Source organism: Rhodococcus sp. LMD (genome assembly GCF_056108245.1).
Genome location: NZ_JBWBAJ010000002.1, coordinates 1 through 57,671, shown reverse-complemented (window position 1 = coordinate 57,671; position 57,671 = coordinate 1). Strand labels below are relative to the sequence as shown.

The window sequence follows — 57,671 nt, the reverse complement described above, 5'->3', positions numbered from 1 at the left end:
TTCATCACGCCGGCCATGCCCTTGCGGCTGGATGCATCGCTCTTGACCGGGATCAGAAGCCATCGTGCTGCGGCCGCAGCTGCCGTCTGCAACGCTTCGTCGCCGGGTGGGCAGTCCAGCAGGATCATGTCGTACTGGTGCGCGATCGGTGCCAAGGCCATTGCAAGGGCGAGTTTCGCTCCTGCTGGGTCTTTGGATGCTCTCGAGGTGAGTGCTGCTGTTGCTGCTTCGAGGTGGTGTCCGCCGGGAGCGACGTCCAGATTTGGCCGGACATCGCGAACCGGCTCGAGTGGGCCGCCGAATGCGAGTGCTTGCGCAAGGTTGCGTCCCTCGTCGTCGAGCTCGGTGTTGGTGTAGCCGAGATCCTCGGCGACGTTACCCTGAGGGTCGAGATCGACGAGTAGAACCTTGTAGTCGGAAGCGGCGAGTAGGCCACCGATATTGGATGCCAGTGTTGTCTTGAACACTCCCCCTTTGCTGTTGATGAGCGCGACGACTCGTCGTAGCGCCGCGGCGTCGCGCTTGAGGGACACCTTCTCGCGTGTGACCACTGCACTTCCCTTCCTGTCGTAGCAATCAATGCAGGTTTTGCTTCTTTTGCCAGCAAAACCGGCATTCCTGGTGAAGTCGGTGCCACCCCGAGGGTTGCAGGCGACTCGTCATTGCTGGCAATGAGGACATTACCAGGTATCACCATAATGCAAGTATTACTTGCATCGGGCAGACTTCGCGGCAATACCAGCATTGCTGGTATTGCGGACCCGCTGCTCAAGGAGGTGGAAAGGTGAGTCGGGGCGATCGCCCCGACTCGGAGGATCCTGCGTGGTCGAGCAATTGCAAGTATTGATGGCGATGATGTCACTGTCGGCATTGGCGCCTTCCGTGCACGGGCCGGCTACAGCGAAATTGCCTGTAATGCCATTTCGATGGGACCTCCGCATCAATGCCAGTATTGCTGGTCCGGCTGGCCTTGCCGGGGCCTATTCGTGAACCTCGCGGTGGGGGGCGAAGGTGGATACCGGGGGAACCTGCGCATGCGGTGTCGTGCATCACGGGTACGGGGTGGTGTCAGTCGGTACGATACCGGCCGGTCGGGATCTCGGGATCCATCGATGTTCGGTCGGGGGCATCGGCAGTCGAAGCGATTGCTGTGACCGCTCGATTTGATGTATGTGCCGAGTTCTCTGTTGAGCGAATCGAGGTGCCGAGGTGGAGGAGGCGTCTATGGACCCGGTGGCGGGGGCAGTGAGCGAACTGCTTGCACATGCGCGGGGTGATGAAGCGGCCTCCGTTCTCGGTTTGGTGCCGACGATCGAGCGGATGCGCCGTCGTCCACTCGTGGTGACCAGGGACGTGGACCTTGGCCCTGGCGTCTTCGCGCTCTGGCGTAAATATCCCGACTGGGACGAGATTCACTACGCTCCGTGGGTTGCGGACTTGGACCGCGCGATCGGGCACGAGTTCGGCCACATCCTCATGGGGCATGAGGGACGCTCTGTCCACGACACGGCGCGCCGGACTCTTCCATCCGAATGGCACGGTATGGCTCGGATGATGCTTCGCGAGTGTGGACAGGGGAGTTGCTCCGATGAGCGTGTGCGCCGACTGGAGATGGAGGCGGAGGCATTCGGTTCGGAGTTGTGCCGGCGGATCTGGGGTGCCGGCATCGCCAGGTCGGCCCGTATTCGGTCGTTGCTCAATGAGGCGCTGTAGCGGTGTACTCGACGATTGTTCTGTCGGTGTTGTTGTGGTGGGTCGCTTTCACCAGGGTGCGCCGATGGCGTCAATCGCACTCGGTTCTGGCGCTCGGGATCGCGGTGGTCTTCGTCTGCATGGCAGCGCACACGACCGTCAACGTGGGGCCGGTCGATCGGTTCGTCAGCAACGCGATAGGCGTTGCCAATGCCGCATCGGCGGTGAAGCAAGGCCTCTTCCTGGGGATGTGTCTGGGGGCAGCGTTGCTCCTGGTGGCGCTGTGCGTCCATGACGCAGGTGCTCAACGCCGTTGGGTAGGACCCTTATCGCTGGGTACGGTCGGTGCGATTGTTGTGGCTGTGGTCCTGTTTCTCGGCGCAGCTGATGCTCCGCAGGCGAGAGATGGCTACCAGTTCGATCAGCTCTACGGTCATCTGCCGGGCTATGCGGAGTCCGCGGCCTTCGTGATGGTCGTAGCTGCTGTGCTGTGCACGATCATCACGGTGGTGGTGGTGCACGGCTGGGATCTCGGCACTCCCGCCGGACGTGGTCTGGCGATCGTGGCTGTGGGGGTCGCCGTTCTGTCGGTGTATGCGTGGATGCGCGCCGGGTACATCGTTGCTGCCCGTGCGGGGTGGGTTGAACCCTCCACCCACGTGTTCGATGTGTCGACCGAGCTGGCGCTGGTGGGGTCTGTGCTGACGATGCTGGGCTTTACGTGGGCGTCCATCGAGAGGTTCTTCATGGGCCGGTCGCAGCGGAGGGACTTCGCGGAGCTGTACCAGGTGTTGGTGAAGCAGCGCTGGCCCGGAGTCATGCGGGAATCGTGGTCTGCGCTCGTTCCGGCTCGGCAGGTATCGGATCGGGCGAGTGAAGTGCTCGACGCGCTGTCGATGCAGGCCGACGAGGACGGGCTTCCGGAACGGGGCAGGCCGGCGACACCGGAGTCGATCGCGCGATGGGTGTGCACCGGTGAATCCGGGGGCGTCGGGGTCGACGGGCTGCGACCCCCTAGCGGGACCGACACGGTGAAGTGGGTGCGGGCAGTCGGTAAGGCGTTCGAGGTGCTTCGCGCTTCCGGTGAGGTGGAGTTGCAGCGTTGAAGGATGTGGTAGCCAGAGGCTTGACCGAAATCGCTGCGCCCTGGACGGTCAATGTCGCATCGTGCCTGACGCTCGGCATCCTGATCGGACACCCCGGGTGGGGGGCTTTCGTCGCGCTGTTCGCCGGGGTGCTGCCGATGATGCTGATCGTGTGGGGGATGGTGCGCGAGCGCATCGGGAACCATCACGTAACGGAGCATTCGGAACGGCATGGTCTGATCCTCGCGATACTTGCCCTGGTCGTCACAGCTCTCGTGGTGCAGCTCGTCGCGCAGGGCCCGGTCGAGATGATCGCGTTGACGTGTGCGGCCATAGCGACTCTGGTCAGTGTCGCTGTCTGGACGAGCATGGTCGGCATCAAGGCGTCGGTGCACATGGGCGTGTGGTGCGGCGTCGTAGCGATTTTCGCGGTCGGGCTCAGCCCCTGGTGGTGGACAGGGCTTGCTCTCGCGCCGGCCATCGCCTGGTCCCGGATGCAACTGGGGCATCACACGAGCAGGGAGATAGCGGTCGGTGCGGCCACCGGACTGGCTATCGCCCCGTTGACCTACCTCGCGGTCGCGAACCTCGTCTCCTAGGGGCGCTTCGGTTCGTCGGTGCCGACGCCGGTGTCATAGGGGTTGTACGCGCGGGCGGCGGATGCCACGTCGTTCGTTCGTAGCGACTGCACCCAGGAGATGTAGCGCACGGCCTGCTCGAACGAGTCGTCGTCGGCGAAGTACTGGAGCGGGACGTGGAAGAAGTCGGCGAGGTCCTGGGCGACCTTGAGTCCGGGGTTGGGGCGCTGGCCGTTGAGCAGCATGGAGATGTAGCCCTGGGTGATCGAGCCGCCGTTGCGCCGGATGCCATCCACGATCTCGTTCATGGTGAACGGGCCTCGGTCTTTGGGGTGCACATTGTCGATCAGATAGCGGAGCTTTTCGGCGAATGTCGCCACGCCCACCTCCTCATCGGGAATCAACAACGGCCCAGGTGAACCGGGCTCGTCAAATCTACAACCACCCCGGCGGCGATCAGAATCGCCGCCAGGGGACTCCTCCGCGCCCATTGCCTATCACCACGGTAATATTACTATTGTGATAGAGACGTATGGGGGTTTCCGCTTGGTCGGTCAAACGTATGAACGCAGGTAAGGGTGCCGGTGGTGTCAGCGTGATCCGCCCGGTCTGCGGTGAGCGCGCATCCACAGCGACGTCACCTGCTCCTCGCTCGTGTCGAGAATGGTCGCCAACTTCCGCCTCTCGTCACTCGTCGGGGAGCGTTCGCCTCGTTCGAGCCGGGAGTAGGTGGACTTCGACATACCCAGCTCCTGGGCGATGTCGGACTGTGCCAGACCTCTGCGAGTCCGCCAGCTGGCGAGGGTCTGCGCTTGCTCTGGCACGACGGCGAGTTCGTGCACTGTGACTCCGAGGACTTCGGCCACTCGCTCCAGTGTGCTCGGGCTCGGTGCACTCTCACCGGTTTCCCAGTTGCGAACGGTGTTGTAGGTGACCGAGGACAGGCGTCCGAGATCGGAGCGGGACAGGCCCCGTTCGCGGCGCACCTCGGTGAGCCGGGTGGGATCGAACCCGTACAGGGCGCGGCGCGGCACTCTCACCTCCGTCTCGGGTCCACTCCGGTAACTCTCGCACCAACTTTGCCGCATATGCGCAGCTGGGTGGAAATCGCCGCCGACATTCTGTAGGAAATAACTGTGGGAAATAACTTCGATCTGGAGTAAGGTCGTAGCCGTGAAGGAGGGGAATATGAGCGCGTGGCCCAAACGCTTTGCGGCCATATCATTTTCGGCGGCTGTGCTGGCTACTGCCGGCCTGGGTACCGCCCCGGCCTATGCCCAGTCGAGCACAGGCGATGAACCGCACTGGCTCGGTGAGCTGGTCTCGGACTGCCCGGATCTGTACGTGCTCGGGATGCAGGGCACCACCGAGACGTCGCCGGACGCGCCGGTGAAGGTCGATACCGGAATGCTCTCGAACATCATGGGTCCGCTGCTCGATCAGGCCCGTGAGCTGGGCGCGAGCGTCGATCGGGCGTATGTGCCGTATCCCGGTTCGTTCGGTGGCCTGACGCCAGGCGGCACCGAGTCGTATGTCGAGTCGGTGACGGCAGGGGAGGAGAATCTGTCCCTGGCGGCGCAGAAGGTGCTCTCGCAGTGCCCTTCGGCCAAGCTCGCCGTCGTCGGCTTCTCCCAGGGCGCCCATGCCGCGTCGAACTTCCTGCGGTCGGTCGGCAAGGGCACCGGGGTCGTTCCGGCCCGCTCGGTCGCAGCCGGTGCCCTGTTCGGCGCGCCGACCCGCAGCCCCGGATCGGGACTGTTCCCCGGGACCTCGCAGATGGCCCCGTCGCCGGTTCCCGGCACCAGGGGAGAGGCGGTCAAGGCGCTGTCGTCGGTGTCGTTCACCGCCCCCGAAGGAGGTGGCATCGGGCCGGTGGCCGATCTGACCAGCAGCTACGGCAGCCTGTCGGGGCGGGTGTCGTCCTGGTGCCAGGGCGGGGATCTGGCCTGTGATGCGCCGGCGAACGCCCCGGTCGTGCGGGCGGTGGTCAACGTCGCCGGTCAGGTCGAGGTCGGCGGGGATCCGTTCGTCGCGATCTCCACGGTCGGACGGGCGCTGGCGTCGACGGCGTTCAAGACCGCCGTCGATGTGGTCAACCAGGACATTCAGGCGCCGAAGAGCGCGCTGTCGGCGATCTCGGTCCAGCCGAAGAAGACTATCTCGCAGCGGCTGGCCGAGGCATCCGATCCTCGGGCGACGCCGCCGACGGGGCAGGAAGTCACGGCAGCGTTGATGAAGGTCGGGCTGATCGGCATCAATGCGGCGGTCACGGTCGTCAAGAAGGTGCTGACCCCGGAGACGATCGCGGCGGTCGCGGCGGCTGGGCTGGCCAATCCGGCTGCGGCCTTCGGTGTGCTCGCGGCCAAGACGGTCAGTGTGCTGCCCGAGCTGGTCCCGCCGGCGACCTCGCAGCGGTTGGTGCGGCAGGCGTTCCAGGTCGTGCAGAACGAGGTCAAGGCCAACCGGGACGCGTTCGACCTGGTGGCGATGACGACGGTGCGCAATGTCGCCGCCGAACACGGCTCCTACGGGTCGGTCCCGGCTACTGCCAGCGGACAGGCCCCGACCCGGTTCGCTGCCTCCTGGCTCGCTGCGGTGGCATCCGACCTCAGCGCTGCGGCCGACTCCACCACCTCCACGACGGTGACCTCCACCGCGACGACGCCGACCACTACGACGGTCCGGCCGTCGGCGACCACCTCGACCACCCCGTCGTCGCAGACGGCGACGTCCACCACCTCGGAACCGGCCGTGACCACCACGACTGTGGTCGACGCGGGACCGACGGTGCTCGATCAAGGCGGCATCTCGGCCGCCGAACTCAACTGATTCACGCCTCGACAGAAGAGAGAACCACTGATGAGCAAGCATCACAGGCCGTCACGGATCGCCAAGGCGAGCGTCGTGCCTGCCACGGCCGCCGCGATCGTGGCAGCGGGCACCGGTGTGGCCTGGGCAGCTCCGGTCGAGCTGCCCTCGCAGGGCGGGGTGACCACCCCGGCACCGTCCACTCAGGGCGGCACCACCAGCGCGCCGAAGCCGCCGGCCAAGCAGATCTACTGGACCCCGCCGCCGGCGCAGCAGCGCGAGTACGCGCCGCTGCCGGACTACAACTACGACACCAACCGCTATGAGCGGCAGTCCACTCCGGCGCCGATCAACCCGCTGGAGCTGCGTGCCCCGCAGCCGGTCGAGCCGGAACCGATCTACATCGCTCCGCCCGAGAAGATCATGATCGGCGATGTCCACTTCAACCAGCCGAATTGGGTCACCGACGACGACCGGGAGCGCACCAACAACACCGCCGGTCTGATCCGGTCGGACGTGGCGACGTTCTACAAGTCGATCGGTATCGAAGCCAGCCGTGCCGATCGTGTCGCTGCTGCTCAGATCGGCGCGACGGTGGCCGGTGCGGCAGCCGGCGGGGCGGCCGGTGCCGTTCCCGGTGCCCTGATCGGCGGCACCATCGGCGGTATCGCCGGTGCCACCGCCGGTGGTGTGGTGCCGCTGCCGATCCCGGTGCTGCCCGAGGTCACTACCGGTGTCGCCGGTACCGCAGCCGGAGCAGCGATCGGCGCTGCGGTCGGCGCGGTTCCCGGCGCAGTGCTCGGTGGCGCGGCCGGTCTGGCTGCCGGAACCGCCTTCGGTGCCGGTGACGACGAAGGTCAGCCCATCGAGGTGGAGCTGCCGGACGTGGGTGAAGACGTGCTCACCGAGCAGGCCGGTTCCACGGTCGAGCAGTGGCAGTCCTCCGGCCCGGTCGGACAGGCCGCCGCCGACGCAGTTCAGAACGTCGTGCAGACCGCTCCGCAGGTCGATTCGCAGGTCCGTGAGTGGGTCGAGGTCCAGCCCGGTGGTGAAGGCGTGATCGCCGGTGTGGACAGCGCTCTGGACACCTTCTTCGGCGGTTCGGCCGGCACTGCCGCCGAGATGATCTCGACCGCGATCGGCGACGGCATCGTGCCGGCCTGACCTGCTCGACCAGCTTTCGGTGGGGGCGGGCACGCCCCGCCCCCACCACCCGACGACGGAGGACACTTTGTCGACCGACAATCGAGGAACACTCTTCCCGGACGTGACCGAGCACTACGGGCCGCAGCCGACTCCGACCGAGACCGTTGCGACCGGATCGCTGCACTTCCCGATCCCGGACGAGACCATCGCCGACGCGGTAGTGGCATCGGACCTCGAACCGGTCGATGCCGACGTGGTGATCCAGACCGAACTCGAACCGATTCTCACCGCCGACACCACCGGCGAGCCCGATCCCGACGTACCTTCTCTCCCCGATCCCGGGGCCCACGACCCTGCCGACAACGGCGATGCCGCAACCGAGGTCGATCCCTATGCCGATGCCCCGGACTGGGTGCACGTCCACATTCCGCGAGGTCCGCTGGTGATCTCGCAGCGCAGCCGTGGGGGTCTCAAGTCCGCGATCGGCCGTGCCCGCCCTCCCCGGCCGACTCCGGCCCCCGAGTCGGCCGAGGCCCCCACCAGCGCCCCCGCCGTGCCGGTCACCGACACCGCTGCCGCTGCTCCCGCGAAGCCGGGCGGCGATCGGTCCCGCACCTGGATGCTCGTCGGCGGCGGTGTCGCCGTGCTGGCGGTGGTCTCCGCTGCGGTGGTGACCGCGATGACCGGCAGCACCGACGAACCACAGGCGCCGCCGCTGCCGTCCTCCTCGGTAGTGGCCTCGCCCTCGACCACCCCCTCGACGACCGCGACCGCGGCGCCGCCGCTGTGGTGCGCCCCGGTCGACGAACCCGACCGGATCGTCGGCAACGGCCCCGGTGGACGCGATTCCGGCCCGGCGGTGATCCAGGCATTCGAGCACGCCTACTACGTCCAGCGGGACGGCCAGGCCGTCGCAGAGCTGATGGTCCTGCCCGGCAGCGATATTCAGAGCTTCATCGACGCCGTTCCGGCCGGGACCGAGCATTGCGTGACCGTGCTGCCGACCGAGGACCCCAACCGCTGGTCGGTCGATGTGCTCCTGAAATTCCCGCCCGTGGGAGACGAAGGCATCCACAAGCAGTGGATCACCACCATGCCCGCCGACGGCGGCATGAAGATCGCGAACGTGGAGAACCGATGAACAACGTTGTTGCATTTCGCCGTAGCCCGAAAATCGAGCAACCCGAACACCTCTCGGCCATCGTGGTGGCCGGCTCCGGGGGAGCGGCCGCGACCACGACCTGCCTCGGCCTGGCCACCGCCCTGCGCCTGGGAACCGATGCACAGGTCGCGGCGATCGACGGCACCGTCGGTGGCGGAAACCTGCTCGACCGCGCCGGGGTCGAACCGATCGACCCGGCGCGGGCGATCCGCCAGCTCGGCTCCCACATGGCCGTCAGCAGTGCCGGGGCCGTCGTCGTCGGCGGTCACGGCGAATCCTCGGATTCGGTGCTGGTGGACAGCCTGCTCGCTGATCGGCATCTGGCCCGCATCCACGATGTCGGCACCGCCGTGCGGTCACCTCGTCTGACCCCGTTGATCGAGGCGGGCGCTGCGATCGTCGTCGCGGTGCCGCCCCGTGCCGAACCGCTGGCCCGGATGCGCGGCGCCCTCGACTGGCTGGTGCGCACCTACGGACGCGACGTGCTCTCCCACACGGTGGTGGCGATCTCACACCAGCTCCCGCAGAGAGTGGTCGATCTGACCCCGATCCGCGACGCACTGTCCCCACTGGTCGCCGCGTTCGTCGAAGTGCCGTTCGATGCGAACTTGGCTCGCCCCGGCACCGTCGACCATCGCCGCCTGTCGGTCGAGTCGATCGATGCCTGGACCGATGTACTCGACGCTTTCGGCCGCATCGAGGCCGGCGACCGCGACACCGACGGCCAGCACGCCGGGGCGGGGGAGCTGGCATGAGCATCCGCGAACACACCAGCGCCGACGCTCGTATCGAGCCGTACCCGGTGGCCACTCCCGGACCTGCGGTGTGGTTGCTCGGCGCGCACGGCGGATCCGGCGTGTCCACCCTGGCCCGGTACTGGAGCTTCGCCGACGACGCGCAGCGTCAGTGGCCGTGCGGGAATGCCCGAGAGATCGAATCGCCCTATGTGGTGGTCGTCTGCCGCGAAACCATCCAGGGCCTGTCCAGCGCCCACGATCTGATCCTCGAACACCGCAACCGCGGCCTGGCCTGCGAGCTGCTCGGGCTGGTCACCGTGGCCAACGCCGCCGGTCCGCCGCCGAAGCAGGTGCGCCAACTGCGTTCGATCGTCACCGGCGCAGTGGCTGCGCACTGGTCGATCGGCTGGCATCGCTTCCTGGCCTCGGCCGCCCGGTCGAGCCTTCCCACCTGGCGTGCCCTCGACGGCGTGCCCATCCAGACCAAGGGAGCGGTCATCGACGTTCCCGAGGACGTGATCGCTGCCGGCGTCGGCATCGTCACAGCACTCCAATCCGCCCTGCCGACCTTGTGGTCGGTGCAGTCATCACCCGGAGGGACACACTCATGATCCAGACCGTCGTGGACGTTGCGTATCTGGCGCAAGGTTCGGTCAACTTCGACATCAACCCGGAAGTGCCTCCGGGCGCGAACGGCCTGCTCAAGCTGCTGAACTGGCTGCTGTGGGGCGTCACGCTCGCCTGCGTGGCAGCCCTGATCTTCTCCGGCGGCAAATTCGCGTGGGAGAAGTGGCAGCACGGCTCGGGGGACTCACCGAAGATGCTCGTCGGCTCGCTCGTCGGCGCGATCGTGGCGATCTCGGCGAACCAGATCCTCGGCGCCGTCACCTCTGCGGCATAAGGGCGGGGGTCAAGCGATGCAGGTATCCGCCCAAGGGGTCGTGCCCCTTCCCGGCGAGGTCGTCGACGGCTTCCAAACGCTGCTCGGTTACGCGGCCGGGATCGTCTTCATCCTGTGCGTGGCCAAAGTGATCTTCGTCGGCGGACGCCTGGCCTGGGACCACAAGCACGGAGCCGGCATCGAATCCCCCACCGCCGCAGAGTTCGTCGCAGCGAACATCGGGGCGATCCTCGCCGGCGGCGTGGCCGCGACCATCGCCACGATCCTGCTGGCCACCGCCCAAGGACCCCAAGCCCAGCAGATCGGAAGCGGCCATTCCCCGACGGTCATCGACCAGCTCGAACAAATGCAGCAGCAACAGCAACAGCAATCCGGCAACGAGGAGAACGAACGATGATGCGTCGGTGGGCGCGAGCAGCAATGGTCGCGGTGGCGTTGGTTGCCACCAGCTGCGCAGGAACGCACACCCCCGATACCGAGCTGTCGATCACCGATCCACCGCAGATCAACCGGTGGATCACCGTCGGCGGCATCGAGGTGCCGATCGGCACCACCGACGGCCCCAGCAATGGTGAATGGGAACCCTTCGCCGGATTCAGCCACACCCCACAGGGAGCGGCGCTGGCGGCGATCACCCAGTCGGTGCAACTGTCCACCGCCTCCGATCGCACCTGGCCCCAGATCCTGGCCGGTGTCGCCGCACCCGGCGAAGGCCGCGACCTGTACGCCGCCCACCGCGCCCTGGTGGAGATTTCGGGAACCGACCCCGAGATGGTGCCGACCATCGTCGGCTACACCATCGACGACTACAGCGACACCGCCGCCACCGTCAGTGTCGTGCAGCGCTTCTCCGATGACTCGCTCGCATCCTCGACCACCCAAGTGGTGTGGGTCGACGACGACTGGCGATTGAACCTGCCCAGCGAGACCGCCGCCACCATCACCGCTCTCGACGAAGTGCCGTCGGAGCTGGTCAACCTCGAGGAGACCCGCAAGTGACCGAGCAGAACACCACCGACTCGACCCACGAGAAGCACACTCCCTCGCTCGACGCCGAGAACGAACGCGCATCGTCGGCCACCAAACTCACCATCGGCTTGGCGGCGGTGGCCATCATCGTCGTCGTCGGTGTCGTGGTCAGCCTGGTGATGGTCTTCCGAGGCGAGGACGCAGAGCCGTTGGTCTCTCTCGATCCGACCACCGGCAGTAGCGCCACCGCCCAGGACAAGGACGGACTGTTCGAGCCGGACCCGGTCTTCGACAAAGGCAACCGTGTTATCTACGTGCCGCTCGAGCCCCACGGCGTGATCCTGTCCGACACCCTGGCCAGCTCGAACCGTCCGGCGGACCAGGCCCCTAGCGGGGTGATGCTCCAGCGCATCCACGGGAACATGGACCTTCCGTTCTCGACCTCCGATGGCCCCACCGCGTTCACCGACAACGGTGTCGCCACCGGGTTCTCTCGCACCGCGCAAGGAGCGGCACTCGCAGCAGCCCACTACTTCGGCTATGCCTACGCGGGCGGGAACCGGCTGAAAATGGCGACTGAGGCGGGACTGGTGTCGGACCCGAAGGGCGAGTTCTCCGCTCTGGGGATTGCTGACGACACGCCGGCGTCGGTGATGCCGATGGTCAACGTGCTGTTCAACCCTGATCTGACTCTGGTGAAGTTCGGCTACACCGTCGAACGCCCCAATGGCTCGACCCAGATCGCGGTCTCAAAGATCCCGATGGTCTGGCGTGAGGGCACCGGCTGGGTGCTCCAGGCCGATTCCACCGCTCTCGGTGTCGAGTACGAATCCCTCTCGGCGGACGGGTGGCAACAATGGTGGTGACCCGCAGCTTGTGGACAGCACTGATCAAGGTTGTCGCCGTGACGTGTGTTGTCGGTGTCCTCGCCCTCGTGGGAGCACACACCGCAGCAGCGCAGGAGACGGATTCCTCCCTCACTCCGGCTACTGACGACTCGTCCCAGGTCGACGACGAGGAAGCCACAGGACTCGAGCAGCTGGAGACCACCCTCGGCACGTTGACCTGCACCCCGGGTGGAATGCTGGCCGGCACCGTGGGTGGCTGGATCGCCAATCAGATCGGCGACGTGGACCTGCCCAGCTGCGGGGACGCGGTCGGCACCGCGGTCGATGCAGGTATCGGCACGATCGAAGATGTCGCCGGGGGCGTCGCTGAGGGTGCGGTCGAGAAGACGGCGCTGTGGATCGGCAACGCGGGTGTCGCGGTGCTGAAGTTCGCGCTCGGATGGTGGATCACCAGCACCGAAATGGACGGGGACACCTTCCAGACGACGGTAGCGACAGTCAACGACTACACCTTCTACATCCAGGTCGCGGCCCTGTCGTTGTCTCTGATCCTGCTCGGCGGCCGGCTGGCACTGGCCCGCTCCGGCGCGATCCGCGACACCTCGGAAGAGGGCCTCAAGCAGATGGGCCGTGCGGCGTTGCTCGCCGGGGGAGCATCGACGCTGATCGTGCTCGGCACCGAACTGTCGGACCAGATTTCGGCGTGGTTCATGGACAGTGCGGTCGGCTCCGACCCGTCCCGACTGGCCGAAGCGATGGTCTCGATCTACCTGTATTCGGGTCCGGCCGGGGTGGGCCTGCTGTTTCTGATCGGCATCATCGGCATGCTCGGCGGGTTGATGATGGCGTTCTTGATGCTGCTGCGCACCGGCATTCTCGTGCTCATGGCAGCGGCGCTGCCGATCGCCGGCGCGGCCGGAGGCACCAAGGTCGGCAGCCAGGCATACGAGAAGATGCTGGCCTGGACGATCGCGTTCTTGCTGGTCAAACCGGTCGGGGCGTTCGTGATCGGGGTCTCGGCGATCCTGTTCCTCGAAGCCACCCCGACCATCACCGACCCCGAGAACGGCGACGGGTTCATGGCCCTGTCCGGGGTCATCACCTTGTGCGCTGCGGCGCTGGTGCTGCCCGCCCTGATGCGGTTGATCGTCCCGAACGTCGGCGCACTGGGGGGCGGCGGCAGCGGCCTGGCCGCAGCCGCCGGCGCGGCCGCAGTCGGCGCGAAGGTCGGCGGGATGATCGCCACCGGCGGTGCCAGCGGCGCAGCATCCGGCGTAGCGACCACCAGCACCACCTCATCGAGCATCTCGAATTCTCCGAGTGGGGCTACCCCGTCGGGTTTCGGTGCCGCAGGGGGTGCCGGGGGTGGACAGGCAGGCGGCAATCAGAACGGAACTCCGTCCGCCGGCGGCAGCGCCGCCGTCGGCAGTGGTGGCCCGCAGGGCAACGACTCGGGCAGCCCCGGCGCCGCTGCGTCCGGCAGTTCTGGAGCGGGCGGTTCCGGTCACTCCGGCTTCGATGCGCCTGTGGCGACAGGAGCCGATCACCAGTTCAACCGAGGGGGCTTCGAACAGTGAGCAACGAGCCGACATTCAACACCTACGGCAACTGGCGCCGGCCCCGCAGCACCGGCCTGCTCGGAGCCACCTTCGGCACCTCGGTCGCGGCGATCCTCGCTGCAGCGGCCGTCATCATCGCGGGTCTGTTCCTCGGCATGACGGTCGCATTGCTGCTGGCCATCCCGGTGATCGTGTGCTTCATCCCCCTGGTCATCTCCCGTGACGGCCGCTCCGGCTACGAAAGGGCACTGATGCGATTCCAGTTCTGGCGCGGCCGCCGCCGCGGTGAGCACGCCTACGCTTCGGGCACGTTCTCCCGCGTTCCCGGGCGGGCCTACCGTCTTCCCGGCGTGCTCGGCGAGACCGAGCTCTACGAAGGCATCGACTCCGACGGGCGCACCTTCGGCATGATCCACATGCCCAGCCGGGGTGCCTACACCGTCGTCTTCGACGCCTATCCCCAAGGCGCCGAAGCCGTCGACCAGGACGTGATCGACCACTATGTCGGCAACTGGGCACAGTTTTTGTCCGGGGCCGGTGAGACCTCGGACATCCTCGCGGTGGTCACCACCGTCGAGACGCTGCCCGAGACCGGCATCGAGCTGTACGAGACGGTGCACCAGAACACCCGCGCCGATGCCCCGCAGCTGGCCCGCGATGCGGCCTACCAGCTCGCCACCGGCTTGACCTCCGGCGGTATCCGCCTCGCAGCGAGGATCGCGATCACCTTCGAGGCCAAGACCACCGAACGCAAACAGGACCCTTCCGAGCAGGCTGTCGAACTCGGCCGGCGTCTGCCCGGTCTGACGGCGTCGGCAGCACGCTCCGGTGTGCCCTGCTCGCCGATGGATGCCGACGAGATCATGGCGTTCGTGCGCCGCTCCTATGACCCGGCCTCGCTCGTCGATGTGGAAGCCGGCGTGTACTCCGGCGAGGGCACGGGGTTGACCTGGGAGGACTGCGGTCCCCGTACTGCCCTGGAGAGCGCCGACGGCGGCAAATACGTCCACGACGGTGCGGTGTCGGTGACCTGGGAGATGCGTGAAGCGCCCAAGGGGGCGGTGACCGAGCGGGTGCTGCAGCGCCTGTTGGCCCCGAACGAGGCGGTGCCGCTCAAGCGGGTCTCGGTGATCTATCGGCCGCATTCGGCCGGGGAAGCTACCGACATCGCTGACAGCGACTACCGCAACGCGATGGCCGAAGCACATGGTGGGTCGCTCAAGAACGGATCGATCGGTTCGGCGAAGTCGCAGATCGAGCTGGCGGCCACGGCCCAGGCCCGTATGGAACAGGCCCGTGGCGCCGGGATGGTGCGCTTCGGGGTGCTGGTGACCGTGACCGAACCGGCCGGCAGCTCCGATGTGCCGAAGATCGACGCCCTGGTCGAGGACCTCTCGCGTCAGAGCCGACTGACGATCCGCCGCTCGTGGTGCTGGCAGGCCGCAGCGTTCGCGGCCTCCCTCGGCGTGGGAGTCATCGCCCCCGACCACACCACCATTCCCAGCTTCCTCAGCAACTGAACACGCAAAGGGCACATCCATGAGTGCACGCAACGCCACGAGATCGTCGCGGCTGCTCACAGCGGAGAAGATCGCCAAGACTCTGCTGTCGGACGACGAGTTGTCCCGGCTCGAAGAGCAGGCCGCCACCGCAACCGGGCTCACGAAGGCATGGAAGAAAAGCCTGGTCAACCGCCAGTACAGCCGTCGGGCGACGGTCGAGCGGTTGACCCGGATCAATTCCGACGGCTTCGACCGCCCGCTCGCCGATCTCGACGACCGCGGATTCGACGGGGCCGGTGGGGGCCGGATGTCCACGGTGATGCCGCCGGTCGAATACCGCGGTACCTCGGTTCAGGTCGCCGGGATCTACCCGTGGATCGTCGGCGCGAAAGCGCCGCTGCTGGGTACCCCGCTGGGTCGGCATCTGACCACCGGCGCGGCCGTCGGATTCGATCCGCTCTACGCCTGGAAGATGAAGGCGATCACCGCGCCATCCTGTTTCATCTGCGCGCTCAACGGCTTCGGCAAGTCGACGCTGCTGCGCCGGATCGCCCTCGGCGACATCGCCCGCGGCACATTGGTGCTCGTGCCCGGTGACGTCAAGCCGGACCTGCGGGTGCTTACCGAGCAGGTCGGCGGGCAGGTCAGCGAGGTCGGCTACGGCACCGGCGCGATCAACCCCCTCGATCGCGGCCCGATCGGCGATGCGATCGAGCAACTGCCCGCCGGTTCCCTCGAACGGGACAAGGCCGAGTTCGCGCTGCACGCTCGCCAGCTCAACATGATCTGTGCGCTGCTCGAGATCGTCCGCCGCGGCCCCCTGAAGGACTTCGAGGAAACCCTGCTCGCCTCGGCGATCCGGCTGCTCTACGCCCCGGACTCGCAGTTCGACAACGACCACGCAGCCCGCCTCGAGGACCTGCTGACGCTGATCTCGACCGGACCCGAGGAACTGAAGGACGACGCGGTGGCCGACACCGACGACGAATACCGCGGTCAGATCAAACCGCTGCTGCGCTCGCTGCGCGCGCTGGTCAAAGGCCGGTTCGGAGAAACCTTCAACCGGCACAGCACCGTGCGGATCGACATCACCAAGCCGATGGTGGACCTGGACATGTCCTCGGTGCCGCCCGGCGATGAGTTGATGCGAGCCGCTGTGCTTCTCGCCGGCTGGAACGAAGCGTTCGCGGCGGTAGAAGCGGCGCACATCCTGGCCGACAACAAGGTGCCCGGTGCCAAGGCTCTGGCGGCGCACATCATCTTGGACGAAGTCTGGCAGGTGATCCAGACCGGCAGCTCGGCGGTGGCGCGTCTGGATGCGGTGCAGCGGTTGCAGCGGTCGATGGGCGTGGCGATGACGATGGTCACGCACTCGCTCGCGGACTTCGAGAAGGTCGGGGCGCTGGGCATGATCGAACGCTCCCGCGCCCGCATCGTCGGCCCGGTCCCCGAGGCCGAACTCGACCGACTCGGCCGCTTCATGAAGTTCTCCCGCGCTGAGCGGGCGATGGTGACCGGCTGGGCCAACGACAGCACCTCCTCGGTGGAGGAGAAAAAAGCATTGCGCCAGGCGCGCCGCAACAGTGCCGGCGACAACGGCACCGGCGCGGTCGAGAGCAAGCGCACCGCCGCCGGTGTCGGGCATTTCCTGCTCAAGCTCGGCGAAGGCGCAACACCGGGCACCCCGTTCAAGGTGTGGGTGCCCCAGGCAGAAAAGGATTCCGGGATTCACGACACCGATGCCCGTCTGCGGGCTGCCGATGAGGACCGAGCCAAGGGGTTCGCCGCATGAGCCGGCGGGAGCGTCGCGGCCGTCGCCGGTACACCCTGGTCGATGACCTCACTCGTGAGGCTGCGATCGAGACGGTCCTGGGGCGCATGAAGGCAGGGGTCAGCTTCACCGCTGCTACGCGAGCGGCCGCTGCGCAGCTGGATGTGGCCGAGACGACGGTGCGGGGCTGGGTCAACCGCTCCGGCCGTCGCCCTCGCCGCACACCGCAGGAAGTCGCCGCGTTGGAAGCGGAACTGGCACTGGCGCAGGACCTGAACCGGGCGCTGGCACGCAAGTACGGAGTTGTTGCCGAGGATCTGAGCCTGCGGTGAACGGCAAGGGGGGTACCGGCCTGATCGCGCTCATTCTGGCGCTCACACTCATTCCGTTCTTCCTGCTCCTCGTCCTCGTGATGGGGATTCAGGACGAACAAGACCGCCGCGCCGGCACGAGCTGCCTCGGACCCGGCTCCGGCCTCGGATCCGGCGACAAGCTCGCACCGATGGGCTCGTTCATCAAGCCGGTCGATCCCTCCACCGTCACCTTCACCTCCGGGTTCGGCCCGCGTTGGGGCACCGAGCATCAGGGCATCGACCTGGCCGGGGCCATCGGCACCCCGATCTACGCCTCGGCCGACGGGGTGGTGCGCAATGCCGGTCCCGCCAGTGGGTTCGGGCAGTGGGTGGTGCTCGATCATGTGATCGACGGTCAGCTCGTATCCACCGTGTACGGGCACATCGAGACCTACACCGTCGCCGTCGGCGAGCAGGTCCGCGCCGGTCAGCAGATCGCCACCGTGGGCAATCGCGGGGAATCGACCGGCCCGCATCTGCACTGGGAAGTCTGGCCCGGCGGCTGGGGCACCGCGGCGGTGGACCCGCTGCCGTACTACGAATCCGCTCCCGCACCGGGACAGACCCCGGCCGGGCCGCCCACCGCGGTGCCGTCCACCCCGCCCCAGGGCAACTTGGCGCAGCCGTTGCCGCCGTCGGCCGGCTCCGAGCAGGGCCTGCAGGTCGATGCGAAGAAACTCGCCCGCGCCCTGCACCTGCGCTTCGGCGACCGGATCGCGAGCATCGGTGGGTGGCGCGCCGACGGCGGCTACGCCAGCGATCACACCGAAGGTCGGGCTGTGGATCTGATGATCGCGAACTACCGCTCCGGCGACGGGGTGACTCTCGGGGACGAGATCACCGACTACATCCTGGCCAACGCAGAGTTCTTCAATGTCGAGTACGTGATCTGGCGGCAGACCTACTACCCGGTCGGCGGTACCCCCAGCCTGATGGAAGACCGCGGCAGCGAAACCGAAAACCACTACGACCACGTGCACGTGTCCGTCCGGGGACAGGGCACCGACGAGACGTTGGTGTCGTGGGGATCGCTGCCCGGTGGCAGCGGCAACGCCACCGCCGCGGCCGCCGACTGCCTCATCTCCGGTGAGGGTATCGGCGACCGGCTCGCCGACGGGACCGTGCCACCGGAGTTCGTTCCGTGGATCGAGCGGGCCGGGTCGATCTGCCCGCAGATCACACCCTCGTTGCTCGCCGCTCAGCTCGCCGCCGAGAACGGTTTCCGCCACGGAGACTCCGCTCCGGTGTCGGTCACCGGGGCGATGGGACCGGCGCAGTTCATGCCGGGCACCTGGGCGTCCTATGGCCGCGACTACGACGGCGACGGCCGGGTCGATGTCAACAGCATCGGCGATGCCGTCATGGCCCAGGGCCACTACATGTGCACCATCGCCGACACCATCGACGGCTGGATCGGCGACGGGGTGGTCTCCGCCCCCAATGGGCGCACCGAGCTGTATCTGGCCGGCTACAACGCCGGCGAAGGCGCCGTCCTGAACTCCGGGGGATTCCCTACCGGGCACACCGACTACGTGGTCCAGACCCGCCCCTACGCCGACAAGATCATCGCCTCCGAACCGCAGTACCGGGCGATGGGCAACCAGTGAAAGAAGGCACGCCTGTGAGGATCACACGAGTCACCGTCGCGGCGGTGTGCACCGCGGCCGCCGTCGCAGTGGCGGGCTGCGGCAGCATCGACCCCGCAGGTGAGCAGCACGTCTATGAGGGCAGCGACGACCACCAGGTGATCGAACCGCTCTCACCCCAGCAGATCGACGCCGACGACACTGCGATCACCGCGATGCAGATGATCCTGTCCTGGCAGCCCGCGATCGACGAGAGCAAAACCGACGCCCTGATCCGGGCCACACCGTATCTCGGCGGGGACCTGCTCGCCGTCGCCGAATCCGGCAGCCGTGCCGAGGTACGTCCGGACGCCGATTGGCAGCAGTGGGCAGCGGCGAAAGACGCCGTGACGGCGGTCTGCGCTCACTCGGATACCACCCCGACAGCCCCGGCCGGGATGCGCACCGTGGTCATCGACGTGATCTGTACCCAGACGGTGCTGCACGCCAGCGGGCGCAGCACCCGCCTGACCCCGCAACTGTGGCGCACCACCACCGTCCGCACCGATGACGGGTGGCGACTGACCGACTACCGATTCCAGCAGTAGAAGGGGCACACAAACGATGGCACACACCAGACGCGAGCGACCACGCAGCTCCTCGGCCGCCGACGAGGTGTTCCTCAAAGCGTTCCCCGCCCTCGTGGTGGCGGCCTATCTGCCGACGATCGCCTACAACACCGGCGGGGGAGCAGACCCCACCTGGAACCCGATCGGCCTGATCTTCGCCCTAGGGTTCGGATCGACGAGCTGGCCGGCCGGCGCGACGACCATCCTGGTCCTCGAACTGGTCCTGCTCGCCGCTCTCGCCGGGGCCGGATGGTGGGCGCTGCGCCGGTTCGGAGTGCTCGAGACCGTCAAGGGCAAGCAGTTCGAACAGCGCATCGACCGCCTCGCCCGCACGATGGTCGACCCGAAGGAGGTCGACGAGGCCGACCCGAAATACCTCGCCGCCAGCACCGACCGGCTCGCCCCGGCCATCCCCACCAATCACCCCGGCTACCTCGGCATCCCCCTCGGACACACCGTGGTCGGGGATCGCACCCTGCGCATGACCTGGGAGTTCGTAGCGATCGCCTTCGCCGGCGCCCGCATGGGCAAGTCCGCCAGCTTCGCGATCCCGGCGATCTGCCACGCCCCCGGTGCGGCACTGGTGGCCTCGAACCGCGGCGATGTGTACTCCCACACCGTCGGCATCCGCCGCGAAACAGGACGGGTGTGGGTATTCGACCTGCAAGGCGTGTCTACCGGCAACCGACAAGAACGTGCGAGCTTCTGGTTCAACCCGCTGCGCACCGTCACCGACCTGCCTTCTGCTGCGGCGGTATGCGGCTACTTCATCTCCGCTGCCACCGATGCCGGTGCCCGCGTCGATGCCTACTTCGACGGCAACGCCCGCGACCTGTTCGCCTCCTACCTGCTCGCCGCTGCCCTGGTCGGCGGGGACATCCGGCATGTGGTCGAGTGGCTGACCCACACCCAGTCACAGATCCCCCCGGCCGTGCTCGAGCAGTACGGCTACCCGGAGCTGGCCCGCACGATGCGCGGCAAACAATCCGTCAACGCCAAACAACGCGACGGCTTCTACGACATGGCCCGCCGATTCCTCTCCCCATTGGACGAGCCCCGCTACGCCGAAGCAGTCCTGCCGAACCGCCGGGTCGTCATCGGCACCGACCAGTCCGGCCGGGTCACCATCACAGACGGAGAGCACGTCCACGACCTGCCGGAGTTCATTTCCGCCGAGTTCGTCACCCGCACCGACACGATGTATGCGCTGTCCAAGGACGGCCCCGGCTCGTCCTCGGCGATCTCCAGTGCCCTGGTCGGGCAGATCCTCACCTGCGCCGAGGAATACTCCGAGCAGCAGGAATCGGAGCGGATGCCGATCCCGCTGACGGCGGTGCTCGACGAGGCCGCCAACATCTGCAAGATCGAGGACCTGCCCCGCTGGTACTCGCACTTCGGTGGTCGCGGCATCATCCTCATCACCTTCTTCCAGTCCCCCTCCCAGGGAGAAAAGGTCTGGGGCCGCGAAGCCTTCAAGTCCATGGTCGATGCGTGCAGTGTCGTCTGGTACGGCGGCAACGTCGAAGACGACGCCTTCCTGTCCGGCCTGGTCGATGCCGTGGGCACCCACTACGTCGACACCGAGTCTCGCAGCCGCCCTACCGGTTTGTTCTCCAGCGGTCAGGCGAGTGTGTCGAGCAATTGGCAGAAGGAAACCATCTTCGAAAAGCGGGACCTGCGGGCGCTGCCGAAAACCCGGGCGCTGGTGACGATCGGTGGCTCCACCCCGATCCTGGTCCGCAAGGCGTTCTGGGGGAACTCGCTGTTCGCCGAGGCGATCCGTCAGTCGACGAAGGACAGCAAGCAGCTCGGCCCTGCCCAACAGAAAGCGCTGCCGGTGGGGGAGTCCGATCGCCTAGGCAGTGAGGGTCCGCAGCAACCACGCACCGTGGACGCGCCTGTCGTGGATTCCTCCCGCACCACTGCCCTGTTTACGTCCGAGTTCATGTCGAAGGAATGAGCATGGTGAATCTGCCCCGCACGACCGATGATCGCTGGGACACCGGCAACGAGTCCGGAGACGGCACCGCCGACGAGTGGACCCCGGAACAGGCCGCAGCAGTCGACTCCACTCCGGAACCGCAGGAGAAGAAAGAGCCGAAGTACGCGAACGTCATCGACTGGGTGAACGGTTTCTTCCTGCCGGTGATCCGCCGGCGGATCAGTGACAACGACGGCGGCCTGTCCTGGGATGCGAGGTGGTGGGCGTACCCGGAGGTCGTGGCCCGACTGACCGCGCTACACCAGGCATGGGAGGAAGCACGAGCGTCGGATTCGATGTCCGCGGTGTCCGCGTGGTGGGTACAGCACCTCGAACCCCACCTGAAGGTCATCCTCGACGGCGACACCGGACCGATGGCCAACGCCAAAGCCGACCGCAGCTTCATGGGCTGGCCGGCCATGCCCGCGGACCCGATTCCGTCCGATCTGGTCGACACGATCATCAACCAGTACGGCTAGGAGAAACCGTGGGCATCCACGGTCACGGTGTCCCAGTCGTCCGAGCTTTCGGTCAGCAGTCCTACGTCCCTGAGCTGGGTACGACGCGGTGATCCGGGCAATGAGGGAGCGGTCCTCGGCCGGTACGAGCTGGGTTACGACATACGAAGGAGTGGCATGAAACTATCTTTGCCCGAGCCGGATCTGGCACCGGCCGGGGAGCAGTGGCGTCAGATGATCCGTGACGAACAGCAGCAGTGGCTTGACGAGCGGGGAGTGTCATTGAGCGACGATCAACGGAAGTTGGCGTTCTACCAGGCCGCGGTCGCGGTCGGGGAGCTGCGCGAGCGAGTTGCTCAGTTGCCTGCCGAGCAGGTGCGTGGCGAAGCCCTCGATGCTGTGTCCCGCTACGCACCCCGCAGCCGGTGGTGGTGGGTCCAGCACGCAGCAGTGGTCTTGGCGTTCGTCGCTGTGATCGGATGGTTCTATTTCAACCAGGACACGGTGGTCCTGTGGGAGTACGTCCCGGCCGGGGAAACTGCGGACCTGGTTGCGCAAGCCGTGGGATACGGGCGGTGGGCTACCTGGACGGCGATGGTCGCGGTGCTGGTGTTCGTCCTCGGTCTTGCCGCCGTCATGTGGTTCGGCAAAAGCCCGCTGTTCAAGGAAAAAGCCATCCAATACTGGCGGACGGCTCTGGGAATGGCGCTGTGCGCCCTGTGCACCGGGGTCTTCGTCCTCGCGTGCACGATCTACGCGTTCTACACAGACCTGGCGTAGCAGTATGACGACTGTGGGGGCCACCGTCCGGTGGTCCCCACAGTGCTGTCTTCGGTCAGTACCCGAGCGTTGCTTCGTGACTGTGTTCGACGCCGGTGTCAGGGACGAACGCGGCCTCGTTGGTGTGGTCGGGCGTGCGTTCGATGTTGAGCATCTCGGTTACCGATCGGGGGTGACTGCTCACTGCAGCACCGATCGCATCGAGTAGTTCCTGACTGAGCTGGTTCAGGTTGACGGGTGAGAGGGGAGGAGCGACCTCGTCGTCACCGTTGACCGGGCCGACCGCGGCGGCCAGACCCCGGCCGGCGGACTCGAGGGCAGCTCCGATCTTGCCCAGGTCACCACTGCTCGTCGGTGCCGTCTCTGCGATCCGTTCGAGCTGGTCGGACACATCCGCTTCGTTTTCTTCTTCGACTGCGTCGGCCGGGTCGGGCTGCGGGGCAGGGTCGCTGGACACGTCCGGGTTGGTCTCGGACTTGTCGACGTTCATCTCTACGGTGTCGGAGTCGGCGGTGTGTTCGTCGGTGGTGCGGGCGAGGGATTCGGTCACCGCTGCCGGGACTTGCTCGGTGGGTTCGGCCACTGCGAGGTGCTGTTCGGACAGTTCGGCGAGCTTGTCGAACGACGGCACACTTCGGGCGGCGACGTAGGTCAATGCGACGGCGGCGGCGGCGTCGAAGACGCGGTTGTCGGCGTCCCGGTCGGTGGCCTGCCGCTCGGCGAGGCGGCGGGCGATCTCGTCCAGGGGCATCTGCACCTGCACATATCGCTGCTGCTCTTTCCGGTACTGCTGTGCTCGCAGTGCGTCCAGTCGTGCCGCATTCTCCTGCGCGAGCTGCTCCCATTTGCGGGTGATCTGTGCCTGCGCGCCCACATGCCGGGCTGTTGCTGCTGCTGCCAGAATCTGGACCGTGGTCTGCTCGGCGGGCTGTCCCCGGAATGCGCCGAGAACCTCGGTTCGGTCCTTCGGTGCCGGGGCCGGATGCCCTTGAGCGCGGCGGCCGTCGACTTGGCGAAGAAAGCCGACGAGGTCGGTCACGTCCTGGCTGGCTTGCGCCCTGGCCGGTCGGGGTTGCGGTCTCGCCTGGGCACCGGCCGGGGACCCGTCGAGCGAGTTCGGTGCACTCGCCGCCTCGGTGGGGTGAGCTGCTCGTCCCCGATTGCGCAGGAACCGCCGCTTCTGGTCGTTGTCCGCCATAGTCCTTCTCCTTGTGCCATCGGGGGCGGGGGTCGCCGCGTCCGGGCCTACAGGTCCCGTTCCGGTCCGGTGTCGTGGTCGAGGGGGTCGAGACCGAACTGGACGTTCGCCCCCGAATCGGTGTGTGTCTGTCGCGTCGACGTGCCGGTGGTGTAGTCGGGTCCGCCGGCCTTGCGTCGGGCGAGTTCGGCGTCGATCTGGCCGAGGATGGTGCGTTCGGCGGCGATCGATTCCTCGAGTCGGGTGATGCGGTCGGTGATCCGCCCGATGGTCTGATCGTCGGTGGCGCGGGCGCGGGCCTTGGCGGCTTCGGCGGCGCGGTAGTGCTGTGCACCGCGTTCGATCACCGCCCAGCGTCGCTCGGGCGGCGCTGCCTGTTCGGCGGCGGTCACAGCGGCGCGGGCAGCGGCGATCTGGTGTTCGGTCACGTGCGGGGACCGGGTCAGGGCATCGAGTCGGGTGCGGGCAGCACGCACCACCGCGATGTTGCGTTCGTCGATTTCGACCTGTGCGAGGGACCGCTCCACGCCCGAGAGGGCGGACATCTCCCCTCGTGCCCGCTCGAGTTCGTCGCGGGCCAGCGACAGCAGCATCGCATCTTCGGTGAGCCGTCCCCGGCTGACACCTTGCGCGGACACCAGCTCGGCGTCGCTGTAGCGGGCGTAGGGTCCGGCCACCTCGCCGCGGGTGTCCTCGGGTCGGCGCAACCGCTCGATGTTCGTCTCGACCGCACCCTGGCGTGCCTGCCGGATGTGCGCCATCGGATCGGTCTCGTCGGCGGGGGCGTCGGCGAGCACCCGCGAGACCGCGATTTCCCGCACCGTGGCCTCCCACAGCCGCACCCGGCGGGGATCGGTTCCCCGCTGGCCGATGGCGGTGATCCACGGCGCGTTCTGTTCGAGGGCGGTGGTGGTGTAGGAGTCGATGAACGCGTGCATCTGCTGCTCGCACGAGCGGGCGTAGGCGGCGAGGATGGGATCGGTTGCGGCCGCGGCGTCGGTCAGTGCTGGCACGCGGTAGGCGGCTACCGCGTCGGTGCGGCGGCGTGGCAGTTGCGCTCCGTCGGAGTTGTCGATGCGGTTCTTCAGGGCGCGGGCGATGACCTGGCCGGGGGAGTTGGTCTCGGTGTCGATCCGGCCGGCTCTGCCTTCGGAGCTCATCACGGCGGCGGCCTCGCGCAGCAGAGTCTCGGTGTCCCAGCCGAAGGTTTCCGATTGGGCGACGTAGGTGACGATCTGATCCCACCCGCCGAGGCTGTGCACCCAGCCGAACTGCTCGTCGGTGAGAATCCGGCCCAGGAGCTGTTCGGTGTAGTCCGCGTACAGCTCCCCGACGGCCAGCATGTAGATATCGACGATCTTCGACCAGGACGCGGCCTTGCGCTGTTCGTCCTCGATCATCTGGTGCACGGTGCGCTGGGAACCGTCGCGGGCGATGATCTTCGCGAGCAGACCGATCGCGCCGGGATGCTCATCCGGGCGATGTTCGAAGTCCCAGTCGGGCAGCTCGTCGTTGGCAGCGTAGACGATATTGGCGTGCTTGCCGCGGGTGAGCGCGACGTACAACGACTGGCGATCCATGTTCGCCCCGGCGAGCACATGGCAACTTCCCACCGTCATGCCCTGCGAGCGGTGCACGGTGGTCGCGTAGCCGAGTTGCACGTTGTCGGTGATGTAGTCGGCGGCGACGGTGACCTGGCCGCCGCTGATGTTGTTGCGCAGCCGCAGCGATCCGTCGTCGCCGATGGCAGCGACGGTCCACAGGTCGCCGTTCTTCACCCGGCCCGAGGTGTTGCCGTCGGAGTCCTCGACGACGTACTTCGAATTGTTCTTCCGGGTGACCACCACGTCCCCGACAGCGGCCTCGAGACCGTCGGCCAGGACGATGCCGGGTCCGGTGACGGTGCCGTTGGCGCGGTAGTAGGCGGCGGCTTTCTCGTTGAGCTGGCGCACCAGATCGTTGGTGGGGGCGACCATCAACGCGACCTGCCCGGCCTCGACGTCGGCGACGTAGGCGTCGAACACTGCATCGGCCAGCTCGTGCGCCATGCCCTGCCGGATGCGATCGTTCTGCTCGTACCACTCGAGCACCGTCACATCGCCCGTGCGCAAGCGCAGGCTCGCCTCGGCCTCACCGACGGTGGCGAAACGGTGGACCTGGCGCAGGAACGGGGCGTTGGTGCGATCGGCCAGATCACGCAGAACGCCACCGGCTTCGACGGAAGCGAGCTGCTGCGGATCACCCAACAACCGCACCACCGCACCGGACTCGGTGGCGATGCGGGTCAGGTCGGCCAGATCGCGGGCCGATGCCATGCCCGCCTCGTCCACCAGCAACAGATCACCCTTGCCGATGCCGGTTGCGATGCCGACGCGGTGGCGGGTGAGCACGTCGGCAATGGTGCGGCCCTGCACCGAAATTTCCTCACCGAGCACTTCGGCGGCACGGGCCGACGGCCCCAGAGCGATGACGTTTCCGTTGACCGCTTCCCAGGCGCGGGCGATCACGGTGGCGGCGGTGGTCTTGCCGGCACCGGCCGCACCTACCGCCACCGCGACCCGTTTGCCGGCCGTGAGGAAGTGTTCGATCATGGCGAGCTGATCGGCACCGAGCTCGTGGCCGTTCGCCTCCTCGACGGCGCGGATCTTGCGGCGAATGATCCGGTCGTCCACGATGTGCTCGTCGTCCATCCGGGCCTGCTCACGCATGAAGTCCTCGGCGTCGAGAACCGCTTGCGCGGTGTAACGCATCTGCGCGCGATCGACCAGCAGGCTGCGCCGACGTCCCCGTTCGACGCGGTCGCTGATCCGCTCGGGCAGGTGATATTCCTCGATGTCAATGGGCAGGCAGTAGTCGCGCAGTGCGAGTTCGAGTGCATCATCGTGGAGCGCGCGTAGCTGCTCGTCGTCGGCGAAACTGAACTCTCGCAGGCGCCTCTCGATCTCGGCGGTCACCGAGAACACCGTCCACGAACCGACCTTGCGCGAGAGCGTGTCGACGACCTCATCGACGAGCGCCGGCACCTGCCCGGGAGTCAACTCCGGTCGGCGGTCCCGTTCCCCGCGGACGGATTCGACCAGCTCGGCGGGATTGTTCCCGGCGAGAATCGCCTCGGCGCGCTCGCGCCATTCGGCCCGCAATTCGGCCAGGGAGCGTGGGGGATTCTTCGCGTTGCGGGTGTCCAAGGTGGCCTGTTGCGCCTGGGCGTACTGCACCTTCTTCGGCGGGTTCTTGCCGTAGCGGGTCTTGTAGTCGCGGGCCAGCTCTTCCTGGCGTGCCTCGATCGCGGCGCGGCGGGAGAACTCCTCGATCAGGGACACCGGGATGCCTTCGACCTCGTAGACCGGTTGCTTGCCGACCGGCGTATCCGGCCTCGGAGCGAAGGTGACACCGAGCTTGCGGGCCACGAGATCGGCCACCCGGGTGTTGTACTTCTCCGACGCCGACACGTTCGCCTTGTAGAGAATGGACCCGTCGATGGTGGTCCATCGGCCTTCGGCATAGACACGATTGAGCACGGCGCTGTGGGTGTGCAGGTTCGGGTCCGCAGCGCGATTGTCGAAGTGATCGAACCGGGCGATCAACAGCCCTTCGGCCTTGACCTTGCGCTCCCCGCCTTTGCCGCGGCGGGTGTAGATCACGTGATCTTCGATCCACTCCAATGCTTCGTCCACGGCCTGCTTGTGGGCTTCTTCAACTGCGGCCTTGACCTGATCGTCGCCCAGGCCCCACAGCAACGAGATGGACTTCATCGGGGTGAACACCAGGTCATAGCCGGCCACCGGCTGCCGCGCCTTGCTGTACTGCTCGGTGATGAACTTCCACACACTTTCATCGCTGAGCAGCCCGGCCTGCTCAGCACTTTCGCGGCTCAGGTGCTTGCGGGCGGTGGCGAACTGGATGTCCTTCTTGGTCTGAGTGTCGGGGTATTCCCCGTGCTGCGCCTTGTAGGCGGTGCACAGTTCCTCGACGTCGTGGACGTATTCCTGACTGTTCTGAAACCACGAAAACGCTCGTCCGAGGGCGGTGCTTTGGGACCAGTTCAGGTGCTCTTCGACCGAGGCTTCGGGTCCGGGCTTGGTGTCCAAGGCGGTCGGAGTACGCGCAGCACCGAACACCGATCGCATCGCGGATTCGGTGACTTCGGTGCCGACCTCGACACCGACCTTCTCGGCCAGTTTCCCGCACCACACGCCGGGCGGGGTGCCCTTGGCGACGTAGTAGTCGACCGCATCGGGCTTGCGGGACTCGGTGGCGTCGCCCTTGGCGACGTGCTTGGTGAGATAGACATAGCCGTCCCCAGCGTTGAGCTTGTGGACGGTCATCACGGCGCCGATTATGCCATGTCGCACCTTTAGTGCATGAGGTGTGAGAATTTTCTGGGCGAACGGAGTTCGCACCGAGGTCCGACAGGCCCTCGGGGGGTCCTGGCGGAGCTGCGGAGCTGCGGAGCTGCGGGTGTTAGGCCGGTTGGGGTGGTTTTTCGTCGGTGAGGTGAGCGAAACGGATGGCATGTCGAGGTGACGACGAAGCGGGGCGCGGAGCTCCCCGCGGGGTGTGGCGAGCCGCTACACTGCGGGACTATGGCCTCGACTTCTCGTGTGGCGTCCCGCCGCTCCCTGCGTCCGCACACCGCCGGCAATGTCCGGGAGAACGCGCGCCGCGCACGCGAGCGCCTGTTGGCTCGTCAGGCGGAGCTCGAGAAGCTGTCCGCGCCGATCCACGCCGCCGCCGAGAAGCTGGCGAAGCTCGACTCGGCGGTGTCCGCTCGTGCCGACGCGCCGTTGAAGAAGATCGAGCGGCTCGAGAAAGCGCGTGATCGGAAGATCGAGAAGATCCGGCAGGAGTATGCGGCGAAGATCGCTGCGGTGCGTGAGGAGCTGGAGTCCGACGCCGAGCAGATGACGCCGGCCGAACGCGAGCAGGAAGAGATGTTGCTGCGCGAGTATGCCGATGCGATCGTCGCGTTCAGCGGTAAGGCGTCGGCGGCGGAGCTGGCTCCGCTGCTCGGTGTGAGTGTGCGCGAGGCGAAGAAGATCATCGAGCAGGCTCGGGCCGACCTGGGGATCACCGGCGACAGCTCGGACAGCGCTGAGCCGTCCGACGAGGACCGGCCGGTGAGCGTGGCCGTGTCCTGAGCGCGGTGCGGCCGTGAGCGAAGACGAGGAGCCGCTGTTCGACCTCGCGTTCAGCGACGGCACCGTCGAGTTCGTCGCCGACGATGCTCCGGACCGTCGCCGGGTACGGGTGGTGGACAACTCGCTGCGGCCGTCGCAGGCGAACATCTCCGCGTTCTGGTCGAAGGTCGTGAAGTCCCCGACGTGTTGGTACTGGGTCGGGGCGATCAGTGCGCCGGACGGATACGGGCGGTTCAACTTCCAGCGCGGGAATCGGCAACGCACGATGCTCGCGCATCGGTTTTCGGTGGAACTGACGCACGGGCCGTTGGCTCCGAACGTGGTGTGCGAGCACAAGTGCAACGAACCGTTGTGTGTGCGGGTCGGGCTGGCGCACCTGGTGGAATCCACCTACAGCGAGAACGTGCGCTACGCGATTGCCCTGGGCCGGCTGTCCGGTCACGCTCTGCTCGACGGGCAGGGCCGCACTCGCTACGAGCGGTCGCTGGCGATCCGGGAGGCGTTGCGCGACGGCTACGACGAGCAGGCGTTGCTGCGCGCGAAGACCGATCCGGGACAGTGGCAGCAGACGCTGTTCTGAGCAACAGGTGGGCCTGTGCTGGTAGGTCCGGTGACTACACGCGAAGGGGTGTCGATGGTTCAGCGATCCGAAGTGGAAAAGCAGTTGTACGAGGCGGTCAAGCACACGATCCGGCCGAGCGAGAGTGACCTCGAAGCGGTCCTCCACGGTGAGCCGGTGCCGTTGTCCCGGCCGGCGTCCGGGTCGTTCGACCTGGCGTTCCCGGACGAGCAGGTGGGCGATGCGTTGTAGCGTGCGTGCGGCACTATGCTGTGCGGTGTAAGACGTGCGCAAGTGGTGGTCGGGCTCGATACCTGACCAACACTTGCGCGCAACGGGCGAGGCCCCCGGAACTACGGATTCCGGGGGCCTCGTCGTGTCGGGTGGTGTCAGATCCGGTCACCGCTGGGCGCGGGCAGCTCGATGCCGAAGCGTTCGCGGGCGATGCGCACTGCGGTGCCTGCGAGCTCGCGGATCATCGACGGGTGCAGTCCCTGCTCGAGTGCTTGTTCGAGCAACCCGAGGAACCGCGTGTCGCACAGCGGGAAGCGGGTGGCTTCCTCGCGGGCGGCACGGAACGCGCACCCGGCCTCGACGCCCTGCCCGTTGGCGTAGGAGAAGTACCCGGCCACCGTCAAGGGGTAGCCGTAGCATCCGCCGGAAATCGGGCGGATTTGGCGTATCCGACTGGTGGGCACGGGGTTTCGAGTTCGGCATGCGCTGTCGACTGGTTGGTGCTTGACTGCCGATGATGATGTTGGTCGGTGCTGGTGGAGGCTGGGGTCGTGGCGACGCGGATGTTCGCGGACGAGGAGTTGGAACGACTGCGGGGATTCCCGGAGATCAGCCGCGAGGAGCTGTTCCGGTACTTCACGCTGACGCCTGCGGATCTGGCGTTCGTGGATCCGGGCCGGGGCCGGGGCCCAGCCGAGCGGCTGGGCTTGGCGATCGCGTTGTGTACGCTGCCGTGGCTGGGATTCGTGCCGGATCGGCTGGTCACGGCTCCGCCGGTGGCGGTGGCTCGTGTCGCCGAGCAGTTGCGGTTGGATCCGGTGGTGATCGGTGCCTACGGCAGGCGAGCCAAGACCCGCACCGAGCATGTGCGCCTGGCCGCGCGGTACCTGGGATGGCGTGCGGTCGGTGCGCTCGAGTTCAAGGAGCTCGATGAGTTCCTGCTCGCGCGGGCGATGGAGCACGATTCCCCGACTCTGCTGTTCCGGCTGGCGTGTGAGTATCTGATCTCGGCGAAGGTGATCCGGCCAGGCCCGGTCACCGTGGTCGAGCGGGTCGCCCACGCCCGCCACCAGGCCCAGACCGAAACCTATGACCGGCTCGCTCACGAGTTCACTGCGGCGCGGTGCGCGGAGTTGGACGGCTTGCTTGTCACCGACGCTTCGCTGGGGATCTCGCGGTTGCGGTGGCTGTCGACCGGGCCGGTGGAGGCCTCGGCGGCCGCGGTCCGCGCCGAGGTCGACAAGCTGGGTTTCCTGCGCGGGTTGGGCGCTGATCGGCTGGATATGTCGGTGCTGCCCGCCGAGCGGCGCCGGTTTTTGGCCACGATGGGCCGGCGCCTGAGTCCGCAAGCGCTGCAACGTCGGGATCCGCAACGCCGGTATCCGATCCTGCTCACGGTGCTGGCCCAGTCCGGCACCGATGTCCTCGATGAGGTCGTGGCGTTGTTCGATCAGGCGATCTCGGTGAAATTCGGTGCTGCCGAACGGAAGATGCAGCAGCGGCTGGCCGAACGAGGGAAGACTGGAGAGGACCGTCAGGCGCTGCTGGACGATCTGTTGGAAATCGTCACCGACCCCGGCGTTCCGGATGAGGAGATCGGTGCGCTGATCCGCGGCGAGAAGATCGGGTGGGAGCGCCTGCGCGCGGCGATCGCCCAGGCCAAGCCCAGGTTGCCGCGTGATCACGGGCATCTGGCGGCGTTGGATTCCTCCTACACCTACCTGCGTCAGTTCACCCCCGCGGTGCTCGAAGCGGTGCGCTTCTGCGGCGGTACCGCCGCGACCGAGTTGCTGATCGCGGTGAACATGCTGCGCGAGTTGAACGCGACCGGGCGGCGCAAGGTCTTCGATGACGCCCCGACCGGGTTCGTGCCGATGAAGTGGCGCGGCTACCTCGACGAGGCCCGCAAATCCGGCAGCGCGACCGCGTATCGGCACTACTGGGAGTTGTGTGTGCTGCTCGGATTGCGTGACGGGTTGCGCAGCGGGGATGTGTTCGTGCCGGGCTCGCGCCGTTACGCCGACCCGGCCGCCTACCTGCTCACCACCGGGCAGTGGGAACCGCAACGCGTTGAGTTCTGCGGCCTGGTCGGGCGATCCGCCGATCCTGGCGTCGCGCTGGCCACCGTGGTCGCCGAACTGCACGACGCTCTCGGTGAGCTGGAGGAGGTGCTGGCCGGCGGGGACGGCCCGGTCCGGCTGGACGAGGGCGGGGATCTGGTGATCTCGCCGCTGAGCGCGGAAGATGTTCCCGCCGAGGCGATCACGCTCAAGGCCGAGCTGACCGAAATGCTGCCGTTCGCGCCGATCGTGTCGCTGCTGATCGAGCTGGACAAACGCACCGGCTACCTGGACTGCTTCACCCACGCCGGCGGTCAGGCCACCCGGACGCCGGAGCTCAAACGCAACCTGATCGCGGTACTGCTGGCGCACTCGACGAACCTGGGGTTGACCCGGATGGCCGAGGCGTGCGGAATCACCTACGACATCCTGGCCTGGACCGACGAGTGGTATGTGCGCGAGGAGACCCTGCGCGCGGCCAACCTGGTACTGGTCGGCTACCACCAGCGGCTGCCGCTGACCGCGGTGTTCGGCGCCGGAACACTGTCGTCGAGCGACGGGCAGCGTTTCCCGACGCGCGGTAAGTCGACCACGGCGCGGCCGTTGAGCCGCTATTTCGCCAGCGAGGGCCTGTCGACCTACACCCATGTCAGCGACACCCACGCCACCTACGGCACCAAGGTCATCGTGGCGACCAAACGCGAAGCCCACTACGTGCTCGATGAGATCCTGGGCAACGCCACCGATCTGCCGATCACCGAGCACGCCACCGACACCCACGGGGTCACCCTGGTCAACTTCGGGTTGTTCGACCTGCTCGGGATGCAGCTCTCGCCACGGATCCGGGATCTGGGGCGGATCACCCTGTACCGGCCGGGCCCGCGCGCCGAGGCCGAGGCCCGGTTCCCGCACGCGGGCCCGCTGATGACCCGCAAGGCCAACCTGGGTTTGATCGCCGAGCACTGGGACGATCTGCTGCGGTTGGCCGGATCGCTGAAGTTCGGGCACGCCACCGCGTCGCTGTTGGTCGGCAAGCTGTCGGCGTCGGGGCGGCAGAACACCCTGGCCGCGGCGCTCAAGGAGTACGGGGCGCTGCGGCGCACCATTTACGCCGCGAGATACCTCTCCGATCCGGACTACCGGCGCAAGATCTCGCGGCAGCTCAACAAGGGCGAGTCGCTGCACGCGCTGCGCCGCGACCTGCTCTATGCCCATGAGGGGATGATCCGGGCGCGCCACCTCGAGGACCAGACCGAGCAGGCCTGGTGCCTGACCTTGACGACCAACGCTGTGATCGCCTGGACCACAGAGTATTACGGGTTCGCTGTCGAGCAGATGCGCCGGACCGGGCAGCGTATCGATGACGAGGTCCTGGCCCACATCAGCCCGGCCCACAGTGCCAACATCAACTTCTTCGGCGCGATCGAGGTCGACATCGACGCCGAGCTGGCCCAGCTGGGCCCGACCGGGTACCGGCCGCTGCGGGTGCGCGACACCTTGTTCTGACCGCGCGGAACCGGGGCCCGTGGTTACGGCGTGGCGATGTCGATAGCGGTGTCTGCTGGCGTGGGTGTTCGGTGGGCGGTGAGGAAGTTGTCGACGAGCCGGGTGCAGTCGTCGTGGTCGATGCTGCGTAATCCGGTGAGACGGGCGAACACGATCGGGCCGAGGAGTTCGATGATGGCGAAGGTGGTGTCGAGCTCGCCGAGCATCGCGCGGGCCTCGGGACTGGTGAGGATCTGGTCGAACGGGTGGCGGTACTGCTCGATGACGCGCGCGCGCAGCGAGGTGACCGCGGCCGGGTCGGGGTGGTCCTCGCCGATGGAACCCATCGCCAGCCAGGCCAGGGTGGTCATCTGCACCGGAGCCTGTTCGATGAGGTCGGCCTGGCTGGCGAGCAGCGCCAGGAGCCGCTCACGCACGGGCCCGGTGCCGGTCGGTGTGTCGACCTGGGGAAGTAGTCGTTCGAAAGTCGCCGCGAGCAGCTGGGTGGTGCTGCCGAAGTGCCGGTAGAGGGTGGCGCGGGCGACCTTCGACACGCGGGTGACCGCCTCGACGGTGACCGCCTCGACACCGCCGGTGGACAGCAGATGGGTGGCCGCGTCGAGCAACCGGTTGCGTGAGCGCGCCAGTCGCGGATCGGCCTGCTCGTCGTCCGCGGCGAGCGGGTCGGTCGCCGCCGGGCCTGGGTCGGTCATGGACGCGCCTTCCTCCGAATTCGTGTCGTTGAACTCTTGATATGGGTGAACTCTATCCCACCCCCCAACCACTATGATACGAATGGTCTCGTACAGATACCGTTGGTCTTCAAAGTCGGGGAGGTGCCGGTGGCCACACCCGGAACGGACACTGTCGAGATCGCCCGCTGGACCAGGGCCCAGTGGTGGATGCTGGCGGTGTCGTGCCTGGCGGTGGCGCTGGTGGTCGCGGCGATGGCGGCGTTGTATTCGGCGTTGCCGCAGATCGCGCTTGCGACCGGGGCCACCCAAGCCCAGCTGACCTGGATCGTCGACGGCTACACGCTGGTGCTGGCGTGTCTGGTGCTGCCCGCCGGCGCCGTCGGTGACCGTTACGGGCGCCGCGTGGTGCTGGTGGTGGGGTTGGTGGTGTTCGCCGCCGCCTCGGCGCTGCCGCTGCTGCTGTCCGACCCGGCCTGGTTGATCGCGACGCGCGCGCTGGCCGGGGCAGGCGCCGCGCTGGTGATGCCCTCGACGCTGTCGATCCTCACTGCAGGGTTCGCCCCCGCTCATCGCGGCCGGGCGGTGGGGATATGGGCCGGGGTCGCCGGATCCGGGGCGATACTGGGGATTCTCGGTGCCGGGGTGCTGCTCGAACGATGGTCGTGGCTATCGGTGTTCGTAGGGTTGACCGTGGCCGGGGCGGTGCTGGCGGGGTTGGCGTGCACCATCGCCGAGTCCCGCCAGCGCGAGCATCCGCAGGTGGACTGGGTGGGCGCGGTGGCGGTGGCGGTCGCTGTCGCGGCGATCGTGTTCGCCGTGATCGAGTTCCCCGCGCGCGGCTGGGCCGACCCGCTCGTCGCCGCCGCCGCCGGGGTCGGCGTGGCCGCGACGGCGGCCTTCGTGGTCGTCGAGCTGCGCTCGGCGGCGCCGCTGCTGGATGTGCGGTTGTTCGCCCGCCGTGGTTTCGGTGCCGGGTCGCTGTCGGTGACCATCCAGTTCCTGGTCACCTTCGGGGTATTCCTGCTGCTTGTGCAGTACCTGCAGCTGGTCTTCGGTTACGGGCCGCTGGCCTCGGCGCTGGCGTTGGCGCCGATGGTGGTGCCGCTGGTCGTGATCTCGGTGATCGCGCCGTGGCTGTCGAGCCTGGTCGGGTTACGGGTGATGACCGTGGCCGGCCTGCTCACCATCGCCGCCGGGCTGGTGCTGGTGAGCCGGCTGACACTCGCCGCGCACTACCTCGACCTGCTGTGGCCGCTGCTGATCATGAGCGCGGGCCTGGGATTGTGCACCGCGCCGGCGACCTATGCCATCGTCGCCGACACCCCCGAGGCCAAACACGGGGTCGCCGCCGCGGTCAACGACGCCGCCCGCGAGATCGGCGCCGCGATCGGGATCGCCGTGGCCGGCAGCGTGCTGGCCGCCGGCTACACCCACCGCATCCAGCCCGCCCTGCCCCAGTTGCCCGAGCCCGCCCGCGGCCCGGTCGCCGATTCCCTGGCCGCGGCGCTGCAGGTCGCCGACCAGGCCGGACCGGTGGCCGCACCGCTGGCCGAGTTCGCCAAGGCCGCGTTCGTGCACGGCAGCGGCCAGGCCGCGCTCGCCCTGGCCGCCCTCACCACCGTCGGGGCGATCGTGCTGGCAGTACTGGCCCCCGGCCGCGCACCACGCCGCCGATACATCTCGACCATTTCCCCCGCAAAACACGCTCCCTTCTCGTGAAAGACGCCCGTCATGACGGCCTATCGCACGATCATCGTCGACACCGACGGATCCGACCGCTCCTACCGTGTGGTCGACCACGCCGCCGAACTCGCCCACGCCACCCACGCCCGGCTCCTGATCATCTGCGCCCGCCACCACATCGACGCACGTGAGCTCGGGGCGGACCTCGACCGGCTCGGACCCGACGCCTACCAGCTACGCGGCACCACTCCCACCGAGGCCATCCTGCGGACCGCCCACCAGCACGCCCTCGCCCACGGCGCCACCGACATCGAAACCCACATCCTGTCCGAACCCGCCCCGCACGCGCTGCTGCACCTGGCCGCCGCCACCGGCGCCGACCTCATTGTCACCGCCGATCCCCACCGGCCACCGCTGCTGGCCCGGCTGCTGACTACCCCACCGATCGAGCTCGCCCGCAAAGCCCACTGCGACATCCTCTTCACCACCGCACGGTAGACACACCCCACAGAAAGCGCCCATGACCGAGAACACACCCAGCACCCATACACCCGAGCCCCGACAGGTCCCGGACTGGATTCCCGCCTTCCCTGTGCTCGCACCCGACTCCGCCGACCTGCCACCCCACCACGACCACTGCCTCGGCTGCGGACCGGCCAACCCCCACGGCCACCAGCTACGCGCCCGCCGCGACGCACACGGCGTCCACGCCCACCACCGCTTCGACTCTCGCCACGTCGGCGCCCCCGCGATCGCCCACGGCGGCGCGGTCGCCACCGTCCTCGACGAACTGTTCGGACTCTTGCTCTACACCGTCGGGGAACCCGCGGTCACCCGCCACCTTGCCATCGACTACCTCGCCCCGATCCTGCTCGACACCCCTTACACCCTCCGCGCCCACATCCACGCCCGCGACGGCCGCAAACTCCACCTGCAAGCCACCATCGAAAACGACCACGCCCACGTGATCACCACCGCCACCGCCCTGTTCCTCACCGTCGACGTCAACCACTTCCTCACCCACAACACACCCCCACACACCGATAACACCCCCTGACCTGTTCCGTAACCGGATCGGCCACCGGAACACCACGCAGAGCCAACGTCGGCCCAGCTCACCGGTGTTCCGTAGAGGTGTTCCGCTGACTGTGCCGGTCAACCCCCGCTATCTGGAACACTTTCGGCATGGGTGAGCCGTTCCGCGTCGGATACTGCCGCTGCTCCACCGACGAACAAGACGTCGAGATCCAAACCGAGCAGCTATTGGCGCTCGGAGTGCCGCGTGAGCGGATCTTCATCGACAAAGGGTTCTCCGGGACCACCCGCAAGAACCGGGCCGGGCTCGACAACGCACTCGCCGCCGTCACCTCCGCCGCGGCGGCCATCGACGGGCGACAGGTAGTGCTGACCACGCCGAAGTTCGACCGATTCGCACGCAACATGGCCGAAGCAGGCCAGACCCTGACCGAACTGCGCGAGCGCGAGGTGCTGTTCGGACTCGGGAGCTCGATCTACGACTGGAACGACCCGTTCGGCAAGCTCTTCCTGCAAACCTTGGCCATGGTCGCCGAATTCGAGGCCAACCTCAACCACCTACGCACCCGCGAGGGCATGGCCAAGGCCCGCGCGAAAGGCAGGCTCAAGGGCAAGCAGCCGAAACTTCCTCTCACGGCACGGAAAACAATCCACCGCCGCTACCACGACCCCGCCGACGACGCGAGCCTGGCGGACCTGGCCGAGGAATACAGCGTCGGCCGCTCCACCATCCACCGCATCGTCAGCAGTGCTGCACCACGAGCCTGAGAATTCACCAGCCTGTCGTCAGGATCCCGCTACTTTGCACTTCCTGACAACCTTGGGTTGCGGGCCCTTACGTCCCACACGAGTTCTGGCCCGAATCGGATCGTCGGCGAGCTGGGCGGATACGCCGCGCCCGCCAGGAGCCGGTGGCGAGACAGACGATCGTTTCGACCCAACAGGCCGAGCGGATCACCGACCGGGCACTACGCCATATCCGCCCGATTTTCGGCAAATGCTACGGCTACCCCGTCAACGCGGCCACTCGCTGGGCGGTGGGCAGTCGGCGGGCGATGGCACCCATCGTCTCGGCCGCGACACCGCCGTCGAGCAGTGCCAGCCCGAGCATCGCATCGCGGGCGGTGACATCGGTGACGAGAACGAGTCCGGTGCGCGCTGCGAGTGCGGCATCCGGTTCGGTGCGGGTGCGCACCGCCTCGGCCAGCTCTTCGAGGACCGAGCGGGCGAAGTTGTCGCCGAGCTCGTCCTTGGCTGTGCGGGCGTGGGCACGGTCGCTGAGGGTGACCGTGCCCACGCGGCGGAAGCGTGCCTCGATCTCGTCGCGGCTGCCTGCCACGGTCTTGCCGAGAACGGCGTAGGTGGCGGCAACCTCGGTGGCGTTCGGGGCGGGGATGGTGCCGCACTGCAACGTCTCCACCTCGGTCCACTGCTGGCCGTCGTCGATGCGCGGGGTGTAGTAGATCCCGCTGACGTCCATGCCCAGATCCAGCAGTGCGGCCTTGGTCTTGCTGCCTTCGGCGATCACATCGGCGAACGGTGTGCGGTCGGTGACGATGACGACGATGACGCGATCGGATTCGCCGGTCTTGGCCAGTGCCTCGGCCGACACGGCGAGCTGGCGCGCACCGAAGTCGCGGCGGGCGGTCCACACGAGCCGGTCACCGCGGAACAGCAGCAGCAGGGTGGACAGCTCGGGGGTGAAGCCGAGGATGTTCGGCACAGCGGCGATCAGCTCGCCGATTCCCTTGATGCGGATGCGCTCGGACATGAATGCGTTCTCCTTCGTTGTCGGGCGGGCCGGCGGCCCGCCGGTTTGGTGAGTGGGTGTTGCGCGCCGGGGCCGCTCGCGGCCCCGGCGCAAAGGGGGCGGGTCAGGCGCGGTCGATGGCGGCGTCGATGACCGCTTTGATGCGCGAGGTCCGTACGCCCCGCGCTTCGGCGTCACGCAGCAACTGCGAGTGGCGGCGCAGCAGATCCGAAATCCTCGGTCCGGTGGAGACGTTGCGGATCACTGCCGCAAAGTCGTTCCCGAGACACTCGGCGCGTCGCAGGATGGCGTCGACGTGATCGTCGCGCCCGGCGAACGTGTGCTTGGTGGTCATCGCAACTCCCCATGCTCGAAGTGAGAACCGGCGGCGATCGGGCCGCCTGTTCTTTGCCCTTTCTGGCATGGAGATTCAGACCGGCTGTAAGGCCGCGGAGTGCAAGCCGGGGGGCGAAAAGTTTCGGAGGAGCGAAGCGGGGGAGAAAGTTTTCGAGCCGTAGGCCGCGTCAGCGCCCCCGGGTTGCGCGCAGCGGCCGGCCGGTCAAAATCGGAAGGCCAGAAAGGGCAAGGGCAAGTTCTTTTTCAGTGCGGCGCGCCAGCGCCGCTCGATTCGGTGGACACCGAAGGTGGCCTGGCGGCGCTGCTAGGGCGCAGCTTCGGCACCGCTGCCGTTGGGCGGTGTCCGGGGTGTGCGCTACTGTCCCGTTCGGCGGTATCCGGGGGGCCGCTGCGCCTCAACTTTCGGTGCGAGAACTCTTCTGGGAGTTCTCGGCCCGGACTCGGTGACTCGGGAGATCACCGGGTTCGAGGCGCAAGCGGCCCCCTCGATGCGCAAGTGCTGTCGGCGGCCCTTGCCCGCAGTGGGTCGGTCTGACCAGCGGCCTCGCGCACGCTGACCAGCGGCGGCAGGCCGATGCTTCCCGAAGGCCGCCGCCGACGCCCCTCCACCGGCCTGCCGCACATCCGATCATAGCGCTCGTTCGAAAATATGTGCGAATATCGGCGGTGTGGGATCCTGCGAGCGCGCTCCGAAGCTGTGCCCGAACGGGCGTCGCCTGGGGCCGGGCCGCGTCGTAGTGGGATGGTGGCCGTGCTCGTGCGAGACGGCCCACCGGCCGTCGGGAGCGACCGGGCACCGCACCTACCGGTGCTCGTCGTGTGGTGCCGAGATCCTGATTCCACCGCATACCGGTATACCGGCGCCCGCGACACCCCGAGCACCCACCCGAAGACAAACTCTTCCGTAAGCGCCGGATCGCCATAGAAGATGATCCTGATGCAACGTGTAAAGCAGGTATTGACGCCGCAGCGCGTAAAGGTATCCTTTACGGGTGAGGATCGTGGATTCGGCGCGCAAGCACGGGATCGGTGATGACGACATCGTCCACGCGTTCGACGAGGCGATCCGCTACGTCGAGTACGAGTACGACGGCGAGGAACGGCTGTTGATCATCGGTCCCGACACTGCGGGCCGGTTGCTCGAGCTGGTGGCCGTACCCGCGGGTGAGCCGACCCGGATCATCCATGCCGATCGCCTTCGGGCGAAGTTCTACCACTACCTGAGGTGAGCACCATGCAGACCGTCAAGCGCAGCGACACCGATGTGACCGGACTCGACCAGCTCGATCCGGCCGTCACCGACGCCCGCGATGCCACCCATGTGCGGCGGATCATCGCCGCCCGCAAGGCCCTGGCCGCCGCCGAGGCCGAGCTTCGGGCCGCCGTGGCCGCCGCCCGAGACGCCGGTGATTCCTGGGCCGTGATCGGTACGGCACTGGACACCACCCGGCAGGCGGCATACCAGCGATTCGGAGCGAACAAGTAGACTTTCCGTGCCCGGCGCATCGACCGGTCACCGAGCGCCCTCGGGCGCTCCTGCATGGTGCCCCGAGGATGTCAGGGCAGCAAACCGTGCGCGCCGGACGGCGCCGCTGATGGTGTCAGCGCACTGCTCGATTGGTCCGCGACTGGCCAGATCCTGCCTCGCAGATGTTGCCTCGCCACCGCTGCGGCGGCTCGTCCCTTGAGCCTTGACAGATCGGTCAAGAACCTCTCGGGAATATCGGGAAGCCATGTCAGTCGATGTCGTAGCCGGCCTCGCGGGCAAGGATCTTGGTGATTTCCTCGAAGGTCTTCGTGCCCCGGATCAGATCGACCAGCAGCTCTTTGTCGGCGTCGCTCATCTGACGGCCTTCGATCGCCATGATCGGTTCCATCGCCGCGATGTCGGCGCGGGCTTCGGCTTCGGTGACGTGTGGTTCCACAAGTTCCCCCTGGTCGGTGGTGGGGTGGGGCAGAACCTGGATCGGTTCTGCCCCACCGCTGGTGACGAGCTTGGAGGCGCGGTCAGACGGCGCGGCCGTCTTCGTATCCGTCTCCACAACCGGCTTCGTACTGTTGCATCGGATGCATCGGATCGGGGTGCTGCTGCGGTCCGGTGCTGGTGAGATCGCGCCTGCGCAGTGGGCGCACGTCGCCGGCCGCCCGCAGCCCTTGCGCGAGCGTGTCGTCGAGTTCGAAGGTGTCCTCGCCGGTCGGCACCGCGTCGGTGGGTTCGAGCACCGCCTCGGTCGGCTCCACGACTACATCGGTTGCCTCTGCGACACCCTGGAGTGCTTCATCGTCAACTCTGGTTGTTTCTGCGGCACCGTCGGTGGTGTCGACCTCGGTGCCGGGGGGTTCGACGGTTGTGGCGGACACTTCGGCTTCGAGGCGTCCGCGGCGGTCCATGCTGGCCTGGTGGATCGCCTCGCGGGGGATGTCCCGGTCGGCGGCGAACTTCCCGACGGCGCGGACGGCGGTGTTGAACGCCTCACTGCGGGTGTTGACGGCGGCGCGGTCGAGCGTGCCGTCGCCGTCCCAGGCTTCGAGGTGCCACTGCCGGTCGTCCCAGTACACCCGGGCGCCGGGCCGCCCGCTGTCGGCGTCGAAGCCGTACTGCCAGAGCGCTTCGCTGGCGTCGAGGGGCACCCACGGCTGGGCCTTGCGGTCCGCTTCGCGCTGTTCGGCGCCGTCGAGCCATGCCTGCCGGGCTGCGGCCATACGCCCCGGCACCGATGCGAGCAGGTCCTGTTTGCTCATCCCCTGGTGTTCGGCCCACGCATCGGTGGGGTTCAGGTCGAGGGTCCACTTCGGGTACTGGCCGTCGGCGGCCCGCCGCTCCCGGTCCTGGCGGGCTCGGCGCATCGCCTCGGGGGAGTTCTCGCGGGCGTTGACCTCGAGCCGCAGCTCTTCGGCCCGCAGCTTCGCGACCTCGAGTTCGGCGGTGTCGGTGAAGGTGAGTTCCGGCTCGGCCTCGGCCTCGGCGAGCCGGAGACGGTTGTGCTCGATCCGCGCCTCGATCTTCGACACGTGCGTGCTCGCTTTGCCGGCGAGTTTGCGGATCGAGGTCAGCATCGCCTGCGCTCCGCTGGAGCGTTCGAGAACGTTGTAGAACCGGTCGCGCTCGTACCAGCTCGTTTCCTCACCGACGGTGATGTAGAACTGCCCGATGACCTGGGTGTAGCCGAGGGTGAGCGGCACTCCGCCCAGACCGCCGAAGACCTTCTCGTCGTTGGTCTTGGTCACCTCGCCCGCGAGCCGGGTCAGCGAGCCCCGCAGCGCGTCGGCCAGGTCCGCGGTCTGCGAGTCGGGGATCTCCCGGCCGTCGAAGTGCCACGTCCTTGCGGCGCGGTCTTCGATGCCGGTCCACGCTTGAAGCTTGGCGGCGGTCTCGCGCACCTCGGGCAGCCGATTCTCGTCGGCGGTGATCGACCGTCCCAGCGCCCGGATCGCGGCGCTGCGGGCGGCGTTGGCGCTGTGCACGGCGTCGCGTCGGGCTTCGAGCGCGGCGACCTTCCGGTCGGCCTCGACCTGCTCGACGAACACCGGATCGCCGGTGGCTGCGGCCTTGCTCTGCGCCCACGAGACGGTCAGGTCCCCGCCGACGTCCTCCATCGTCGGCGGCACATCGGCTTTGCGGATCATCGACACGAAGTTCGACTTGCGGGCCACGTACTGGTACATCATCGCGTCGAAGGAGCGGCGGGCGACCATGTTGACCACGCTGACGCTCTGGTGGACGTTGCCCTGACGGATGATGCGGCCCAGCCGCTGTTCCATGTCCGCAGCCGTCCACGCCGGGTCCATGTTGATCATCTGTTTGAGCGCCCGCTGGACGTTCAAACCGGTGCCGCCCTTCTTGGTGGAGGTCAGCAGCACCCGGATCCGGCCGTCGGTGCACGCTTCGACCAGCCTCGCCTTGGCCTTGGGGCTGTCGTAGTCGTGCATGAACGCGATCTCCTCGGCCCTCATGCCTCGCCGGACGAGGGCGTCGCGCAGCTCGGTGTAGAGATTGCGGGCCCGGGGGCCGGCGCCGGCCTTGGGGGTGCCGCGGTCGCAGAACACCAGCTGGAACACCCCGGTCATCTCGGGGCCGTACTTGTCGGCCGGGATGCGCAGGTCGGCGTGGTCGCGGTGGACCTGCCAGATCAGCTCGGCGGCGTGTTCGATGCGGCTGTGCTGCGGGTCCGGCGGGGCCAGGTTCGCCAGCGCGGGATACATCGTCAGGTTCCGCCCGTCGGTGGCGATCTTGAGGCTGTTGTCCAGGTCCATCCGATCGCCCTGGATCATGCTCATGCGGACATCGAGGTCGGCCATCGCGTCGATGGCGTCCTGGCCCATGTCGAACTCCACGATCTTCGGGGTGCCGCCGTCGAGGACGGGCAGCCGCACCGGGATCCGATCGGCGGTCACCACGTCCCGGAACTGGTCGAGCATCGCCACCAGCTGCGGGACGTTGGCGTATTCGGCCATGCGCGTGCGCATCTGGATGCGGGTGGCGGTGGTGTTCATCTCCGGCACCGACACCGGCTTGGCGAAGGTCCCCGCCCAGTTGTCGATCCGTCCCAGGCCGGCGGCGTGCAGCAGGTCCGGGCGCAGGTACTTGGTCATCACCCAGATCTCCGACAGCGAGTTGCTGATCGGGGTGCCGGTGGCAAACGCGATCGCCTTGGCCGGCGCGTGCGCCATGCCCTGCTCGGCGTTGCGGGCGCGGGCCTTCTCCCGCAGGTACTTGGCTTTCATTTCCAGGTCGGTGGCGCGTTGGGAGCCGGTCGGGACCGACAGGTCGGCGCTGTTGGATGGGCGGGTGAGGTTCTTGTAGTCGTGGGCCTCGTCGATGAACAGGAAGTCGCAGCCCGATTGCTCGAAGGTCAGCCCGTCGTCGGTGGCCTTGGCCGCGATGATCTTCTCGATCCGGGCCTCGGTGTTCTTGATCGCCTGCTCGATCTGCTTGACCGTGAACTCCGCGCCTTGGTTGTTGGCGGCGGCGAGGGCGTCGCGCAGTTCGGCGAGTTCGCTGTCGAGGTACTCGATCTGCGCTTCGCGGCGCAGGGCGATGCGACTGAACACCGACTGGGGCACGATCACCAGGTCCCAGTCGCCGACGGCGGTTTGCCCGACGAAGCGTTGCCGGTCGTCGCGGCCGTCGAGTTCGGAGGCGACGAGGATGTTGGCGTTCGGGTAGGCGTCGCGGGCCTCGACCGACCACTGCGCGAGCAGGTGGTTCGGCACCACGATCCACGGCTGGCGGATTTGTCCGAGCCGTGTGGCTTCCATGCACGAGGCGGTGATCGTCAGGGTCTTGCCGGCCCCGACGACATGGTCGAGCAGGATCGTCTCGTCGTGCAGGAACCGCTGCACGGCCGCGGCCTGATAGTCGTAGGGCGTGTACTTCGGGTTCAGCCCCGGAAACGACTTGCTGCGGCCGTCGTGGACCGGTTTGACGTAGGAGTTGTAGCGCTCGTTGAATGCGCGGGCCAGGCGCAGATAGCGGTCGCCGTCCTCCCACAGCCACTTTTCGAACCGTTCTTGCAGCGCCGCGGCCGAGGCATGGGCCTGTTCGGTGAGCTTGACGTTGAACCGCGGCTTCGGGGAGCGTTCGAGCTCGTCGGCGGTCTTGAGGATTTGGACGGGTTTGTTGTTGGCGAGCAGCTCGACCATCTTCACGCCCGGAAGCCGGTCGGTGCCGTACTTGTCCGGGTAGCCGCCGGACCATTCGTGGCGGCTCTTCTGGTCGGTCCCGAGTTTCCAGGTGCCGGTGACCGTGTCGTGCTCGACGGTCAGCCGGTCGTCGCGCAGCCCGAACTCCTGGACCAGGAACTGGCGGTAGTCCTCGACCGGAATCCAGGTCGCGCCGATGCGCACCCCGATCTCGGCGGGGTCCACATCCGGCGGCACGACCGTCTCGAGCGCCTGCACCAGCGGCGCGTAGCGGGGATCGGCGGCGGCCTTGACCTTCGCGAGTGCGAGCTTGTCGCGGACCTGCCCGGACAGGGCGACGGTGGCCAGCTCCCATTGATCCGCGTCGTGCAGGGAGGGGTAGATCCGGCCCTGGGCCTGCTCGAGTGCGTCCTCGACGGACACCTTCAGCAGCTCGGCGACCCGCTGCGGGGAGATGTGCCCGAGCTCGTCGAAGCTGATCGCCAGCGCCTCGTCGACATCGGCGGCGCTGGCGGTCTGGTCCTTGAACGGGGTGGTGTCCTCGGTGAAGATCGCCGTCTTGGTCGCCACCGCGTCGGTGCCGTCGAAGCGCGACTGGAAGTTCTCGATGGCCAGCACCATGCCCAGGCGTGGATCGCGGGCGATCGCGCCTTGCAGATGCGCGGAATAGCGGCGCGGTTGCGGCTGCTCGGACGCCTTCTCGTACAGCTCCTCGTACACCTGGTCGGGGATCGACCCGGTGTAGGGGCCGGCCTGCGCCGGATCCAGGCCGTCGGCGGCGGCTTCCTCGCGGCCGGTCTTGAGCCGCCACTCGGTGATCGCCTTGTCGAGGCGGGCGGTGATCTTGTCGTCCGACAGCGGGGTCGGTTCGGTGAGCTTGAACCGGTTCAGCGGCCCCCACCGGCGCACATAGCCGTCGTAGAGCGAATTCAGCCGGCCACGGATCACGTCCCGGTCGGCGGTGGTGTGGGTGTGGGAGCGGCTGGCCTCGGACAGCTCCATCACCGTCTCACCGAGAGCGATGAGCACCTTCCACTGCTCCGCGAGGTCCTTGCCGCGGCAGGTCACCTCGGTCCAGCCGCGACCGAGGGTGAACTGCTCGAACCGGTTCTCGGCTTCGTGGAAGCGCATCGCACCGGGCAGCACCTCGTTGGAATCGAGGTCGGCGCCGGTGCGCAGCCCCGGCGCGGTGAACGCCTCGACCGCGGCAGGATCCGGGGCCTCGGCTGTGAACCCGAGCCCGCGACCCCGGGCCTGGTCGATGAGCGGATCGAGCTGGCTGCGCAGCTGCGCCGCCAGCGGCTTTGTGGTGGTGGGGGCAACGCGCAGCGATCCCCCGGCGTACATGCCGCCCCCCACCGTCACGGTGCCCAGCACCCGCTCGGGATGCTTCGCGAAGTACGGGTTGATCCACGTGCGGGCGGCTTCGCCGGTCCTGGCGTCGACCGCGGCGACCTGGACGGCGGGCTGTGCCCAGTCGAGGGTGTCGGCGGTGGGGGTGGCGCCGTCCTCGCGGCGGCGGAAGATCAGCACGTCGGTGACCACCTCGGTGCCGGCCTGCCGGTCGAACGCCCCGGTGGGCAGGCGCACCGCCCCGATCAGATCACCCTGGGCGGCGATCGCGGCGCGTTGGTCGCCGCTGCGGGCGTCCGAGGTGAACATCGACGTCACCACGGCGACGTAGCCGCCGGGAGCCGTCAGGGCCAACGATTTGGCGATGAAGTGGTTGTGGATCGACAGCCCGCCGGCGTTGTGGATCGGATCGACCAGGGAAAACTTGCCGAATGGGACGTTGCCGATCGCCCCGGTGAACGTGGCGGCGGGGGCGAAGTTGCGTTCGAAGCCGTGGTTGCGGATCTGCTGCGAGGGATACAGGTAGTGCGCGATCTTCGCGCTGATCGGCTCGATCTCGACGCCGACCATACGCACCGACTCCGGGGCGGTGCCGACGAAGTGACCGGCCCCGCAGCCCGGCTCGAGCAGCACCGCACCGTCGGGCAGCCCGGCGCGCTGCACGGCCCGCCACAGCTCTGCGACGATCGCCGGGTCGGTGTAGTGCGCGTTCAAGGTGGTCTGGCGGGCCTGGGCGAAGCCCTTCTCCCCGAGCAGATCGAGCAGCTCGGCGTGCTCGTCGCGCCACTGCGCGAGAACCCTCGGGCGTTCGTCGAAGACCTCCGGCACCGCTCCCCAGCCGGACCACCGCGCCAGCACCGCTTGTTCGTCGGCGGTGGCCGGTCGCTGCTGGTCGTCGAGCTCACGCACCAGACGCAGGGCGTCGATGTTCGCCCGTGCCCGAGCCTTCGCCCCGGACGGGACCAGCACCTCGGTGCCGAGATTGAAGTCCCGTGCCTGCACATCCTGCGGGGCGGGACGCACAGCCGCGGCGGCACCGGCGGGCCGCTCACCCTCGGGCTCCGCAGCACGGTCGCCGGTCTCGGTGACGACCTCCGGCTGCTCGCCTGCGGCCGCGGCTGCGGCGGTGGCTGCGGCGGTGGCTGCGGCGGTGGCTGCGGCCGACGGCTCGGCCGCGCCTCCGGCTGCGGCAGCCTCCGGCTGCGGTGCCGTCTCAGCCTGCGGTTCTGCGATCGCGGCGGATTCGTCTTCGGCGGCCGGTGCGGCGGCCGGCCCGATGGGGCCGACCATCAGACGGTCGTCAACCGCCCATGAGGTCGCGGCGGCATCACGGCCGGCCTGGGCCGCCGGTTCGGCAGGAGCCGACTCGGCCTGTTCGAAGATCACCGCGCCTGTGTCATCGACCGCAGGCGCTACAACTCGAGGGGACGGCGGCTCGGCCTCCTCGCTGATCCGTAGTTGTTCCGCCTCCGCCTCCCTCTCGGCGTCGGCCTCGGCAATGTGCTCCGTGTCGAGCTGCTCGCCCTGGCGTGCTGCCGCGAGGTCGGCGCGGGCGTCGGCGATCGCGTCCCGCAACGTCAGCTCGGGTCGGGGCTTGCCACCGACGTACGTGATGGAGGCGGAGCTTTTCGGTGCCCGTCGGGAGCCGATGGTGATGTGCCGGCCGGCGGGATCACCGACGACCACCTCTCCCGCCCCGGCGAAGGTCAGGTCGGTGGGGGTGAGGCTGTAGAGGTCGTCGCCGGCCGCCCGGATCTCGCGCAGGACCTGCGGGTCCACGTCGTGCGCGAGCGTCCAGTGCAGGTCGATGCCGAGGGATTCGAGCAGGTCGACCTCGGCCGGGAAGTCGCTGCGCAGCTGGTCGATGATGCCGCTGCGCACGTCGTTGATGAGTGAATGGTCGGCAGCGGCCGAGCCGGATTGGCTGTACTGCCACAGCAGGTCCGCCCGGGCGGCGGCGTGGTAGAACTCGTTGTTCCGGGCGTAGGCGTTGGACCTGGACAGCACGGTGGCGCGGGCCTGGGCATAGGGGCGGTAGACACGCTCGATCCACTCCGGGATCGGGATGTTGCCTGCTTCGAGCAGCGCACCGACCGCCACCCGTGCATTGCGGCCGCAGGTGACGAAGGTGCCGCCCCCGTCGAGGGTGTAGTCCCAGCCTCGGGCCGGGAGATAGCTGACCTTGCTGGTCAGGCGATCGTTCAACTTCAGGGCGCAGTATGCGGCTCCGTCGCTGAACCGGGCGGCAAGGTCCGATGCCTGGGGTGCCGGCAGGTTCGGGAGGATGGTGCCGCGCATCTCCGCAGCCAGCCGGGCGGCGGGGATGTCGGCGGTCGCCGCGACGAGATCGGGGCGTTCCTCGGCCATGACCTCGAACGCGGTCTCGATGCCGATCTCGATGAGCGGGGTGCGCGTGTCCATCGGCAGTCCGGCCCACGATCCGAGGAGCGGGTCCCGGCGCGCGTGCATGGTCATCCACGCCGTCCACTGCGCGGCGGTGTCCTGATCCCAGGTCAGCTCGGGGCCGTGGATGCGCTCCCACTCGGCATAGGCCCGCTCGTACAGCTCGGCCGGCAGCGGGTGGTTCTCGAGCAGGACTTTCGCTGCGGCCTGCCGCAGCGGGGATGCCTCGCGGGCTGCGTCGGCAATCAGCCTCTGGGCCTCGGCGCGGGCCACGGCCGGCAGGTACTCCGGGCGCCGGCCCTCGACCTCGGCGATGAGCCTGGGATCGACAGCGACCTCGGCGATCAAGGCGCGGCGTTCCTCGGCGGTGGCCTCGCGGCGTCCCTGCGCGACGCCGTCGAACCACCGGCTGCGGATCTCGTCGCGGGCCTTGCGGCGGCGCACCGCCTCGAGCGCAGCAGCGACCTGCGGGTCGGTATCCGGTTGCGGCAGGGTCAGCGGGTCGTCCGGGTCGTAGGCTGCACGGCCTCGCGCCCACCATTCATCGACCTCGACGGTGGCGGCCTGGTCGATGCCGTCCTGCACGGCGTCGACGTGCTCGCCGCGCTGGGCGGCGGTGGCGGGTTCGGCCGGCTCCCGGGTGTCGAGCACGGCCTGGGTGGTGTCGAGGAAGTCCTCGGTGATGTGGCGTTCTTCGCTGGCGCGGGCATCGACGATCGTGTCGGTGACCTCGGCGGTGACCGGGTGCTGCACCGGCTCTCCGGTGCGGGCCTGCCAGTACGCCTCGGCGGCGCGGTGCCCGAGTTCGCCCAAGCGTTTCGGATCGGACAGGATCGCCCGGCACACCAGGAACATCCCGTCGGTGAGCGAGTCCCGATCGGCCATCAGATCGGCCAGGGCGACCTGCGCCTTGACCTTGAAATGAATCTCGGCCCACGAAAGGAACTGCGCGGCGGTGTTGACCTGTGGGTTCGCGGCAGCATCGGCCTCGGTGTCCGGCTCGGCCAAGGTCTCGAGCAACCGACGCTCGACCTGGGCCAGCGGATCGATCACCGGCCGCGGCTGCCGAGCCTGCCCGGCCTGCGGTTCCCCGCTCCGGGACACCCCGGCAGCGGCCTGGTCCTCGGGTGCCGGCTCGGCCGGCGCCGCGGCCGGGATGAACATCGGTCCCGCGGGACGGCCGGTGAACTGGGCCTGCGGGAGGTTGCCGGCCAGCAGCGCGGCGATCAGGTCGTGGGCCTGGCCTTTGGTGAGGCCCGCCTCGACCACGAACGGCGCGGTCGTCTCCGCTGCCAGACGCTCGAGGGTGCGGAGCTGACGGGCGGTGGCCGGGTGCTCACGCCACGCCGGCTTCGCGGCCGCGACCTCGCGCACCGTCCGTTTGGGAACGGCCTCCGGGTTGATCCCGAAAGCGTGCAGCTCGCTGCGCAGCCGGTTCTCCTGCGCCCGCAGCTCACGCCAGCGGCCCCGCAGACGTTCGAGGCGCTCGGTGAGCGTGGCGACGCGCTGACCGTTGAGGTCGATACCGCGCTCGAGGCCGAGTTCGTGCGCCCTCGCCAGGGCCGTCCTGGCTTTGACCAGGCGACCGCCGAGTTTCTCGGCCTGCGTTTCCAGCTCGACGAGCTGATCGCGGACCTGCGCCCACTGCGCCTGGATCAGAACGGCAGATCCGGGTCCTCCGGCGGGTTGCGGCGCATCTCGTCCTCGATCAACGCCGCCAGTTCGTCCGCCAACGGGTCGCGGGAGGTCATCGGCACCGGTTGGTTGTCCTCGATCCGCTGCGCGATCAGGGCCTTCGCCAACGTTCGGAACCACCCCGGCTTCGCCAGCCACACCCGTTCCACGACTCGTACCGCGGTCGGGTTCGGTCGCACGTTCCGTGTCCGCCACCGCTCCGGGTCCTGCGCTGCCCGGGCGGCTTCCCAGTCCTTCTCGATTTCCTGGTCGGCCCACTCCTCGAACCGCTCCCACGACTCCCGCATCTCGGGTGTCACCTGCGGATACAGCTCGGTGGCGAGCACCATCTCCCGCGCCGCCCGCCACGCTGTTTCCTTGGCCTGCACCACGTTCCAGTACGTCGCGTCCGGCGCCGCCGGGTGCGCCTGCTCGAACTGCTCGGCCGCGTCCTCGGTCATCTGCTGAAGGCGCAGCGCTTCCCGGTCGATCCGCTCCTGCTCGGTCGCCGGATCGAGCCCCAGCCACTCGACCAGAATCCGCCTGGTCTCGGCCGCGATCCGCAGGTCGATCCCCTCGACCTGCGCCCTGAAATCCTCGCTCTGCGTCACCGCTGCGTCCTCCTTGATCCTCGGAACCGGATGTGCCCCGCGGGGCGGCTTGCTCTGCCACACGACCTCCTCGACTGCGCCCGATCCCGGGCGTAGTTCCCCCCTGTTCCGCAAGGGATTACAAGGTCGATATTACCATCAAGATCAGCGAAAACCGCATCTGACCTGCGGTTTTCCTCTTGTCGTCCGGTGCGGGCGTTACGGCAGGCGGGCTGCGCGAGGGGTGGCCACAGCAACCGCCAGAACGAACAGCAGCGGGAAGATCATCAGTCCGCCGAGCCCGGCGAACACCGCCCGGCCGGCCCTGCCGTAGCGCCGGTACGAGCGCGACGCGCACACGGCCGCGCTCACGGTGGACAACAGATTGAAGATCGACAGGATCACGAAAAAGCCCACAATCGAAGTCCCTTCGTCGGCGTGTTAGGCCAGGGGTAGCTAGAGATCGAACAGGGAGAACTGGTTCTTCGCGGCCGCGGCGTCGGTGTCGCGTTCGTACCGTTGCGCCATCAGCCGCGCCGCTTCCGGGGCACAGCCGATCTCCTGCGCGACAGCGTGCCAGTCGGCACCGTCGGCGTTCATCTCCCAGGCGGTGCGGTGCAGCTCGTCGTCCATGCGCGCGTCCTCCTCCGTGTCGGCCGGCCGTTGGTTGTCTATTTTGCAATATTATTGACTGGACTGCAATTGACGCCGACCCCACGGCAATGAGGACCAGGCACCCGCATAGCCTTCTCATGTAACAGTTCAACCGGGAATGGCAGGGAGCAGGATGAGCGACGAGTCCAACGTGCTGGATCAGTTGATCTCCCGCGTTGACGACGACACACTGCGCGCCCGTCTCGCCCACGAAGTCGACCTCTTGCGCGGGTCTCGCCGATTCGGCCTCGTCTTCGACCGGCACCTGCCCGAGTCCGTCCGACTACCCGACCACCCCATCCGCAAGGGCATCCGCGTCGCGCTGCGCGACGAGTCGTCTGCCGCGACCTGGGTCGTCGATCGGTTCACCGACCGCACCCGCGAGGTCGCAGTCCTCACCGGCGATGGCGGTGAGCGGCACATATCCGAGCTGGTAGTTGTCCGCGAGTTCGGTGAGCCGATCTACCCGGGCCTCCGTTCAGTTGAGCGCATCGAGAACGGACCGGCCGACGCTCCGTGGCACGTCGTGATCAACGGCGAGAACTTCCACGCCTTGCAGGCGCTGCGGTCCACGCACCGTGGCAAGGTCGACCTGATCTACATCGATCCGCCCTACAACACCGGCAACGACGGATGGATCTACAACGACCGCTACGTCGACCAGAACGACCGGGCGAAGTCATCGAAGTGGTTGTCGTTCATGGAGCGTCGGCTCCTGATCGCTCGCGACCTGTTGAAGCCGACCGGCATCCTCTTCGCAGCAATAGGGAACGACGAACATCATCGTTTCCGGATGCTGCTCGATCAAGTCTTTGGTGATCGAAGTTTCATTTCGGACATCGTTTGGCAGGGCGGCACCGACAACTACGCAAAGTATATCTCGAACAAGGCTGACTACATGTTGGTTTACGCCAGAGACAAGGATGCCCTCGACCACGCTGAAACGTCGTGGCGGGAGCCGAACCCGCTGGTCGAAGCAGGGCTGGTTGCAGGAGAGCGGATCTGGGAGGAAAGCGCTCACAATCCGTCCGTTGCGGCCAAGGCAATGAAGAGTTGGTGGGAAGGGGCCTTGGCGAATGCGGCAGAGGTGCCGACCAAGACCATCAAGCGGTACGTCAACTTTGACGAGGACGGCCGTATCTACTACGGGGCGGATGCCGGTGCACCGGAGCGTCGATCGAGCAGGTGCTTCAGGCAGCTGCCACATCCGGAATCCGGGCGACTCTGCCCTGCACCGAAGAATGGGTGGCGTTGGGACGAAGATGAACTGATGCAGCGCCTGAAGGATGGACGAATCCTGTTCGGTTCTGACCACACAACGGTGCCGCAGCGGAAGTCATATCTTGTCGACCTAAACCAGACGATTGCCAGATCGGTTTTTGAACGCGATCGTCGAGCCGCCTCTCTGCGACTCGCAAATATTCTCGGCGACAAGCGCTTTCCGAACCCGAAGGACCATCAAGTCCTTATGCGCTGGTTCCGCATGACCGCCCCGCAGGATGCCGTAATCCTGGACTTTTTCGGCGGATCCGGCACGACGACCGAAGCTGTGATGCAGCTCAATGCGGAGGATGGCGGCACCCGTCAATCGATCCTCGTGACCAACAACGAGGTCGGTGCGGTCGAAGCCAAGAAGCTCAGAAAGTCCGGTCTTCATCCGGGCGATGTCCAATGGGAGGCGTCCGGGGTATTCGAGCACATCTGCCGGCCCCGGATCTCGACCGTGGTCACCGGTAAGCGTCCGGACGGCTCGTCTTACTCGGAGGGACTCGCGGCGAACGTCGAGATGTTCGACCTCACCTACCTCGATCCCGGTATGGTGCGCCGCGGACACGAGTTCGAGTCCGTGGCCCCGCTGATGTGGCTCGAAGGCGGTGCCCGCGGACCCCGCATCGACGAAGTCCCCGAGGAAGGCTGGGCACTCACCGGCGCGTACGGCGTTCTGTTCGACGTCGACGTGCTCACCGCATTCGCCGAGGCCGTGACCGACGCCGCGACCAGTGGAACGCCCCCTGCGGTGGTGTTCGTCATCACCGACTCCGAGGCCGAGTACCAACAGGCCGTCGAGCGGCTCCCGGTCGGGATCGAGACCGTCCAGCTCTACGAGGACTACCTGTCGAACTACACCATCAACATCACCGGTGGTGGGCGGTGAAGTTCACACTGGAGCCGTACCAGAGCACCGCGGTCGAGTCGGTGCTCACCCACCTGGCCAAGGCCCGAGCCGGCTACCTCGACGACGGGGAGCGCACCGCCGTCGGTCTGACCGCGCCCACCGGCGCCGGCAAGACCGTGATCGCGACGGCGGTGCTCGAAGGGATCTACAAGGGCACGCCCACGCGGACTCCGAACCCGGACATGACGGTCCTGTGGATCACCGATGACCGCTCGCTCAACGCGCAGACGATCTCCAAGATCACCCAGGCCTCGGGCGGATCGATCGACATCAACCGCATCCGCTTCCTCGGCGAGGTCGACCACCGCACGCTCGAACCCGGTCACATCTACTTCGTCCACATCCAGGCGATGCAGAAGAACTCGACGCTGCACGCCGTCCGGCCCGACGGCACCCACAACGACAAGCGCACCCACGGCGCCTGGGACATGATCGCCAACACCGTCCGGGAACGCGGCGAAGACTTCCTGGTCATCTGGGACGAGGCGCACCGCGGCTCGGGCACCAAGAACACCGACCGCAAATCGATCGCCGGCACCATCGTCGGCGGGGGCACCACGAACATCGGCACCGTCCAGCCGCCGGCCCCGGTGGTGCTGGGCATCTCGGCGACGCCGGACCGATTCCAGGCCGCCATGCAGGCCGCGGACCGCACCATGCGGCTGGTCGAGGTCAAGGCCGGCGACGTCCGTGAATCGGGTCTGCTCAAGGACCGCATCCTGCTGCGCAGTCTCGGCGAGCCGCAGTCGGCCGACAACACGATGCTCGCCCTGGCCGTCGAGGACCTGAAGTCCTCCGACCAGGCGTGGCGCATCCACCACGCGACCACCGGCGACCGGCCGGTCGAGCCTTTGCTGGTGGTCCAGGTCGAGCAAGGTCTGTCTCCGGCGAAGGAGGAGGCGCGGCTCGCCGAGATCCTCGCGGTGATGGAATCGGCCTGGCCCGTGTTGTCGGACTACGCCGTCGCCCACGCGTTCGGCGACCACGGCCAGTACAAGGTCGGCGACAAGACCGTCCGATACCTCCCGCCCGAGGCCATCTCCGGGGACGACCAGGCCCGCGTGGTGCTGTTCAAGTCCGCGCTGACCACCGGCTGGGACTGCCCGCGGGCCGAGGTGATGATCTCCTTCCAGAACAAGGACAGCTACACCGAGATCGCCCAGCTGATCGGACGATTGGTCCGCACGCCGCTGGCCAAGCGTGTCGACGGCGGCGACGACCGCCTCAACGAGGTCGCCGCGTACCTGCCCGGGTTCCGCACCGAACACGTCGCCCGCGTCGTCAACGCCCTGACCGAGGACGAGACCGTCGAGGTCGACGTCGTCGTCGCCCCCGCCGTGTGCGAGAAGTCAGCCGATGTGCCCCCCGAGCTGTTCGATCTGCTCGACTCTCTCCCGTCCTACACACGGCAGAGAACAACGTTCAGTTCCCGTACCGCCCAGCTGATGCGCCTGGCCGCCGCCCTCACCGAGCACGACCTCCTCGAGCAGGGCTCGGCCAAGGCCAAGCAGTGGATCGTCGACCAGATGCGCGCCGCCGACGGACAGCGCAGCAGCGAAATCGACGCCAAGGTCGAGGACATCATGTCCCTGACCGTCAGCACCACGATGGTCGCCTACGGCGAGGCGATCATGCAGAGCGTCGGCAGGTCCGCCACCCCCACCAACGAGCGCGACCTCGAGGGCTACTTCCGGAAGGCCAAACGTCTGCTCCCGGACGGCTCGGCCAACTGGTACTACAACGACCTGTGCGATCGAGGCGAGGACGACATCGACGCCTCGGCCCGCCTGGCCGCGATGGCCGACCTCGGATTCAAGACGGTCATCGAGGAACAGGCAGCGGCCCTCATCGACAACTGGCGTCAGCAGCACGCCGCCAAGGTGTCGGCGAAACCGCGCCATGTCCGGGACCAGATCGAACCGCTGTGGCACCTGGGCGGAACGCCGATGCTGCCGACCACGGTCGCGGTCCGCGACGCCTACCCAGCAGCAACCGAGAAGGTGCGCGGTGCGACCGTCGAGCCGATCGACACCTACCCCTTGCACCTCTACGTCATCCCGGCGGGCAAGCCCGACGCCGGCAAGTTCCCCGTCGACACCTCCCGCTCGTCGTGGGAGCAGGAAGTCCTCGCCTCCGAACTCGACTCCGACACGCTCGTCGGCTGGTACCGCAACCCGTCATCCGGCCGGCACGCGTTGGCCGTGCCGTACGAGTTCGGCGACAAGCACCAGCTCATGCACCCCGACTTCCTGTTCTGGCACGACGACGGCGACGGCCAGTACGTCATGGACATCGTCGACCCGCACCGCTTCGACCTCGCCGACACCTCGGCCAAGTGGTCCGCGCTGGCACGCTACGCCCAGGACCACGCCGACCGCGTCCGCCGCTGCCTCGCCGTCGCAAAGGTCGGCGAATCGCTGCGGGCCTTGGACCTCACCGCCCCCGGCATCGACGAACGCATCGCCGCGGCCACGAATCAGAACCTTCTCGAGGCGATCTTCGTCGCCGAAGGGGTGTCGTACCCGTGACCACCCCAATACCAACTGGAGGATGAGAGTGGGGCAGCCGAACAGAGGGCGTTTTCTCGACCGACCGACCCCCTGGGTGGACCCACCCCCGCCGGGACCGACCGTTGTCATCGACATCGATGGTCCACTGGCCAAGATGGACGCGTTCACCTACCTGATTTAGGCCCCCAAGTACAAGGACCGGGACTGGAAGGCCTTCCACAGGCACTTCAGCGACGCCGCGCTCAACCGGCCCGGCGGCCGCCTCGTCCGCGACCTTGCCGGCGCGGGCTTGACCATCGCGTACACCACAACGCGTCTCGGCGCGTTCATGCCGACCACGGACTACTGGATCCGGCAGAACTCCCTACCTCCGGGACTTATCGAGTGCCGCGACTTCTGGACCGACGGCACCGTCCGCCCAGCCCTCGACATCAAGCGCCGGCATTGGTGGAAATGGGTCGACAAGTACGAGGACCGGTCACCGGTCGTGGCCTGGATCGACGACGACCCCGAGGCTGTGGCGATGCTCGCCGAGCAGGGCTGTCCGGCCTGGCAGTTCGACCAGCTCGTCGGCGAGCATCGAGCCGGAAACCTGCTGCCGACGATCGAGCGCGGCCCCGGCCCGCGGTCGAGTTCGCCGAGCAGCGCGCCGCAGCCCGCCCGATTTTCGACGAGGCCGAAACGGTCCGCCAACGCACACACCCGAAATGGCAGCAGGCACACGCAGCCCGCATGAAGCAGCAGCGGCAGAAGGAACACCGCCAACGGCTCGCCCAGGCGTGACCGGCGACGGTCGACTGTCCTCGCCGGCACCGACACCGGTCCTGACGAGGCACTCGCGTGGGCGGAAGTGACCGGGCGTCCGGCGCCCCGGTCCGACGGCTCTCCGCGGGTGGTGAGACCGGTGTGGGGTGGGTGTGGGGCCGGGGTGTACCGTGGCCGTCGGTCACGGGCGGTCACCCCGAGCGTGCGGGCCGTGCGCCCCGGCCTCTCCCCCCCGACGCCGGGGCGCTGGCCTTTTCAGTATGTATATGTAGTAACCCCCCGACGGCGGGGATCAACTCGCTATCCATGTACAAGCGGGAAACAGCACGTCCGCTGGTACGTTGCGAGACTCTTCCTAGATTCGTGGTGAGCGGATCATGTGACGCGACCAAGAACGCGGCCGGCGCGAGCCAGCTTCTCGCGCTCGCGATCCGCGGCGCGGGCGGACGCTGATCGTCGGCGCGAGTCGGCACGAGCACGTGAATCGACAAGCCGCGCAACCGTTGACGGATGCCACCGTCCGCCGCGTTTCGCGGGCACGCCAGCGTCGTTGAGGCGGCGGGCGATAGCTCGCACGCCGACCCCTTCGGCGGCCCAGGCACGCATCTGGCGCAGGACAGCAGCTTCCTGGGGGTGCTCGATGAGCTGGTGATCGACAACACGCTGACCGTAGGGAGGCGATCCTGTTGCGTATCCGCCGCTTTCGGCCTTCTGCCGTCTCCCTGATTTCAGGCGTTTGACGATCAGCCCACGTTCGAGCTGGGCGGCGGCTCCCATGACCTGCCGGACGAACGTGCGCATCGGATCGTCGTCGTCGTCGGGGAGGTGTTCTCCCCGGTCGGCGGTGAAGAATCGCTTTCCGTGTGCCCACACCACCGACAGGATGGCTTCCTGCTGGGTGAGGTGGCGGGCGAGGCGATCGAGGTTGGGAGCGAGTAGGGCGTCGACCTTCCCATCGGTGAGCATCTGCAACGCTTCGGCCAGGCCGGGGCGTTCGTCGTCACCGGCCTTTCCGGTAACCCCCTCGTCCCGGCACATCCTCACGATCCGCATGTTGTGTGTGCGGGCGTAGTTGCGGCAGTCCTTCTCCTGGACGTCGAGGCCATAGCCCTCAAGCTGCGTTCCGGTGCTGACTCGGCAGAGCACGACTACCCGGATCGGACGCGGTTCGTGGGTTACCGTCAT

Annotated in this window: 50 protein-coding genes (1 of these 50 running past the window's edge); 35 read left to right on the top strand and 15 right to left on the bottom strand. The window is 67.6% G+C overall.

Translation table 11 applies throughout. The features are described 5' to 3' along the window. Nucleotides 1-551 carry the 5' portion of a ParA family protein gene (locus ACWPQI_RS25115; RefSeq protein WP_072815209.1) on the bottom strand. 391 nt of this gene lie to the left of the window's left edge, so only the first 551 of its 942 coding nucleotides appear in the window; it begins with the start codon at nt 549-551; its stop codon lies beyond the left edge, outside the window. A gap of 271 nt (nt 552-822) precedes the next feature. Between ACWPQI_RS25115 and ACWPQI_RS25110 the strand changes: the two genes are divergently transcribed. From ACWPQI_RS25110 to ACWPQI_RS25095, 4 genes are all read left to right on the top strand, one after another. Continuing rightward, nucleotides 823-990, top strand: coding sequence for a hypothetical protein (locus ACWPQI_RS25110; RefSeq protein ID WP_169918109.1), 168 nt, complete (start codon nt 823-825; stop codon nt 988-990). Between the two features lie 234 nt (nt 991-1,224). Further along, nucleotides 1,225-1,713, top strand: coding sequence for a hypothetical protein (locus ACWPQI_RS25105; protein WP_072815232.1), 489 nt, complete (start codon nt 1,225-1,227; stop codon nt 1,711-1,713). Between the two features lie 2 nt (nt 1,714-1,715). Then, on the top strand, nt 1,716-2,798 hold the full coding sequence (locus ACWPQI_RS25100) for a hypothetical protein (protein ID WP_083583901.1): 1,083 nt from the start codon (nt 1,716-1,718) through the stop codon (nt 2,796-2,798). A gap of 20 nt (nt 2,799-2,818) precedes the next feature. After that, nucleotides 2,819-3,376 carry a hypothetical protein gene (locus ACWPQI_RS25095; protein WP_225223363.1) on the top strand — a complete coding sequence of 186 codons (558 nt, stop codon included), beginning with the start codon at nt 2,819-2,821 and terminating at the stop codon, nt 3,374-3,376. Here the strand turns inward: ACWPQI_RS25095 and ACWPQI_RS25090 are convergent. Both ACWPQI_RS25090 and ACWPQI_RS25085 read right to left on the bottom strand, forming a co-directional pair. Continuing rightward, nucleotides 3,373-3,735 carry a helix-turn-helix domain-containing protein gene (locus ACWPQI_RS25090; RefSeq protein WP_072815229.1) on the bottom strand — a complete coding sequence of 121 codons (363 nt, stop codon included), beginning with the start codon at nt 3,733-3,735 and terminating at the stop codon, nt 3,373-3,375. The two genes, ACWPQI_RS25095 and ACWPQI_RS25090, sit on opposite strands and share 4 nt — an antisense overlap. A 210-nt stretch (nt 3,736-3,945) precedes the next feature. After that, nucleotides 3,946-4,389: a helix-turn-helix transcriptional regulator gene (locus ACWPQI_RS25085; protein WP_072815205.1), complete on the bottom strand. Its 444-nt coding sequence runs from the start codon at nt 4,387-4,389 to the stop codon at nt 3,946-3,948. Between the two features lie 154 nt (nt 4,390-4,543). On the opposite strand from ACWPQI_RS25085, the gene ACWPQI_RS25080 reads away from it, so the two are divergent. The 18 genes from ACWPQI_RS25080 (at nt 4,544) to ACWPQI_RS24995 (ending at nt 22,524) form a co-directional block, all read left to right on the top strand. Continuing rightward, a complete protein-coding gene (locus tag ACWPQI_RS25080) occupies nt 4,544-6,184 on the top strand; it encodes a cutinase family protein (protein WP_072815204.1) in 1,641 nt (546 codons plus the stop codon). A gap of 30 nt (nt 6,185-6,214) precedes the next feature. Next, nucleotides 6,215-7,327, top strand: a complete 1,113-nt coding sequence (locus ACWPQI_RS25075) for an insoluble domain protein (RefSeq protein WP_174565242.1) — start codon at nt 6,215-6,217, stop codon at nt 7,325-7,327. A gap of 103 nt (nt 7,328-7,430) precedes the next feature. Then, on the top strand, nt 7,431-8,450 hold the full coding sequence (locus ACWPQI_RS25070) for a DUF8176 domain-containing protein (protein WP_072815203.1): 1,020 nt from the start codon (nt 7,431-7,433) through the stop codon (nt 8,448-8,450). After that, nucleotides 8,447-9,226, top strand: coding sequence for a hypothetical protein (locus ACWPQI_RS25065; RefSeq protein ID WP_072815201.1), 780 nt, complete (start codon nt 8,447-8,449; stop codon nt 9,224-9,226). Before ACWPQI_RS25070 ends, ACWPQI_RS25065 begins: the two co-directional genes overlap by 4 nt. Continuing rightward, complete coding sequence (locus ACWPQI_RS25060) at nt 9,223-9,819, top strand: DUF6668 family protein (protein WP_072815199.1); 597 nt, start codon at nt 9,223-9,225, stop codon at nt 9,817-9,819. Before ACWPQI_RS25065 ends, ACWPQI_RS25060 begins: the two co-directional genes overlap by 4 nt. Continuing rightward, nucleotides 9,816-10,109, top strand: a complete 294-nt coding sequence (locus tag ACWPQI_RS25055; RefSeq protein WP_072815198.1) for a hypothetical protein — start codon at nt 9,816-9,818, stop codon at nt 10,107-10,109. The genes ACWPQI_RS25060 and ACWPQI_RS25055 overlap by 4 nt, the downstream gene beginning before the upstream one ends. A 16-nt stretch (nt 10,110-10,125) precedes the next feature. Further along, complete coding sequence (locus ACWPQI_RS25050) at nt 10,126-10,506, top strand: hypothetical protein (RefSeq protein ID WP_191902829.1); 381 nt, start codon at nt 10,126-10,128, stop codon at nt 10,504-10,506. Continuing rightward, complete coding sequence (locus ACWPQI_RS25045) at nt 10,503-11,108, top strand: DUF8175 domain-containg protein (RefSeq protein WP_225223364.1); 606 nt, start codon at nt 10,503-10,505, stop codon at nt 11,106-11,108. The genes ACWPQI_RS25050 and ACWPQI_RS25045 overlap by 4 nt, the downstream gene beginning before the upstream one ends. Continuing rightward, on the top strand, nt 11,105-11,944 hold the full coding sequence (locus tag ACWPQI_RS25040) for a DUF8175 domain-containg protein (protein WP_072815194.1): 840 nt from the start codon (nt 11,105-11,107) through the stop codon (nt 11,942-11,944). Before ACWPQI_RS25045 ends, ACWPQI_RS25040 begins: the two co-directional genes overlap by 4 nt. Beyond that, nucleotides 11,935-13,503 (top strand): hypothetical protein, encoded by a 1,569-nt coding sequence (locus tag ACWPQI_RS25035; RefSeq protein WP_072815193.1) that lies wholly within the window; start codon nt 11,935-11,937, stop codon nt 13,501-13,503. The genes ACWPQI_RS25040 and ACWPQI_RS25035 overlap by 10 nt, the downstream gene beginning before the upstream one ends. Next, on the top strand, nt 13,500-15,005 hold the full coding sequence (locus ACWPQI_RS25030) for an SCO6880 family protein (RefSeq protein WP_072815191.1): 1,506 nt from the start codon (nt 13,500-13,502) through the stop codon (nt 15,003-15,005). The genes ACWPQI_RS25035 and ACWPQI_RS25030 overlap by 4 nt, the downstream gene beginning before the upstream one ends. Nucleotides 15,006-15,024: 19 nt before the next feature. Next, nucleotides 15,025-16,779, top strand: a complete 1,755-nt coding sequence (locus ACWPQI_RS25025) for an ATP-binding protein (protein WP_072815189.1) — start codon at nt 15,025-15,027, stop codon at nt 16,777-16,779. Further along, entirely contained in the window at nt 16,776-17,090 is a 315-nt protein-coding gene (locus ACWPQI_RS25020; RefSeq protein WP_072815188.1) for a hypothetical protein, read from the top strand. Before ACWPQI_RS25025 ends, ACWPQI_RS25020 begins: the two co-directional genes overlap by 4 nt. After that, complete coding sequence (locus ACWPQI_RS25015; protein ID WP_072815187.1) at nt 17,087-18,718, top strand: M23 family metallopeptidase; 1,632 nt, start codon at nt 17,087-17,089, stop codon at nt 18,716-18,718. Before ACWPQI_RS25020 ends, ACWPQI_RS25015 begins: the two co-directional genes overlap by 4 nt. A gap of 14 nt (nt 18,719-18,732) precedes the next feature. Continuing rightward, nucleotides 18,733-19,284 carry a hypothetical protein gene (locus ACWPQI_RS25010; RefSeq protein WP_072815226.1) on the top strand — a complete coding sequence of 184 codons (552 nt, stop codon included), beginning with the start codon at nt 18,733-18,735 and terminating at the stop codon, nt 19,282-19,284. A 16-nt stretch (nt 19,285-19,300) separates the two neighbouring features. Then, nucleotides 19,301-21,265: a type IV secretory system conjugative DNA transfer family protein gene (locus tag ACWPQI_RS25005; RefSeq protein ID WP_072815185.1), complete on the top strand. Its 1,965-nt coding sequence runs from the start codon at nt 19,301-19,303 to the stop codon at nt 21,263-21,265. Between the two features lie 2 nt (nt 21,266-21,267). After that, nucleotides 21,268-21,765 carry a DUF4913 domain-containing protein gene (locus ACWPQI_RS25000; protein WP_072815183.1) on the top strand — a complete coding sequence of 166 codons (498 nt, stop codon included), beginning with the start codon at nt 21,268-21,270 and terminating at the stop codon, nt 21,763-21,765. 156 nt (nt 21,766-21,921) lie between these two features. Continuing rightward, entirely contained in the window at nt 21,922-22,524 is a 603-nt protein-coding gene (locus ACWPQI_RS24995; protein ID WP_072815181.1) for a hypothetical protein, read from the top strand. Nucleotides 22,525-22,579: 55 nt separating this feature from the next. Here ACWPQI_RS24995 and ACWPQI_RS24990 read toward each other — a convergent pair whose 3' ends face one another. Next, a complete protein-coding gene (locus ACWPQI_RS24990) occupies nt 22,580-23,722 on the bottom strand; it encodes a hypothetical protein (protein WP_072815180.1) in 1,143 nt (380 codons plus the stop codon). A gap of 47 nt (nt 23,723-23,769) precedes the next feature. Beyond that, the gene (mobF, locus tag ACWPQI_RS24985) at nt 23,770-28,047 is read right to left on the bottom strand and encodes a MobF family relaxase (RefSeq protein ID WP_474738873.1); all 4,278 of its coding nucleotides are present in this window, start codon (nt 28,045-28,047) and stop codon (nt 23,770-23,772) included. A gap of 258 nt (nt 28,048-28,305) precedes the next feature. On the opposite strand from mobF, the gene ACWPQI_RS24980 reads away from it, so the two are divergent. The 3 genes from ACWPQI_RS24980 to ACWPQI_RS24970 are packed head-to-tail and all read left to right on the top strand — an operon-like array spanning nt 28,306 to nt 29,671. Continuing rightward, complete coding sequence (locus tag ACWPQI_RS24980; RefSeq protein WP_072815176.1) at nt 28,306-28,860, top strand: hypothetical protein; 555 nt, start codon at nt 28,306-28,308, stop codon at nt 28,858-28,860. Nucleotides 28,861-28,873: 13 nt separating this feature from the next. After that, on the top strand, nt 28,874-29,440 hold the full coding sequence (locus ACWPQI_RS24975) for an HNH endonuclease family protein (protein ID WP_072815174.1): 567 nt from the start codon (nt 28,874-28,876) through the stop codon (nt 29,438-29,440). 54 nt (nt 29,441-29,494) lie between these two features. Further along, complete coding sequence (locus ACWPQI_RS24970; RefSeq protein ID WP_169918107.1) at nt 29,495-29,671, top strand: hypothetical protein; 177 nt, start codon at nt 29,495-29,497, stop codon at nt 29,669-29,671. Between the two features lie 137 nt (nt 29,672-29,808). Here the strand turns inward: ACWPQI_RS24970 and ACWPQI_RS24965 are convergent, their stop codons facing one another. Then, on the bottom strand, nt 29,809-30,057 hold the full coding sequence (locus ACWPQI_RS24965) for a hypothetical protein (RefSeq protein WP_474738872.1): 249 nt from the start codon (nt 30,055-30,057) through the stop codon (nt 29,809-29,811). Between the two features lie 147 nt (nt 30,058-30,204). Here ACWPQI_RS24965 and ACWPQI_RS24960 point away from each other — a divergent pair, with 147 nt between their 5' ends. Further along, a complete protein-coding gene (locus tag ACWPQI_RS24960; protein ID WP_072816316.1) occupies nt 30,205-33,219 on the top strand; it encodes a Tn3 family transposase in 3,015 nt (1,004 codons plus the stop codon). Between the two features lie 23 nt (nt 33,220-33,242). On the opposite strand, the gene ACWPQI_RS24955 is transcribed toward ACWPQI_RS24960, so the two are convergent. After that, nucleotides 33,243-33,911, bottom strand: a complete 669-nt coding sequence (locus ACWPQI_RS24955) for a TetR/AcrR family transcriptional regulator (protein ID WP_006554624.1) — start codon at nt 33,909-33,911, stop codon at nt 33,243-33,245. 129 nt (nt 33,912-34,040) lie between these two features. On the opposite strand from ACWPQI_RS24955, the gene ACWPQI_RS24950 reads away from it, so the two are divergent. The 4 genes from ACWPQI_RS24950 to ACWPQI_RS24935 all read left to right on the top strand — a co-directional run bounded on the left by ACWPQI_RS24950 (nt 34,041) and on the right by ACWPQI_RS24935 (nt 37,379). After that, the gene (locus ACWPQI_RS24950; RefSeq protein ID WP_039583601.1) at nt 34,041-35,612 is read left to right on the top strand and encodes an MFS transporter; all 1,572 of its coding nucleotides are present in this window, start codon (nt 34,041-34,043) and stop codon (nt 35,610-35,612) included. A gap of 12 nt (nt 35,613-35,624) precedes the next feature. Next, entirely contained in the window at nt 35,625-36,074 is a 450-nt protein-coding gene (locus tag ACWPQI_RS24945; protein ID WP_006553198.1) for a universal stress protein, read from the top strand. A gap of 22 nt (nt 36,075-36,096) precedes the next feature. Further along, complete coding sequence (locus tag ACWPQI_RS24940; RefSeq protein WP_006553199.1) at nt 36,097-36,633, top strand: PaaI family thioesterase; 537 nt, start codon at nt 36,097-36,099, stop codon at nt 36,631-36,633. Between the two features lie 128 nt (nt 36,634-36,761). After that, a complete protein-coding gene (locus ACWPQI_RS24935; protein ID WP_006553200.1) occupies nt 36,762-37,379 on the top strand; it encodes a recombinase family protein in 618 nt (205 codons plus the stop codon). A gap of 238 nt (nt 37,380-37,617) precedes the next feature. Here ACWPQI_RS24935 and ACWPQI_RS24930 read toward each other — a convergent pair whose 3' ends face one another. Continuing rightward, on the bottom strand, nt 37,618-38,382 hold the full coding sequence (locus ACWPQI_RS24930) for a DUF4192 domain-containing protein (protein WP_474738871.1): 765 nt from the start codon (nt 38,380-38,382) through the stop codon (nt 37,618-37,620). Between the two features lie 103 nt (nt 38,383-38,485). Next, a complete protein-coding gene (locus tag ACWPQI_RS24925) occupies nt 38,486-38,716 on the bottom strand; it encodes a hypothetical protein (protein WP_072815170.1) in 231 nt (76 codons plus the stop codon). Nucleotides 38,717-39,710: 994 nt separating this feature from the next. Between ACWPQI_RS24925 and ACWPQI_RS24920 the strand changes: the two genes are divergently transcribed. Together ACWPQI_RS24920 and ACWPQI_RS24915 are read left to right on the top strand one after the other, a co-directional pair. Continuing rightward, nucleotides 39,711-39,947 (top strand): BrnT family toxin, encoded by a 237-nt coding sequence (locus tag ACWPQI_RS24920; RefSeq protein ID WP_072815168.1) that lies wholly within the window; start codon nt 39,711-39,713, stop codon nt 39,945-39,947. Between the two features lie 5 nt (nt 39,948-39,952). Further along, nucleotides 39,953-40,204: a hypothetical protein gene (locus ACWPQI_RS24915; RefSeq protein WP_072815224.1), complete on the top strand. Its 252-nt coding sequence runs from the start codon at nt 39,953-39,955 to the stop codon at nt 40,202-40,204. Nucleotides 40,205-40,454: 250 nt separating this feature from the next. Here the strand turns inward: ACWPQI_RS24915 and ACWPQI_RS24910 are convergent, their stop codons facing one another. The 5 genes from ACWPQI_RS24910 to ACWPQI_RS24890 form a co-directional block, all read right to left on the bottom strand. After that, entirely contained in the window at nt 40,455-40,760 is a 306-nt protein-coding gene (locus ACWPQI_RS24910; protein ID WP_238071864.1) for a hypothetical protein, read from the bottom strand. Beyond that, nucleotides 40,726-49,491 carry a helicase-related protein gene (locus ACWPQI_RS24905; protein ID WP_474738870.1) on the bottom strand — a complete coding sequence of 2,922 codons (8,766 nt, stop codon included), beginning with the start codon at nt 49,489-49,491 and terminating at the stop codon, nt 40,726-40,728. Before ACWPQI_RS24905 ends, ACWPQI_RS24910 begins: the two co-directional genes overlap by 35 nt. Before the next feature lie 281 nt (nt 49,492-49,772). Then, nucleotides 49,773-50,402 carry a hypothetical protein gene (locus tag ACWPQI_RS24900; protein ID WP_072815219.1) on the bottom strand — a complete coding sequence of 210 codons (630 nt, stop codon included), beginning with the start codon at nt 50,400-50,402 and terminating at the stop codon, nt 49,773-49,775. Between the two features lie 198 nt (nt 50,403-50,600). Next, a complete protein-coding gene (locus ACWPQI_RS24895; protein WP_474738869.1) occupies nt 50,601-50,786 on the bottom strand; it encodes a hypothetical protein in 186 nt (61 codons plus the stop codon). Between the two features lie 51 nt (nt 50,787-50,837). Then, nucleotides 50,838-51,014: a hypothetical protein gene (locus ACWPQI_RS24890; RefSeq protein WP_169918105.1), complete on the bottom strand. Its 177-nt coding sequence runs from the start codon at nt 51,012-51,014 to the stop codon at nt 50,838-50,840. Between the two features lie 154 nt (nt 51,015-51,168). On the opposite strand from ACWPQI_RS24890, the gene ACWPQI_RS24885 reads away from it, so the two are divergent. The 3 genes from ACWPQI_RS24885 (at nt 51,169) to ACWPQI_RS24875 (ending at nt 56,457) form a co-directional block, all read left to right on the top strand. Beyond that, the gene (locus tag ACWPQI_RS24885; protein ID WP_072815167.1) at nt 51,169-53,190 is read left to right on the top strand and encodes a site-specific DNA-methyltransferase; all 2,022 of its coding nucleotides are present in this window, start codon (nt 51,169-51,171) and stop codon (nt 53,188-53,190) included. Further along, entirely contained in the window at nt 53,187-55,739 is a 2,553-nt protein-coding gene (locus ACWPQI_RS24880) for a DEAD/DEAH box helicase (RefSeq protein WP_072815166.1), read from the top strand. Before ACWPQI_RS24885 ends, ACWPQI_RS24880 begins: the two co-directional genes overlap by 4 nt. 271 nt (nt 55,740-56,010) lie before the next feature. After that, entirely contained in the window at nt 56,011-56,457 is a 447-nt protein-coding gene (locus tag ACWPQI_RS24875; protein ID WP_238072205.1) for a hypothetical protein, read from the top strand. A gap of 404 nt (nt 56,458-56,861) precedes the next feature. On the opposite strand, the gene ACWPQI_RS24870 is transcribed toward ACWPQI_RS24875, so the two are convergent. Beyond that, nucleotides 56,862-57,671, bottom strand: coding sequence for a recombinase family protein (locus ACWPQI_RS24870; RefSeq protein ID WP_072816378.1), 810 nt, complete (start codon nt 57,669-57,671; stop codon nt 56,862-56,864).

Excerpts from the sequence above, each read along its gene's own strand:
- ACWPQI_RS25105 (WP_072815232.1), top strand. The coding sequence starts at position 1,225 with ATGGACCCGGTGGCGGGGGCAGTGAGCGAACTGCTTGCACATGCGCGG.
- ACWPQI_RS25080 (WP_072815204.1), top strand. The coding sequence starts at position 4,544 with ATGAGCGCGTGGCCCAAACGCTTTGCGGCCATATCATTTTCGGCGGCT.
- ACWPQI_RS25075 (WP_174565242.1), top strand. The coding sequence starts at position 6,215 with ATGAGCAAGCATCACAGGCCGTCACGGATCGCCAAGGCGAGCGTCGTG.
- ACWPQI_RS25065 (WP_072815201.1), top strand. The coding sequence starts at position 8,447 with ATGAACAACGTTGTTGCATTTCGCCGTAGCCCGAAAATCGAGCAACCC.
- ACWPQI_RS25060 (WP_072815199.1), top strand. The coding sequence starts at position 9,223 with ATGAGCATCCGCGAACACACCAGCGCCGACGCTCGTATCGAGCCGTAC.
- ACWPQI_RS25055 (WP_072815198.1), top strand. The coding sequence starts at position 9,816 with ATGATCCAGACCGTCGTGGACGTTGCGTATCTGGCGCAAGGTTCGGTC.
- ACWPQI_RS25050 (WP_191902829.1), top strand. The coding sequence starts at position 10,126 with ATGCAGGTATCCGCCCAAGGGGTCGTGCCCCTTCCCGGCGAGGTCGTC.
- ACWPQI_RS25045 (WP_225223364.1), top strand. The coding sequence starts at position 10,503 with ATGATGCGTCGGTGGGCGCGAGCAGCAATGGTCGCGGTGGCGTTGGTT.
- ACWPQI_RS25035 (WP_072815193.1), top strand. The coding sequence starts at position 11,935 with ATGGTGGTGACCCGCAGCTTGTGGACAGCACTGATCAAGGTTGTCGCC.
- ACWPQI_RS25025 (WP_072815189.1), top strand. The coding sequence starts at position 15,025 with ATGAGTGCACGCAACGCCACGAGATCGTCGCGGCTGCTCACAGCGGAG.
- ACWPQI_RS25020 (WP_072815188.1), top strand. The coding sequence starts at position 16,776 with ATGAGCCGGCGGGAGCGTCGCGGCCGTCGCCGGTACACCCTGGTCGAT.
- ACWPQI_RS25005 (WP_072815185.1), top strand. The coding sequence starts at position 19,301 with ATGGCACACACCAGACGCGAGCGACCACGCAGCTCCTCGGCCGCCGAC.
- ACWPQI_RS25000 (WP_072815183.1), top strand. The coding sequence starts at position 21,268 with ATGGTGAATCTGCCCCGCACGACCGATGATCGCTGGGACACCGGCAAC.
- ACWPQI_RS24995 (WP_072815181.1), top strand. The coding sequence starts at position 21,922 with ATGAAACTATCTTTGCCCGAGCCGGATCTGGCACCGGCCGGGGAGCAG.
- ACWPQI_RS24990 (WP_072815180.1), bottom strand. The coding sequence starts at position 23,722 with ATGGCGGACAACGACCAGAAGCGGCGGTTCCTGCGCAATCGGGGACGA.
- mobF (WP_474738873.1), bottom strand. The coding sequence starts at position 28,047 with ATGACCGTCCACAAGCTCAACGCTGGGGACGGCTATGTCTATCTCACC.
- ACWPQI_RS24980 (WP_072815176.1), top strand. The coding sequence starts at position 28,306 with ATGGCCTCGACTTCTCGTGTGGCGTCCCGCCGCTCCCTGCGTCCGCAC.
- ACWPQI_RS24970 (WP_169918107.1), top strand. The coding sequence starts at position 29,495 with ATGGTTCAGCGATCCGAAGTGGAAAAGCAGTTGTACGAGGCGGTCAAG.
- ACWPQI_RS24955 (WP_006554624.1), bottom strand. The coding sequence starts at position 33,911 with ATGACCGACCCAGGCCCGGCGGCGACCGACCCGCTCGCCGCGGACGAC.
- ACWPQI_RS24945 (WP_006553198.1), top strand. The coding sequence starts at position 35,625 with ATGACGGCCTATCGCACGATCATCGTCGACACCGACGGATCCGACCGC.
- ACWPQI_RS24940 (WP_006553199.1), top strand. The coding sequence starts at position 36,097 with ATGACCGAGAACACACCCAGCACCCATACACCCGAGCCCCGACAGGTC.
- ACWPQI_RS24935 (WP_006553200.1), top strand. The coding sequence starts at position 36,762 with ATGGGTGAGCCGTTCCGCGTCGGATACTGCCGCTGCTCCACCGACGAA.
- ACWPQI_RS24930 (WP_474738871.1), bottom strand. The coding sequence starts at position 38,382 with ATGTCCGAGCGCATCCGCATCAAGGGAATCGGCGAGCTGATCGCCGCT.
- ACWPQI_RS24925 (WP_072815170.1), bottom strand. The coding sequence starts at position 38,716 with ATGACCACCAAGCACACGTTCGCCGGGCGCGACGATCACGTCGACGCC.
- ACWPQI_RS24915 (WP_072815224.1), top strand. The coding sequence starts at position 39,953 with ATGCAGACCGTCAAGCGCAGCGACACCGATGTGACCGGACTCGACCAG.
- ACWPQI_RS24890 (WP_169918105.1), bottom strand. The coding sequence starts at position 51,014 with ATGGACGACGAGCTGCACCGCACCGCCTGGGAGATGAACGCCGACGGT.
- ACWPQI_RS24885 (WP_072815167.1), top strand. The coding sequence starts at position 51,169 with ATGAGCGACGAGTCCAACGTGCTGGATCAGTTGATCTCCCGCGTTGAC.
- ACWPQI_RS24870 (WP_072816378.1), bottom strand. The coding sequence starts at position 57,671 with ATGACGGTAACCCACGAACCGCGTCCGATCCGGGTAGTCGTGCTCTGC.